The 57,671-nt window shown below is 70.5% G+C and carries 47 protein-coding genes (1 of these 47 only partly in view); 15 read left to right on the forward strand and 32 right to left on the reverse strand.

From position 1 onward, the window contains the following. The first annotated feature begins 42 nt into the window (after positions 1-42). The gene (locus tag ACIQPR_RS27490; protein ID WP_403653368.1) at positions 43-1,077 is read left to right on the forward strand and encodes a hypothetical protein; all 1,035 of its coding nucleotides are present in this window, start codon (positions 43-45) and stop codon (positions 1,075-1,077) included. Between the two features lie 101 nt (positions 1,078-1,178). Continuing rightward, the gene (locus ACIQPR_RS27495; RefSeq protein ID WP_403653371.1) at positions 1,179-2,129 is read left to right on the forward strand and encodes an RluA family pseudouridine synthase; all 951 of its coding nucleotides are present in this window, start codon (positions 1,179-1,181) and stop codon (positions 2,127-2,129) included. A 16-nt stretch (positions 2,130-2,145) separates the two neighbouring features. On the opposite strand, the gene ACIQPR_RS27500 is transcribed toward ACIQPR_RS27495, so the two are convergent. The 6 genes from ACIQPR_RS27500 to ACIQPR_RS27525 all read right to left on the reverse strand — a co-directional run bounded on the left by ACIQPR_RS27500 (position 2,146) and on the right by ACIQPR_RS27525 (position 7,618). Continuing rightward, complete coding sequence (locus ACIQPR_RS27500) at positions 2,146-3,624, reverse strand: cytochrome P450 (protein ID WP_403653374.1); 1,479 nt, start codon at positions 3,622-3,624, stop codon at positions 2,146-2,148. Between the two features lie 75 nt (positions 3,625-3,699). Then, entirely contained in the window at positions 3,700-4,320 is a 621-nt protein-coding gene (locus tag ACIQPR_RS27505) for a GTP-binding protein (protein WP_403653377.1), read from the reverse strand. Continuing rightward, positions 4,301-4,702 (reverse strand): DUF742 domain-containing protein, encoded by a 402-nt coding sequence (locus tag ACIQPR_RS27510; protein WP_403653381.1) that lies wholly within the window; start codon positions 4,700-4,702, stop codon positions 4,301-4,303. Before ACIQPR_RS27510 ends, ACIQPR_RS27505 begins: the two co-directional genes overlap by 20 nt. Next, on the reverse strand, positions 4,699-5,106 hold the full coding sequence (locus ACIQPR_RS27515) for a roadblock/LC7 domain-containing protein (RefSeq protein ID WP_403653384.1): 408 nt from the start codon (positions 5,104-5,106) through the stop codon (positions 4,699-4,701). The genes ACIQPR_RS27510 and ACIQPR_RS27515 overlap by 4 nt, the downstream gene beginning before the upstream one ends. Continuing rightward, entirely contained in the window at positions 5,103-6,686 is a 1,584-nt protein-coding gene (locus ACIQPR_RS27520; RefSeq protein ID WP_403653387.1) for a sensor histidine kinase, read from the reverse strand. The genes ACIQPR_RS27515 and ACIQPR_RS27520 overlap by 4 nt, the downstream gene beginning before the upstream one ends. A gap of 305 nt (positions 6,687-6,991) precedes the next feature. After that, positions 6,992-7,618 carry a TetR/AcrR family transcriptional regulator gene (locus tag ACIQPR_RS27525; RefSeq protein ID WP_403653390.1) on the reverse strand — a complete coding sequence of 209 codons (627 nt, stop codon included), beginning with the start codon at positions 7,616-7,618 and terminating at the stop codon, positions 6,992-6,994. A gap of 176 nt (positions 7,619-7,794) precedes the next feature. Between ACIQPR_RS27525 and ACIQPR_RS27530 the strand changes: the two genes are divergently transcribed. The 4 genes from ACIQPR_RS27530 to atzF are packed head-to-tail and all read left to right on the forward strand — an operon-like array spanning position 7,795 to position 14,415. After that, positions 7,795-8,619: an urea amidolyase associated protein UAAP1 gene (locus ACIQPR_RS27530; RefSeq protein WP_403653392.1), complete on the forward strand. Its 825-nt coding sequence runs from the start codon at positions 7,795-7,797 to the stop codon at positions 8,617-8,619. Beyond that, on the forward strand, positions 8,616-9,215 hold the full coding sequence (locus ACIQPR_RS27535; protein ID WP_403653395.1) for an urea amidolyase associated protein UAAP2: 600 nt from the start codon (positions 8,616-8,618) through the stop codon (positions 9,213-9,215). The genes ACIQPR_RS27530 and ACIQPR_RS27535 overlap by 4 nt, the downstream gene beginning before the upstream one ends. After that, positions 9,212-12,721 carry a 5-oxoprolinase/urea amidolyase family protein gene (locus tag ACIQPR_RS27540; protein ID WP_403653398.1) on the forward strand — a complete coding sequence of 1,170 codons (3,510 nt, stop codon included), beginning with the start codon at positions 9,212-9,214 and terminating at the stop codon, positions 12,719-12,721. The genes ACIQPR_RS27535 and ACIQPR_RS27540 overlap by 4 nt, the downstream gene beginning before the upstream one ends. A 20-nt stretch (positions 12,722-12,741) precedes the next feature. Further along, entirely contained in the window at positions 12,742-14,415 is a 1,674-nt protein-coding gene (gene atzF / locus ACIQPR_RS27545) for an allophanate hydrolase (RefSeq protein ID WP_403653401.1), read from the forward strand. Here the strand turns inward: atzF and ACIQPR_RS27550 are convergent. The 11 genes from ACIQPR_RS27550 to ACIQPR_RS27600 all read right to left on the reverse strand — a co-directional run bounded on the left by ACIQPR_RS27550 (position 14,397) and on the right by ACIQPR_RS27600 (position 25,793). Then, positions 14,397-17,261 (reverse strand): DEAD/DEAH box helicase, encoded by a 2,865-nt coding sequence (locus ACIQPR_RS27550; RefSeq protein WP_403653404.1) that lies wholly within the window; start codon positions 17,259-17,261, stop codon positions 14,397-14,399. The genes atzF and ACIQPR_RS27550 overlap by 19 nt on opposite strands. Positions 17,262-17,347: 86 nt before the next feature. Next, on the reverse strand, positions 17,348-18,310 hold the full coding sequence (gene tatC, locus ACIQPR_RS27555) for a twin-arginine translocase subunit TatC (RefSeq protein ID WP_403653407.1): 963 nt from the start codon (positions 18,308-18,310) through the stop codon (positions 17,348-17,350). A gap of 48 nt (positions 18,311-18,358) precedes the next feature. After that, entirely contained in the window at positions 18,359-18,640 is a 282-nt protein-coding gene (gene tatA / locus ACIQPR_RS27560) for a Sec-independent protein translocase subunit TatA (protein ID WP_403653410.1), read from the reverse strand. A gap of 260 nt (positions 18,641-18,900) precedes the next feature. Further along, the gene (locus tag ACIQPR_RS27565) at positions 18,901-19,095 is read right to left on the reverse strand and encodes a hypothetical protein (protein ID WP_403653412.1); all 195 of its coding nucleotides are present in this window, start codon (positions 19,093-19,095) and stop codon (positions 18,901-18,903) included. A 19-nt stretch (positions 19,096-19,114) separates the two neighbouring features. Next, positions 19,115-19,375, reverse strand: coding sequence for a hypothetical protein (locus ACIQPR_RS27570; protein WP_403653414.1), 261 nt, complete (start codon positions 19,373-19,375; stop codon positions 19,115-19,117). A gap of 38 nt (positions 19,376-19,413) precedes the next feature. After that, a complete protein-coding gene (locus ACIQPR_RS27575; RefSeq protein ID WP_403653417.1) occupies positions 19,414-20,439 on the reverse strand; it encodes a helix-turn-helix transcriptional regulator in 1,026 nt (341 codons plus the stop codon). 19 nt (positions 20,440-20,458) lie between these two features. Continuing rightward, positions 20,459-21,412, reverse strand: a complete 954-nt coding sequence (locus ACIQPR_RS27580) for a helix-turn-helix transcriptional regulator (protein WP_403653419.1) — start codon at positions 21,410-21,412, stop codon at positions 20,459-20,461. Between the two features lie 130 nt (positions 21,413-21,542). After that, positions 21,543-21,914, reverse strand: a complete 372-nt coding sequence (locus tag ACIQPR_RS27585; RefSeq protein WP_403653422.1) for an FKBP-type peptidyl-prolyl cis-trans isomerase — start codon at positions 21,912-21,914, stop codon at positions 21,543-21,545. 93 nt (positions 21,915-22,007) lie between these two features. Beyond that, positions 22,008-23,021: an FKBP-type peptidyl-prolyl cis-trans isomerase gene (locus tag ACIQPR_RS27590; protein ID WP_403653425.1), complete on the reverse strand. Its 1,014-nt coding sequence runs from the start codon at positions 23,019-23,021 to the stop codon at positions 22,008-22,010. A 141-nt stretch (positions 23,022-23,162) separates the two neighbouring features. After that, positions 23,163-24,524 (reverse strand): Pup--protein ligase, encoded by a 1,362-nt coding sequence (pafA, locus tag ACIQPR_RS27595; protein ID WP_171143128.1) that lies wholly within the window; start codon positions 24,522-24,524, stop codon positions 23,163-23,165. Between the two features lie 9 nt (positions 24,525-24,533). Continuing rightward, positions 24,534-25,793, reverse strand: coding sequence for an MFS transporter (locus ACIQPR_RS27600; RefSeq protein ID WP_403653428.1), 1,260 nt, complete (start codon positions 25,791-25,793; stop codon positions 24,534-24,536). 98 nt (positions 25,794-25,891) lie between these two features. On the opposite strand from ACIQPR_RS27600, the gene ACIQPR_RS27605 reads away from it, so the two are divergent. Further along, complete coding sequence (locus tag ACIQPR_RS27605) at positions 25,892-26,908, forward strand: LacI family DNA-binding transcriptional regulator (protein WP_403653431.1); 1,017 nt, start codon at positions 25,892-25,894, stop codon at positions 26,906-26,908. A 130-nt stretch (positions 26,909-27,038) separates the two neighbouring features. Here ACIQPR_RS27605 and prcA read toward each other — a convergent pair whose 3' ends face one another. The 6 genes from prcA to arc form a co-directional block, all read right to left on the reverse strand. Then, entirely contained in the window at positions 27,039-27,788 is a 750-nt protein-coding gene (prcA, locus tag ACIQPR_RS27610; RefSeq protein WP_403653434.1) for a proteasome subunit alpha, read from the reverse strand. A gap of 69 nt (positions 27,789-27,857) precedes the next feature. Continuing rightward, the gene (prcB, locus tag ACIQPR_RS27615; protein WP_403653437.1) at positions 27,858-28,703 is read right to left on the reverse strand and encodes a proteasome subunit beta; all 846 of its coding nucleotides are present in this window, start codon (positions 28,701-28,703) and stop codon (positions 27,858-27,860) included. Continuing rightward, complete coding sequence (locus ACIQPR_RS27620) at positions 28,655-28,888, reverse strand: endonuclease VII domain-containing protein (RefSeq protein ID WP_403653953.1); 234 nt, start codon at positions 28,886-28,888, stop codon at positions 28,655-28,657. The genes prcB and ACIQPR_RS27620 overlap by 49 nt, the downstream gene beginning before the upstream one ends. Positions 28,889-29,147: 259 nt before the next feature. Then, on the reverse strand, positions 29,148-29,366 hold the full coding sequence (locus tag ACIQPR_RS27625; RefSeq protein ID WP_401196475.1) for a ubiquitin-like protein Pup: 219 nt from the start codon (positions 29,364-29,366) through the stop codon (positions 29,148-29,150). A gap of 155 nt (positions 29,367-29,521) precedes the next feature. Further along, positions 29,522-31,033, reverse strand: coding sequence for a depupylase/deamidase Dop (gene dop / locus ACIQPR_RS27630; RefSeq protein ID WP_078532319.1), 1,512 nt, complete (start codon positions 31,031-31,033; stop codon positions 29,522-29,524). A 245-nt stretch (positions 31,034-31,278) separates the two neighbouring features. Continuing rightward, positions 31,279-33,045, reverse strand: coding sequence for a proteasome ATPase (gene arc / locus ACIQPR_RS27635; protein WP_403653440.1), 1,767 nt, complete (start codon positions 33,043-33,045; stop codon positions 31,279-31,281). 386 nt (positions 33,046-33,431) lie between these two features. Between arc and ACIQPR_RS27640 the strand changes: the two genes are divergently transcribed. Further along, the gene (locus tag ACIQPR_RS27640) at positions 33,432-33,737 is read left to right on the forward strand and encodes a ferredoxin (RefSeq protein ID WP_403653956.1); all 306 of its coding nucleotides are present in this window, start codon (positions 33,432-33,434) and stop codon (positions 33,735-33,737) included. Between the two features lie 28 nt (positions 33,738-33,765). On the opposite strand, the gene ACIQPR_RS27645 is transcribed toward ACIQPR_RS27640, so the two are convergent. From ACIQPR_RS27645 to ACIQPR_RS27655, 3 genes are all read right to left on the reverse strand, one after another. Then, complete coding sequence (locus ACIQPR_RS27645; protein ID WP_403653443.1) at positions 33,766-34,344, reverse strand: hypothetical protein; 579 nt, start codon at positions 34,342-34,344, stop codon at positions 33,766-33,768. Between the two features lie 242 nt (positions 34,345-34,586). After that, positions 34,587-35,492 carry a tRNA (adenine-N1)-methyltransferase gene (locus tag ACIQPR_RS27650; protein ID WP_403653446.1) on the reverse strand — a complete coding sequence of 302 codons (906 nt, stop codon included), beginning with the start codon at positions 35,490-35,492 and terminating at the stop codon, positions 34,587-34,589. 50 nt (positions 35,493-35,542) lie between these two features. Next, on the reverse strand, positions 35,543-37,210 hold the full coding sequence (locus ACIQPR_RS27655; protein WP_403653449.1) for a site-2 protease family protein: 1,668 nt from the start codon (positions 37,208-37,210) through the stop codon (positions 35,543-35,545). Positions 37,211-37,384: 174 nt separating this feature from the next. On the opposite strand from ACIQPR_RS27655, the gene ACIQPR_RS27660 reads away from it, so the two are divergent. Together ACIQPR_RS27660 and ACIQPR_RS27665 are read left to right on the forward strand one after the other, a co-directional pair. After that, entirely contained in the window at positions 37,385-38,371 is a 987-nt protein-coding gene (locus tag ACIQPR_RS27660; protein WP_403653452.1) for a RecB family exonuclease, read from the forward strand. Between the two features lie 131 nt (positions 38,372-38,502). Then, positions 38,503-39,174, forward strand: coding sequence for a response regulator transcription factor (locus ACIQPR_RS27665; RefSeq protein WP_019066105.1), 672 nt, complete (start codon positions 38,503-38,505; stop codon positions 39,172-39,174). A gap of 199 nt (positions 39,175-39,373) precedes the next feature. Here the strand turns inward: ACIQPR_RS27665 and ACIQPR_RS27670 are convergent, their stop codons facing one another. The 3 genes from ACIQPR_RS27670 to metH all read right to left on the reverse strand — a co-directional run bounded on the left by ACIQPR_RS27670 (position 39,374) and on the right by metH (position 45,717). Beyond that, the gene (locus tag ACIQPR_RS27670; RefSeq protein ID WP_403653455.1) at positions 39,374-40,972 is read right to left on the reverse strand and encodes an ABC transporter substrate-binding protein; all 1,599 of its coding nucleotides are present in this window, start codon (positions 40,970-40,972) and stop codon (positions 39,374-39,376) included. 414 nt (positions 40,973-41,386) lie between these two features. Then, complete coding sequence (locus ACIQPR_RS27675; protein ID WP_403653458.1) at positions 41,387-42,085, reverse strand: HAD family hydrolase; 699 nt, start codon at positions 42,083-42,085, stop codon at positions 41,387-41,389. Positions 42,086-42,183: 98 nt separating this feature from the next. Beyond that, positions 42,184-45,717, reverse strand: a complete 3,534-nt coding sequence (gene metH / locus ACIQPR_RS27680) for a methionine synthase (RefSeq protein WP_403653461.1) — start codon at positions 45,715-45,717, stop codon at positions 42,184-42,186. A gap of 307 nt (positions 45,718-46,024) precedes the next feature. Between metH and ACIQPR_RS27685 the strand changes: the two genes are divergently transcribed. The 5 genes from ACIQPR_RS27685 (at position 46,025) to ACIQPR_RS27705 (ending at position 54,462) form a co-directional block, all read left to right on the forward strand. Next, positions 46,025-46,798 carry an IclR family transcriptional regulator gene (locus ACIQPR_RS27685; RefSeq protein WP_403653465.1) on the forward strand — a complete coding sequence of 258 codons (774 nt, stop codon included), beginning with the start codon at positions 46,025-46,027 and terminating at the stop codon, positions 46,796-46,798. A 389-nt stretch (positions 46,799-47,187) separates the two neighbouring features. Then, positions 47,188-47,967, forward strand: a complete 780-nt coding sequence (locus tag ACIQPR_RS27690) for an MIP/aquaporin family protein (RefSeq protein WP_403653468.1) — start codon at positions 47,188-47,190, stop codon at positions 47,965-47,967. Between the two features lie 82 nt (positions 47,968-48,049). Then, entirely contained in the window at positions 48,050-49,588 is a 1,539-nt protein-coding gene (gene glpK / locus ACIQPR_RS27695; protein ID WP_403653471.1) for a glycerol kinase GlpK, read from the forward strand. A 9-nt stretch (positions 49,589-49,597) separates the two neighbouring features. Further along, on the forward strand, positions 49,598-51,214 hold the full coding sequence (locus ACIQPR_RS27700; RefSeq protein WP_403653475.1) for an FAD-dependent oxidoreductase: 1,617 nt from the start codon (positions 49,598-49,600) through the stop codon (positions 51,212-51,214). Positions 51,215-51,447: 233 nt separating this feature from the next. Further along, the gene (locus ACIQPR_RS27705; protein ID WP_403653478.1) at positions 51,448-54,462 is read left to right on the forward strand and encodes a hypothetical protein; all 3,015 of its coding nucleotides are present in this window, start codon (positions 51,448-51,450) and stop codon (positions 54,460-54,462) included. Positions 54,463-54,627: 165 nt separating this feature from the next. Here ACIQPR_RS27705 and mtnK read toward each other — a convergent pair whose 3' ends face one another. The 3 genes in view from mtnK to ACIQPR_RS27720 are tightly spaced (at most 25 nt apart) and all read right to left on the reverse strand, a layout consistent with a single transcriptional unit that may run on beyond the window. After that, positions 54,628-55,788: an S-methyl-5-thioribose kinase gene (gene mtnK, locus ACIQPR_RS27710; RefSeq protein WP_403653481.1), complete on the reverse strand. Its 1,161-nt coding sequence runs from the start codon at positions 55,786-55,788 to the stop codon at positions 54,628-54,630. Positions 55,789-55,810: 22 nt separating this feature from the next. Beyond that, entirely contained in the window at positions 55,811-56,857 is a 1,047-nt protein-coding gene (locus ACIQPR_RS27715; protein ID WP_403653484.1) for an ABC transporter permease, read from the reverse strand. Between the two features lie 25 nt (positions 56,858-56,882). Next, positions 56,883-57,671, reverse strand: partial view of a sugar ABC transporter ATP-binding protein gene (locus ACIQPR_RS27720; RefSeq protein ID WP_403653487.1) — the 3' portion only. Its footprint extends 732 nt past the window's final position; the window shows 789 of its 1,521 coding nt (coding positions 733-1,521); the start codon falls outside the window, past its right edge — the gene reads right to left on this strand; the stop codon is at positions 56,883-56,885.

The raw sequence follows: 57,671 nt of genomic DNA on the forward strand, positions 1-57,671 counted from the left end.
GCAGCTGTGCAGACGTATGCCGTGACCTCACAGGAGGCAGCCGTGACGGACACCTTCCAGTTGCCCTCGTTCCACATGCCGTTCCCGGCCCGGGTGAACCCGCACCTGGCGGATGTCCGTCCACGTGTTCGCGCCTGGGCGTACTCGGTCGGTCTGCTTGAGCCGCAGCACACCGACTCGCACCACGGCGGGTGGAGTGCCGAGATCTTCGACCGCGCGGACTTCACCCGGTTCACCGCGCTGACCTATCCCCACGCCTCCGCGGAGGAACTGGAACTGCTGTCCGGGTGGCACAGCGTCATCTGGTGCCTGGACGACGTCTTCCTCCCCTGGTGCGAGGCGCTCGGCGAGCGGGAGCGGATCCTGCGGCGCATAGAGCGGCTGATGGCCTTCCTGCCGGTGACCGCGCACGCCTCGGTCCCGGCACCGGAACACCCGCTGGAGCGTGCGCTGTCCGCGCTGTGGCGCCGCACCGCGCCCTCGGCCTCGCTCTCGTGGCGGCGCCTGTACACCAGGTCCGTACGGCAGTTCCTGGAAGCGTCGCTGTGGGAGACCGAGAACCTCACGCACCCCCGGTACCCCGACCTCATCGAGCAGACCGAGATGCGGCGCGACTACGGAGCCGCCGGGTGCAGCGCGCTGCTGATGGAGCACTCGTTCGGCTGGGAGATACCCGAGGACGTCCGGGGAACCCGCGCGTTCACCGTGCTGGTCAACGCGTTCCGGGACACCGTCGATCTGCACAACGACCTCGTGTCCTACCCGAAGGAAGTCCGCGAGGGCGTCGCCGGGAACAACATCGTGCACGTGGCCCAGGCTCTGCTGGACCTCCCTCTCCACGAGGCGGTCTCCTACGTCGACCGGATCCTGACGGGCCGGGTCAGGACACTGGCCGAAACCGTCGAGACCGACCTGCCACGCACCCTGCGCGATCTGGGCGCGGACCAGGACACCCGGCACGCCGTGCTGCGGCACGCCCGCGCCATCCAGGGCTGGGCGGCGGGCTCCTACCACTGGCACGAGGTCACCGACCGGTACCGGACCGGCGCCGGCTCGGCCCGCCCGGTGGCCGCCTAGATTCTGCCGACGCTTCACCGCGCACCCCGGTGGCCGCCCAGGGTCCGCCGCCGTTTCGCCGCGAACCCCGGTGCCGGTGCCCCCGCGTACGCTTGATCGCGATGAGACGCCGTACACCGCTCCCGCCTTCTCCCCTGCCGCAGCGCGAGGGGGTGGATCCGGTGCGGGTGCGGCTGCCCGCCGGGGACGCGTGGCGGACCGTACGGGATCATCTGGTGGCGCGGCTCGCGGGCGGGGCCGGGGCCGGGGTGGTCGACGCGATGCTCGACTCGGGACGGATCGTGGACGCCGCCGGGCGTCCGGTGACGCGGGAGCGCGCGTACGAGCCCGGCATGTACGTGTGGTTCCACCGGGAGCTGCCCGACGAGGAGCGGGTGCCGTTCCCCATCGACGTCGTCTACCGCGACGAGCACGTGGTCGTGGCCGACAAGCCGCACTTCCTGGCCACCACCCCGCGCGGCAGTCATGTCGCCGAGACGGCGCTGGCGCGGCTGCGCAGGGAGTTGGGCATCCCGGCGCTCGGCGCGGCGCACCGGCTGGACCGGCTGACGGCCGGAATCGTGCTGTTCACCGTGCGGCCGGAGGAGCGCGGCGCGTACCAGTCGCTGTTCCGGGAGCGACGGGTCGTGAAGGAGTACGAGGCGGTGGCGCCGTACGACCCCGCGCTGGCGCTGCCGCGGACCGTGCGCAGCCGGATCCTCAAGGAGCGCGGTGTCATGGCCGCCCGTGAGGTCGAGGGCGAGCCCAACGCCGTCAGCCGGGTCGAGTTGCTGGAGCACCGTGACGGGCGTGCCCGGTACCGGCTGCTGCCGAGCACCGGGCAGACCCACCAACTGCGGGTGCACATGAGCGCGTTGGGGGTGCCCATCCTCGGTGACCCGCTCTATCCGGTGGTGACCGGCCCGGTGCCGGCCGGTGATTTCCGGCGTCCGCTCCAACTGCTGGCGCGGGTCCTGGAGTTCACCGATCCGGTCACGGGGCGCGCGCACCGGTTCGTCAGCCCGCGGGAGCTGCGGGCCTGGTCGTCGTATCCGGAGTGGGCGGCGGAGTAGCCCGCCGCCCGTTCGCTCACTCGCCCCGCCACCAGCGCAGCAGACGCTGGAACAGGCCCTGCGGGTGGGCCGGTTCGGGTGCAGGTTCCGGTGTGCGGTCGTGGGCCGGGGCGACGGGTTCCGGGGTTTCGGCCGGTGCCCGTCGGGTGCTGATCTGCCAGTCGTCGGGGCGCTGCGGCGGTACCGGCCGGGCGGTGGGCCGCTGTGTGACGTCCTGCTGCGGCTTCGGCGCGAACCTCACCGGCAGTTCCACCAGATGCCGGTTCGAGATGGACTCCCGCCACTGCAACTCGTGCTCTTCGCAGGCGAGTTGGATGTCGGGAACCCGGGCCAGCAGCGCGTCGACGCCGACGTCGGCGATGGCGCGGCCGATGTCCTGGCCGGGGCACTCGTGGGGGCCTCCGCCGAAGGCCAGATGGGAGCGGTTGCCCCGCATGTTGGCCTTGAGGTCGGGACGGACCCGCGGGTCGACGTTGCCCGGTGCGATGCCCAGCAGGAGGGCGTCGCCCTCGCGGATCCGCCGACCGCCCAACTCGGTTTCCTGCTTGGCGATATAGGCGAGCTGGGTGCTGAACGGCGGCTCGTCCCAGAGGGACTGCTCCACCGCCTGGGGCACCGTCATCTGGCCGCCGTTGAGCTGGGCGCGGAACCCCGGGTCGGTGAGCACCAGCCGCAGCACGTTGGCGAGCAGGTTGGCCGTGGCCTCGTAGGCGGCCATCAGCACGACGCGCAGATGCTGGCCGACCTCCTCGTCGTTGAGCCGCGCCGGGTGGTTGATCAGGTGGCTGGTGAAGTCGTCCTCGGGGGCGGCCCGGCGGCGGACGGCGAGCCGCATCAGGACGTCCATGATGTACGCGTTGCTGGCGATGGATGTCTCGGTGCCCTTGAGCATGTCGCGGGCGGCGTGCACGATCCGGTCGTTGTACTCGTCGGGCATGCCGAGGATGTGGCACATGACGGCCATCGGCAGATGCTCGGCGAACTGGCCGACCAGGTCGGCCCGGCCCTCCTTGCAGAACTTGTTGACGAGGTGCTGGGTCGCGCGGTTGATGTGGCGGCGGATGCCCCGGTGGTCGATGGTCGACATGGCGCCGGTGACCGCGCCGCGCAGCCGCAGGTGCTCCTCGCCCTCGGCGTGGCAGCAGATGGGCTGCCACGCGATGAGCGGCATGAGGGGGTGGTCCGGCTTGATCGTGCCGTCCTGGAGCGAGGTCCACAGCCGGGTGTCGCGGCAGTACTGCGAGGGGGTGCTCACCATGTGCAGGTTCTCGCTGTGGCCGAGCACCACCCAGACCGGCACGTCCTCGTGGAGCAGCGCGGGGGCCACCGCACCGTGCTCGGCCCGCAGTTGCTCGTAGACGGCTCCCAGGTCCTGCGCATCGGGGCCGTAGAGCCGGCGCAGTCCCCCGGGGCCGAGGCCGTGCGCGGGGCAGCCGGGGGGCGGGCCGGGCATGAGGTCGTCCGTACCGGTCGGGGAGTGTCGTTCAGACGTCACGATGATCGCTCCGAAAACTGAAGTGGGTCCGGTCTCTGGGGAGTTCGGGACAGGCGCAGAACCGTGGCGGCGGAATCAGGCCGGGGAGCCCGTCGTCGCGAGGGAGTGCAGGAAGCGCATCAGGGTCATCAGGGTGTCCCGGCTGGAGGCCCTGCGCCGCGCGTCGCACTCGACGATGGGGATCTCCGGCGCCAGGTCGAGCGCCGTGCGCAGCTCCTCGACGGGGTAACGGGGCCCGTCCGGGAAGGAGTTGACGGCGATCACGAACGGCACACCGCGCTCCTCCAGCCGTCCTATGACGTCGAAGCTGACCTCCAGGCGCCGGGTGTCGATCAGCACCACCGCGCCGAGCGCTCCTTCGAACAGGCCGTTCCACAGGAACCAGAAGCGCTCCTGGCCGGGGGTGCCGAAGAGGTACAGGACCAGCTGGTCGGTGATGCTGATGCGGCCGAAGTCCATGGCCACGGTGGTCGCGGTCTTGGTCTCGGAGCCGTAGTTGTCGTCGACTCCGACGCCGGCCTGCGTCATGGTCTCCTCCGTGGTCAGCGGTCTGATCTCGCTGACCGAACCGACCATGGTGGTCTTGCCGACCCCGAAGCCACCGACGATGACGATCTTCACCGCGGCCTGGGCCGTGTGCGGCAGATGGTCCTCGGTCCGTGGTCCGGGGAGGGTGTCAGAGCTTTTGAAGTCCATGCATCACCGCTTCGAGAAGGGAACGGTCGGCGATCGCCTGCCGCACGATCGGGGCGCGCGCCTGGACCAGTCCGGCCGTCAGCAGCTCGGTGAGCAGGACGGTCACCACGCTGAACGGCAGATTCAGATAGGCCGACAGCTCGGCCACGGACAGGGGGGCGGCACAGAGCCGGATGAGCGCCGCCCGCTCCGGTGTGGAGGAGGGCGGCGGGTCGGCGCGTGCCACGATTAACGTCACCAGGTCGAGGGCGGCGCGCTCGCCCCCCTCCTCCGCTCCGGTGAGTACGTACAGCCGCTCGGGTTCCTTGCGCGGGCCCCGCTTGTCGGGCTCGGGCGGGGGCTGGTCCTTGGGGTGGCGCCGCCGGCGTTGCGGAGGAGTCATACGGTCTGCCCGTTGCGCCGGGGCGGGCTGGTGAGGTGGGCGCCGATCCGGACGACCAGGTCACGCATGCGGTTGCTCATCAGACCGGGTTCGGCGACCACGTCGGAGAGGACCGCGAGATAGGCGTTGGAGCCCGCCGCCATCAGGTAGAAGTAGCCGCCGTTGATCTCGATGATGACCATGCGCATCGTGCCGTCGCTGTCCGGGATCTCGTGGGCGACGGCCCCCGCGAGGCTCTGGAGTCCCGCGCAGGCCGCGGCGACGCGGTCGGCGGCGTCCGGGTCGCCGCCGTAGCGGGCGATCCGCAGTCCGTCGGCGGAGAGCACCACGATCATCTCGATGCCCGGGACGCCGTCGGCGAGCTCCTTGAGCATCCAGTCGAAGTTGGCTCGCTGCTGGATCACTTGAGATCCCTCTCGTCGTCGGCCTCGACACGGGCCGGCTCGGTGGTCTGGGTGAATGCGGTCGGATCCGGGTCGCCCTTGAGTCCGTTCATGAACGCCTCGACCCACAGCCCCGGTTCGGGCTCTTCCTTCTCGGGCTCGGACACCGGTTCGGCCCAGGCGGAGAACGCGTCCCGCTCGGCCTGTTCGGCCCGTTCGGCCGCCGCCTGCTCGGCGAGCCGCTGGCTGAGCGGCATCTTGACCCGGCTGCGGCGCTGCGGCAGGCCGCCCACCGTCCACTCCGTGACCTCGGGGACCTCGTCCACCATGGAGACGGTGGCGGGGATGCGGGGGCTGGTCGGACGGCGCTTCTTGGGCGCGCGCTTGGGGCCCTCCAGCGCGCCCAGCTCGGTCTTGGGCGCGGCGGTGGCGCCGATGCCGTGGGCGAGGCCGGGTGCGGGATCGTTGGTGAGCATGTCCCTGGGCACGATCAGGACGGCGCGGACACCGCCGTACGCGGAGGCCCTGAGCGAGACCTGCATGTTGTACGTCTGACAGAGTCGGCCGACTACGGTCAGGCCCAGGCGCGGGCTCTCACCGAGGTCCTGGAGGTCCATACCGGCCTTGGCCTGCTCCAGCATGTTCTCGACCCGGGCGCGGGCCTCCTCGCTGAGGCTGACGCCGGCGTCCTCGATCTCGATGGCGACACCGGTCTGCACCTCTACGGCGGTGACGTGCACCTTGGTCTGCGGCGGCGAGTAGCGGGTGGCGTTGTCGAGGAGTTCGGCGGCGGCGTGGATGACCGGTTCGACGGAGGTGCCGTTGATGTTGACCTTGGCGATGGAGTCCAGCGAGATCCGCCGGTACTCCAGGATCCGGGACATGGCACCGCGCAAGGTGCTGTAGAGCGTGACGGGCTGGGGCCACTGGCGGCCGGGCCGGCCGCCGCCCAGCACCGAGATGGAGTCGGCGAGCCGGCCGATCAGCGCGGTGCCGTGGTCGATGCGCAGCAGGTCGTCGAAGACCTCGGGGTTGCGGCCGTGGTCCTCCTCCATCTCGCGGAGTTCGTTGGCCTGTTGGTGGACGATCGCCTGGACGCGCCGGGCGATGCTGACGAAGGAGCGCTGCGCGGAGTCGCGCATGGCCGTCTCGCGGTCCACGATGTCGAGCAGGGTGCGCAGCAAATCGCGTTGTGACTGCGAGAGTTCGCGCCACTGGGGGTGAGTGTCGACGATTTGGCGAATCACCTCTGCGGGCGATTCTCCGCCGCGCATTCCGTAGAGGGCGGCGGGCACGACCTCCTTGCCGAACCGCGCGATGTCCCGGTCGTGGGCGGCGATCCGCCCTTCCAGATACGCGCGGTGACGGTCGTGGTCCGCGCGCTGGTCGCGCAGGGTACGACCGCGGCGGACGGCTTCCGCCGCCGTCACGATCACAAGCAGCGTGGCGATGCCACCGCACCAGCCGACAGCGGCCCGGGCCGGCTCCGTCACCACGGCGACGGCGGCCCCGGTCGCCGCGGCCATCACTATGGCGGGCAGCAACAGCACACGGGCGTACGGAAGTTCACGGTGGCCGGGGGGCGATTGAACACTCACCATGTAAGCCCTCTGGGAGAAGTCGACTGGGGGGAGAAGAGACCGAGGGATCTTCGTTATGTTTAGGAACAAACGCACGAATACAGCCCAACTCGGTGCGCTGCGGGCGAGCTTAGTCCGACCGGATCATCGCTGTGTCATATTCAGCAAGCCCCTGAAAAGGGACAGGAAAGAGGAGTACTCTCAGCCCATTTACACGCTGCGCCATCACTCGAACACCACCCGTGACGGCGGACGGGCGTACGGATCTCACTCACCGTAAGGAGTGAAGCCCCGGCCCCGGCCCCGAGTCAGGTCCGGGTTCCGGCTCAGACCCCCGCGATCCGCAGCGCCGCGTCGGCCGTGGCCTCCGCGAAGGCGGACACCGGTCGCTCGGGGTCGGAGCGGTGCACCAGGATGACGCCCTCGATGAGCCCGAACAGCAGATCCGTGCGCAGTTCCAGCTCGCTCTTGGCGAGCGCCCCGCCCGCGGCGGTCTCGGCGAGCAACTGGCGGTAGGCGTCCTTGAGTTCGGCGCGCACGGCATGGAAGCCGGCGAAGCGTTCGGCGCGCACCTCGGGCAGCAGATAGAGCCCGCCGAGGTTGTGCGAGCCGCCGCACAGCAGCTCGACGTCGGTGCGGCACAGCTCCCACAGCCGGTCCTCGGCCGGGCCGGAGTCGTCCGCGAGGAGTTCCCGGGCGCAGGTCAACGAGGGGGTGACCGTGGACTCCAGGAGGTCCGCGAGGAGTTCCTCCTTGCCGGAGACGTAGTGGTACATCGACGCCTGCCGCATGCCCGCGCGTTCGGCGACGGCCCGGGTGGTGGTGGCCGCGTAGCCGCGGGTGGTGAACAACTCGGCCGCGGCGGCGAGCAGTTCGGCGCGCGGAGACAGTCCGCTCTCCGGCCGCTGAGCGGCGCGCGGCCTGCCCACCCGGCGTCCACCTGTGGCTCCCATGCTTTCGATCCTCGCACACGGCACCCCCGCCCGGACCGGCCGGTGATCTTGGTGAGGGCTCGGTAACCGACCGGCAACACCCGGGCAATCCCGGCGACCCGACCGCCTCCTAATTTCTGTCGAGCGACAGAAATGTCGTACGACCGAGACGTCCCCGCAGCCGGAGGTCCCCCGCGATGGCGACAGCGACCACTTACGGAGCCCGCGCCCATGCCCGCGCCCAGCAGGGCGGACGCGCCGAGGCCATGCCCGTCGTCCCGGCCGCCGACTGGCCGTCCCCGCCCTGCGCGGCGGGGCATCTGGTCTGGGCCGAGACCGTCGCGGGCGGCAACTACACCCATCGCGTCCTGGCCCGCGGCACCGAACTCCGCCTCACCGACCTGCGCGGCGACGCCTGCGCCCATCTGCTCCTGTACGCGGCCGACCGCCCCTGGGAACGGCTGAACGTCGCCGACACGGTCAAGGTCCAGTGGAACGCCTACCTCGGCGAGGGCCAGCTCCTCCTCTCCGACCAGGGCCGTGTCCTCGCCTCCCTGGTCGCCGACACCTCGGGCCGCCACGACGCGCTGTGCGGCACCTCCGCGCTCGTCCGCAACACCGAGCGCTACGGCGACGGCACCCCGCAGTCCGCCTCCCCCGCCGGCCGCGAACTGTTCAAGCTCGCCGCCGCCAAGAACGGCCTCGAACCCCGCGACCTGCCGCCCTCGCTCTCCTTCTTCCAGGGCGTCGAGGTCCGCGACGACGGCTCCCTCGACTTCACCGGCTCGGCCGGCCCCGGCGGCAGCGTGACCCTGCGCGCCGAGCAGGACGTGACCGTACTGATCGCGAACGTGCCGCACCCGGCCGACCCGCGCGAGACCTACGTCAGCACCCCGCTGGAGGTGCTGGCCTGGCGCGCCGAGGCCACCGGGCCGGGCGACCCGCTGTGGGAGGCCACGCCCGAAGGCCGCCGCGCCTTCCTCAACACCACCGAATTCCTCGCCGCGAGGGGGCTCGCATGAGCACGACCGTTGTTCCCGCCCGCGCCGCCTGGTCCGCCGTCGTCCGCACCGGCGAGACCCTCACCATCACCGACCTGCACGGCAACCAGGCCGTCGACTTCCTCGTCTACGACGCCCACGACACGTCGGTCCGCTACAGCGCCCCCGACACCATCCACGCCCAGGGCGGCATCTTCCTGACCACCGGCAGCGTGCTGCTGTCCAACGAGCACACCCCGCTGATGACGGTCACCGCCGACGAGGTCGGCCGGCACGACACGGTCGGCGGCGCCTGCTCCAAGGAGTCCAACACCCTGCGCTACGGCCACCACACCTGGTCGCAGCACGCGTGCGTGGACAACTTCCTCGCCGAGGGCGCCAAGTACGGCCTGGGCAAACGGGACCTGGTCTCCAACATCAACTGGTACATGAACGTGCCGGTCGAACCGGACGGCACCCTCGGCATCGTCGACGGCCTCTCCGCGCCGGGCCTGGAACTGACCCTGCGCGCCGAACGCGACGTCCTGGTCCTGGTCTCCAACTGCCCCCAGATCAACAACCCTTGCAACGGCTTCGAACCGACGGCCGTGGAGATGACGATCGGGGCCCGTGGATGACCTTCGACACGCTGCTGATCGCCAACCGGGGCGAGATCGCCGTCCGCGTCATCCGCACCGCCCGTGAACTCGGCCTGCGCACGGTCGCCGTGTACTCCGACGCCGACCGCTCCGCACCCCACGTCCGGCTCGCCGACGAGGCGGTACGGCTCGGCCCGGCGCCCGCGAAGGAGTCGTACCTCGACGCCGACCTGGTCCTGAAGGCGGCGAAGGACACCGGCGCGGGCGCGATCCACCCCGGCTACGGCTTCCTCTCCGAGGACGCGGCCTTCGCCCGGCGCTGCGAGGACGCGGGCATCGTGTTCGTCGGCCCGACACCCGCCCAACTGGAGCTGTTCGGCGCCAAGCACACCGCGCGGGCCGCGGCCGAGGCGGCGGGGGTCCGACTCGCCCCGGGGACAGGCCTGCTGGGCTCCGTCGCGGAGGCGCTCGCCGCAGCAGAGGCCATCGGCTACCCCGTCATGCTCAAGGCGACCGGCGGAGGCGGCGGCATCGGCATGTCCGCCTGCCGCTCCGCCGCCGAACTCACCGAGTCCTGGGAGCGGGTGCAGCGCGTGGCCGCCGCCTCCTTCTCCTCCGCGGGCGTCTTCCTGGAACGCCTCGTCGAGCACGCCCGCCATGTCGAGGTGCAGGTCTTCGGCGACGGCGAGGGCGGGGTCGTCACCTTCGGCGACCGCGACTGCTCCCTCCAGCGCCGCAACCAGAAGGTGGTCGAGGAGGCCCCCGCCCCCGGCCTGCCCCCGCACATACGCCGCCAACTGGCCTCGTCCGCACGCGACTTGTGCGCGTCCGTCGGCTACCGCTCCGCCGGAACCGTCGAGTTCGTCTACGACGCGGGCCGCGAGGAGGCCTACTTCCTGGAGGTCAACACCCGTCTCCAGGTGGAACATCCGGTCACCGAGGAGATCTACGGCGTCGACCTGGTCGCCTGGATGCTGCGGCTGGCGCGCGGTGAGACCGACGTCGTACGCGAACCCGGCGCCCCGCGCGGCCACGCCGTCGAGGCCCGCGTCTACGCCGAGGACCCGTCCCGCGAACACCGGCCCAGCGCGGGCCTGTTGACCCGGGTCGAGTTCCCGCAGGGCGTCCGCGTCGACGGCTGGGTGGAGACCGGCACCGAGGTGACCACGTCCTACGACCCGATGCTCGCGAAGGTCATCGCCTACGGCCCGGACCGCGCCCAGGCGCTGCGCCGACTGGACGAGGCGCTGGCCCGCACCCGGGTGGACGGCATCGAGACGAACCTCGGTCTGGTCCGGGCGGCGCTCGCCGAGCCGGACTTCCGCACCGCCGCCCACTCCACGGCGACCCTCGCCACCGTCACCGACCCCACGCCCCGTATCGAGATCGTCGCGGGCGGCACCCTCACCACGGTCCAGGACTGGCCCGGCCGTACCGGCTACTGGCAGGTCGGCGTCCCGCCGTGCGGCCCGATGGACGACCTCTCCTTCCGGCTCGGCAACCGCGCGCTCGGCAACGAGGAGGGCGCCCCCGGCCTCGAATGCACGCTCCAGGGACCCTCGTTGAGGTTCACCCACGCCACCACCGTGTGTGTGACGGGCGCCCCCGCACCGGTCACGGCCGACGGCGTCCCGGTTCCGCAGTGGGAGCCCGTGACGCTCGCCGCGGGCTCGCTCCTGGAGGTCGGCGCACCGGCCGAACACGGCCTGCGGACCTACCTGTTGGTGGCGGGCGGCCTGGACGTGCCCGCCTTCCTCGGCAGCGCGAGCACCTTCACCCTGGGCCGTTTCGGCGGCCACGGCGGGCGGGCGCTGCGCACCGGTGACGTCCTGCACGGCGGCACGGTCGTCGAGGGCACGCCGGTACCGCCCGCCGACCGCCCGGTCCTCGGCGCCGTATGGGACGTGGCGGCGGTCGAAGGCCCGCACGCGGCACCGGAGTTCTTCACCGAGGACGACATCCACGACTTCTACGCGGCCGACTGGAAGGTGCACTTCAACTCGGCGCGCACGGGAGTCCGGCTGGTCGGCCCGAAGCCGCGCTGGGCCCGCACCGACGGCGGCGAGGCGGGCCTGCACCCGTCCAACATCCACGACACCCCGTACTCGGTCGGCGCCGTCGACTACACCGGCGACATGCCGGTCCTGCTCGGCCCCGACGGCCCGTCCCTCGGCGGCTTCGTCTGCCCGGCCACGGTGATCAGCCAACAGCGCTGGAAACTGGGCCAGTTCAGGCCCGGCGACACGGTCCGCTTCCGCCCGGTGCGCGTCGACGGCTCCCCCCGTGCCGACATCGTGGACGGCGGCATACTCGCCCGGGACGGCGACGTCACCTTCCGCCGCAGCGGCGACGACAATCTGTTGGTCGAATTCGGCCCCATGCAACTGGACCTGGCACAGCGCATGCGCGTCCACGCCCTGATGGAGGCGGTCGCCGAGGCCGACATCGAGGGCGTCACGGACCTCACCCCGGGCATCCGCTCCCTCCAGATCCAGACGGACCCGGCCCGCCTGCCCCAGTCCCAACTCCTGTCCGCCGTACGGGAGACAGCCAGGAACCTCCCGCCCACCGACCAGCTGATCGTCCCCTCCCGCACGGTCCACCTCCCCCTCTCCTGGGACGACCCGGCGACCCGCGAGGCCATCGCCCGCTACATGGCGGGCGTCCGCGACGACGCCCCCTGGTGCCCCTGGAACATCGAGTTCATCCGCCGCGTCAACGGCCTGGACTCGGTCGAGGACGTCTACGGCACGGTCTTCGACGCCGAATACCTCGTACTGGGCCTGGGAGACGTCTACTTGGGCGCCCCGGTGGCCACGCCCCTCGACCCGCGCCACCGCCTGGTGACCACCAAGTACAACCCGGCCCGCACCTGGACGGCGGAGAACTCGGTCGGCATCGGCGGGGCCTACCTGTGCGTCTACGGCATGGAGGGCCCCGGCGGCTACCAGTTCGTGGGCCGTACGACCCAGGTGTGGTCGGGCTGGCAGCAGCGCGGCGCGTTCGAAGCGGGCTCGCCTTGGCTGCTGCGCTTCTTCGACCGCATCAAGTGGTATCCGGTCGAGGCGGACGAACTCCTCGAACTCCGGGCGGACATCGTCTCCGGCCGTTTCGTCCCGCGCATCGAGGAGGGCACGTTCTCGCTCGCCGAGTACGAGGCGTTCCTCGCCGAACACGCCGACTCCATCGCGGAGTTCAGGACACGGCAGCAGACCGCGTTCGGTGCGGAGCGCGACGCGTGGGAAGCGGCGGGCGAGTTCACCCGGGCGGAGGCCGCGGCCGCCCCGGCGCCACCGCAGGCAGCGGTGACCGTCCCGCCGGGCGGACGTCTGGTGGAGGCCGAATTCGCCGCCTCCGTCTGGCAGTTGAACGTGGCGCCGGGCGACGAGGTGACCGTCGGCCAGCCCCTCCTGGCCCTTGAGGCGATGAAGATGGAGTCCAGGGTCCACGCCCCGATGGCCGGTGTGGTGGCCGAGATCCTGGCCAGGCCCGGCGACCAGGTCGAAGCGGGCACGGCGCTCCTCGTCCTCGCCCCCGCAAGCTGAACAGCAAGGAGCACCCAGAGATGTCGACCACCCTGTCCCGAGTCCGCGCCGCCTACGCCCGTATCGAGGCCGTGGACCGCCCCGAGATCTGGATCGACCTGCGCGCGCGGGCGGACGTCGAGCAGGAGGCCAGGGCGCTGGACGAACGCGTGGCGGCGGGCGAGCGACTCCCGCTCGCGGGGCGCCTGTTCGCGGCCAAGGGCAACATCGACGTGCACGGCCTCCCGACGACGGCGGGCTGCCCGGCGTACGCCTACGAACCCGAGGCGGACGCCCCGGTCGTCGCCCGGCTCCGCGCGGCCGGCGCGCTCGTGCTCGGCACCACGAACCTCGACCAGTTCGCCACGGGCCTGGTCGGCACCCGTTCCCCCTACGGTGCCGTCCGCAACGCCCACGACCCGGCGCGGATCAGCGGCGGCTCCAGCGCGGGTTCGGCGGTCGCCGTGGCCCTGGGCATCGTCGACTTCGCGCTCGGCACCGACACGGCGGGCTCGGGCCGGGTGCCCGCGGCCTTCAACGGCATCGTCGGCCTCAAGCCCACCCGGGGCCTGGTCCCGACGACGGGCGTCGTCCCGGCCTGCGCCTCGATCGACTGCGTGACGGTGTTCGCCCGCACCCTCCCCGAGGCCGACCAGGCCCTGTCCTTCATGGCCGCCCCACCGGACCGCGACCTCCCGCCCCTCCCGCAGCGCGCCCCGGGCCCGTGGCGCGTCGCGGTGGCGGCCCGCGACCAGCTCGGCGAACTGGACGCGGGCTGGGCCGAGGCGTACGAGGCGGCGGTGGAGCAACTCAGGGGCGCGGGCGCCGAGATCCGCACGCTCGACCTCACCCCCTTCACGGAGGCGGCGGCGATGCTCTACGAGGGCGCGTTCGTCGCCGAGCGCTACACGGCGGTGGGAGGCTTCGTCGACAAGGCGACGGCGGACGGTGTCGAGGGCCTGGACCCCACGGTCACCGGCATCATCACCCGGGCCCGGGACATCCCGGCCCACCGGCTGTACGCGGACGAGGAGCGCCTCGCCGCGCTCCGCACCCGGGCCCTGTCCGAACTGGCCGACGCGGACGCCCTGTTGCTCCCGACCACACCGGGCCACCCCACCCTGGCCGAGGTGGCCGCAGACCCCCTGGGAGCCAACGCCCGCCTGGGCCGCTTCACCAACTCCACGAACCTCTTCGACCTCGCGGCGGTGGCGGCCCCCTCGGGCCAGGTGGACGGGCTGCCCTTCGGGGTGATGCTGATCGGCCCGGCGTTCACCGACGAGCGCCTGTCCCGACTGGCACGCGAGCTACAGCCGTCCGTGCAACTGGCAGTGGTGGGGGCCCACTTGACGGGCCAGCCGCTGAACCCCCAACTCCTCTCCCTCGGCGCCCGCTTGGACCGCACGACGACCACGGCCCCGGTGTACCGCCTGCACGCCCTGGCGACGACTCCGCCCAAGCCGGGCCTGGTGCACGTGGGCGCTGAGAGCGGCGCGGCGATCGAGGCCGAGGTGTGGCGCCTCCCGGCCGAGGGCCTGGGCCGTCTGCTCGCCGCGCTCCCCCGCCCGATGACGCTGGGAAGCGTGGAGTTGGCGGACGGCACCAGAGTGCCGGGTTTCCTGTGCGAACCGGCAGCTCTGACAAACGCCGAGGACATCACGGCCAACGGCAGCTGGCGGAACTATCTGAAGCACCGCTACCCCACCGACGAATAGGCCACAACCCCCCGCAGCAACAGATCAACAGCCTTACGCGCGTTCTTGGCCACGGTAGACGAGGCCGCCTCACCCGAAACCGGCGCCGCCGCGGAAATCTGGCCCAACACATCAATCACCTGCTTGCACCACCGAACAAAGTCCCCGGCCGGCATCTCCACCTCCCGCAGCACCTCGTCCAGCCCCTTCCCACTGGCCCACATGTACGCGGCCCAGGCGAAGCCGAGATCGGGCTCCCGCTGACCGACCCCCTCGGTCTGCGTGATCCGGAAATCCTCCTCCAGGGCGTCGAGCCGGCCCCAGATCCGCACCATCTCCCCCAGCGCGGCCTTGGCCGCGCCGGAGGGCACCTTCGGCGTCGTGGCGTCGTCGCTGACCCGCGCCTCGAACACCAACGCCGAGACGCAGGCGGCGAGTTCGGCAGGGGCGAGGCCCTCCCAGACCCCCTCCCGCAGGCACTCACTGGCGAGCAGGTCGAGTTCGCCGTAGAGCCGGGCGAGCCGCTTGCCGTGCTCGGTGACCTCGTCGCCGCGCAGATAGTCCAGCTCGGTCAGCAGCGCGACGATCCGGTCGAAGGTGCGGGCGATGGTGTTGGTCCGCCCCTCGATGCGCCGCTCCAGCTGTGTGGTGTCCCGCTGGAGCCGGTGGTACCGCTCGGCCCAACGCGCGTGATCCTCACGGTCGGTGCAGCCGTGGCAGGGGTGCGCGCGGATCGCCGTACGCAACCGCGCGATCTCCCGGTCGTCCGCGGCCTGCGAGCGCTGCTTGCGGACCCGCTCCGGCGGGATGTGCCCGGCCTTGGTGCGCAACGCGGAGGCCAGGTCCCGACGGGACTGCGGGGAACGGGGGTTGAAGGACTTCGGGATCCGCATCCGGTCCAACGCCTCGACGGGCACCGGGAAGTCCATCGACGCGAGCCGCTTGACCTGCCGCTCCACGGTCAGCACCAGGGGACGCGGGCCGTCGTGCTGCTCGAAGCCGCGATGGCCGTTGGACCGTCCGGCGGGCAGGCCCGGGTCCAACACCAGTGCCAGACCGGCGTACTTGCCGGTCGGGACATGGATGACGTCTCCCGGCTTGAGCTTCTCCAGGGCCACGGCCGCCTCGGCGCGCCGCTGCGCCACACCCTGCCGGGCCAGCTCGGTCTCACGGTCCTTGAGCTCGCGACGCAGCCGCATGTAGTCGTCGAAGTCGCCCAAGTGGCAGGTCATGGAGTCCTTGTAGCCCTCCAGGCCCTCTTCGTTGCGCTGCACCTGCCGGGAGATCCCGACGACCGACCGGTCCGCCTGGAACTGCGCGAAGGAGGTCTCCAGCAACTCGCGCGAACGGTGCCGCCCGAACTGCTCGACCAGGTTGACCGCCATGTTGTACGACGGCTTGAAGCTGGAGCGCAGCGGATACGTACGCGTACCGGCGAGTCCCGCGAGGTGCTCGGGGCTGATCCCGCGCTGCCACAGCACGACGGCGTGGCCCTCGACATCGATGCCGCGCCGGCCGGCCCGGCCGGTCAACTGCGTGTACTCGCCGGGGGTGATGTCGGCGTGCTGCTCGCCGTTCCACTTGACGAGCTTCTCCAGCACCACCGAGCGCGCGGGCATGTTGATGCCCAGCGCCAGGGTCTCGGTGGCGAACACGGCCTTCACCAGGCCACGCAGGAACAACTCCTCGACGACCTCCTTGAACGTCGGCAGCATGCCCGCGTGATGGGCCGCGATACCGCGCTCCAGGCCTTCCAACCACTCGTAGTACCCGAGGACATGAAGGTCCTCGGACGGAATGGACGCCGTCCGCTCCTCGACCAGCGCACGCACCTTCTCCCGCGCCTCGTCGTCGTTCAGCCGCAGCCCGGCGTACAGACACTGCTGTACGGCGGCCTCGCAGGCGGCGCGGCTGAAGATGAACGTGATGGCGGGGAGCAGGCCCTCGTTGTCCAGGCGTTCGATGACCTCGGGGCGGCCCGGTGTCCACACCCGTGAGCGCTGTCTGCGCTCGCGCTCCCGGTCGGCCTCGCGCATGGCACGGCCGCGTCTGCGGTCCTGGTAGGAGGGGCGCTGCGACTCCATACGGGCCAGGCGGGTGAGGTCGGGGTTGACGGCCTTCTTGTTGCCCTCGCCCTCCTCGAAGAGGTCGTACATCCGGCGTCCGGCCAGCACGTGCTGGAACAGGGGCACGGGCCGGTGCTCGGAGACGATCACCTCGGTGTCGCCGCGGACGGTGTCGAGCCAGTCGCCGAACTCCTCCGCGTTCGACACCGTGGCCGAGAGCGAGACCAGGGTCACCGACTCGGGGAGGTGGATGATCACCTCTTCCCAGACGGCGCCGCGGAAGCGGTCGGAGAGGTAGTGCACCTCGTCCATGACCACGTATCCGAGACCGAGGAGGGTCTGCGAGCCCGCGTACAGCATGTTCCGCAGGACCTCGGTGGTCATGACGACCACCGGAGCCTCGGAGTTGACACTGTTGTCACCGGTGAGCAGACCGACCCGGTCCGCGCCGTAACGGCGGCACAGGTCGGCGTACTTCTGGTTCGACAACGCCTTGATGGGGGTCGTGTAGAAGCACTTCTTGCCCTGCTGGAGGGCGAGATGGACGGCGAACTCGCCGACGATCGTCTTGCCGGAGCCGGTGGGCGCCGCGACCAGCACGCCCTTCCCCGCTTCGAGCGCCTTGCAGGCCTCGATCTGGAAGGGGTCGAGACCGAAGTCGTACATCTCGCGGAAGTCCGCGAGCGCGGTGGCCTGCTCGGCTGCCCGCAGGCGGGCTGCCGCGTACCGCTCGGCCGGGGAGAGTTCCTCTGTCATCGTGCTTTCGAGCGTACCGGGCGCCACTGACAACAGGACGATCATTATCCGTTCCCATAGGTCCTCCACACGCGGAGACCGGCCGCCCGCGCTGCGGGAACGGCCGGTCTCGGCGGAGGCGGGGACGGTGCTCAGGTCACGTCGTCGTACCCGTTGACCCGGTCCGGACCGGTGCCGTTCGCCTGCTCGGGCAGGGCCGCCCGGCCGGCCGAGACGGACTCGACGTCACCGATGTCCTCGGGGGTGAGGTCGAGGTCGGAGGCCTCGTCGTCGGCCGGTCCCGACTCGTCGCGGCGGCGCTTGCGCCGGTCGTTGAGCAGGGAGAAGAGGACCGCGCCGAAGTACAGCACCCAGATGGGCCCGGCCAGCGCCAGCATGGTGAGCGGGTCGGTGCTGGGGGTGGCGATGGCCGCGAAGATCGTGATGCCCAGGATCATCGCGCGCCACCAGCCGAGCATCCGCTTGCCCGTCAGCGCGCCGGTGAGGTTGAGCATGATCAGCAGCAGCGGCAGCTCGAAGGAGAGGCCGAACACCAGCACCATGCGCGTGACCAGGTCGAGCAGGTCGTCGAGCGGCAGCAGGTTGTTGACGTCCTTCGGCGTGAAGCCGAGCAGGACCTTCGCCGTGGTGGGCAGCACCCGGTAGGCGAAGTAGGCGCCGGCGAGGAAGAGCGGAACGCCCGTGCCGACGAAGCCGAGCGCGTACTTCTTCTCGTTCTTGTGCAGGCCCGGGGCGACGAAGCCCCAGAGCTGGTACAGCCAGACCGGGGACGCCAGGACGACGCCGGCCATCAGGGACACCTTCAACGCCAGGGTGAACGGCGTCAGCAGACCGTTGATCGTGATCTGCGCGCACTGGTGGGTCTTGTCGCCGGCCTTGCGCAGTTCCTCGAAGGTCGAGGCGCAACCGACCGAGTCCAGCACCGGCTTGGTGATGATGTTGACGATGTCGTTGTAGAAGAAGGCGGCCACGCAGGTCACCACGATGATGGCGAGCATCGCCTTCGCGAGCCGGTTGCGCAGCTCACGCAGATGGTCCGCGAGGGGCATCCGCCCCTCGGGGTCCTTCTCCTTCTTGCGGGCAGACTTGGGCAACCCACGTCCTCATCTCGTGCGGCAGGCCGGGGGCGTCCCGGCCCTGCGTCAGCGCTTGGTCGTGTCCGACGGCTCGGTGACGGGGCGCGAGCTGGTCACGTCGCCGGGAGCGGCCTGGATGGTGCGCTGCACGGGCTCCTCGGTGCTCGGCGGGCCGGCCGGGGCGGGCGTGCTGTTGCCCTCCTCCTTCATGGCCTTGGCCTCGCTCTTGAGGATGCGGGCGGACTTGCCGAGGGAGCGGGCCATGTCCGGAAGCTTCTTCGCGCCGAAGAGCAGCACGATGACGACGAGGATGAGAATGATCTCGGGAGCTCCGAGCCTTCCGAACATAAGTCTTTACCTTCTCACCGAGGCGGCTGGGGTGGGGGTGCTGTGCGATCGGTCGGACACTTGTCCGACGTTCGTGCTGCCAGCGATCGTAACGCTCAGGGGTAAACGTGAGGCAATCCCCGTGCGTACTCCCGGTCCGCGCTCCGGGCCTCGTTATCCGGACCGCGATCAGCAGCGTACCCGCCTCGACCGACAACGTGACAGGGCAAAGTGACGCGAAGCGCATCAGGCTCGCAACTCACACCCCACGCACATGTGACTCACAGTGCGTCGACGGAACGGGCCGTGGAGACGGCCGCCCGCTCCAGGTCCTCGGCGGCCCTGTTGATGCGCCGCGCGGCGTCCGTGACCTGCTGTCCGAGCCGCCGCGCCTCCAGGAAGACCCGGACGGCGAGCACACCGAGCACGGCGAGACCCAGAAAACCCACAGCTACCGCGACCATCGCCCAGAACATGGGGCGAGCCTAGACCCTGCTACCCGACGGAGGTCAGCCGCAGGGTCCTGACCCCGCCGCCGGTGAGGAGCTCGACGATCCGCTCGCCCGCGGGCTTGCGGACGGCGGCACCGCAGTCGGGGCAGGTGAAGGAGTAGAAGGTGGTGCGGCTGGTGGCGCCGATGGCGAGGCGCAGGGCGCTCGCGGCCAGTTCGAAGTTGCCCCGGCAGTCCGGGCAGCCCGCTCTGAACACGACGGGCAGCACGTTCTTCATCCCGGCGAAGGCGGTCGCCACCGTCATCTCCTGAACACCCAAGACACCCGACACCGTCGACTCGCTCACAGCTGCTGCTCCCGCCTCTCGTCAACACCGTGCACACCGTCAACCACGCTCTGCGGTCCGTCGTACGCCGCCAGTGCCTCGCGGGCCGCGCGGCGGGCGCTGTCGGCGAGGTCGCTCGGGGAGACGATCCGGCCGTCGCGCCCGAGCCGCAGGGCCAGGCGCCGCAAGGACGCCGGGTCGGGGGTGCGCAGGGTAATACGCAGCCCGCCGTCGGGAAGCTCATCGGCACTGTCGTGCGGGTAGTACTCGGCGACCCAGCGCCCGCCAGGACCGACCTCCACGACGACCTCGGGGTCCTCGGCGGCGGGCTGGACCAGCGCCTCCGACAGGTCCCGCAGTTCGATCTCGGGCGGTGCGGACGGCTCGTCGAGGATCTTGATCTCGGCGACCCGGTCCAGGCGGAAGGTGCGGCGCGCCTCGGAGCGCCGGCACCAGGCCTCTACATAGGTGTGCCCGACGCTGACCAGGCGGATCGGGTCGATCTCGCGCTCGCTCAACTCGTCGCGGGCCGGTGAGTAGTAGCGGATCCACAGCCGGCGGCGCTCCGAGATGGCGCGGTCGACGTCCGCGAAGACACCGCCCTCGGACTCGAAGGTCACCGAGAGGCGCGCGCTGGCCCCGGCCGCCTCACCGGCCGCCGCCTCCAGTTTGGCGTTGGCCCGCAGCAGCGCCTGCCGGTCGCTCTCGCGCAGGCCCGGCAGCGTGGACACCGCGCGGGCGGCGACCAGCAGCGCGGTCGCCTCGTCGGCGGCGAGCCGCAGCGGTTCGGCGACGTCGTCCGGGTTGTGCCACCAGATCCGCTCGCCGTCGGTGTCGATGTCGAGCAGGTCACCGCCCCGGAAGCTGGTCCCGCACATGGGCAGGACGTCGAGGTCGGAGACCAGTTCGTCCTCGGTGATCCCGAAGGCGCGCGCGACATCCTCGACGCGTGCTCCGGGGCGCTCCTTGAGATAGGTCACCAGGGACAGCATCCGCCTGGTCTGGTCGATGGCGTTGACTGGCCTGACCGGTTTGCCTGCCACAGTCCTCTTCCGCTCCCCCTCAGCCCTTGGCCACGGCACGCAGCCGGTCCACCACGTCGGCCCGCAGCTCGGCGGGCTCCAGGACGACCACGTCCGGCCCGAACTCGACCAGCCAGGCGTCCAGTCCGTGGCCGTACGGAATCTCCAACTCGTCCCAGCCGTCCCCGAGTTCCCGAACCGCCGTGGCTTTCGCCCGCAGGGGGTACCCGGCGTCGGTGCGCAGCCGGATCAGCGCGGAGCGGTCGGCGGTCTCCCCCGCCCAGCTCGCGACGGTCTCGCGCACGGTGACGACATCGGGTACGTCCGCGGTGAAGCGACCGCTGCGGGAGCGCACCCTGCCGGTGATCCGGGACAGCCGGAAGACGCGCTCGGCACCGCGGTCCCGGTCCCAGCCGGCGAGGTACCAGTGGCCGCGCCAGCACTCAAGGGCCCACGGCTCGACGCTGCGGGTCTCGGGCCGGGCGGCGGTGGCCTTGCGGTACTCGAAGACGACCGGCCGGCGGTCGCGGCAGGCCAGCATCAGCGGCTCGAACGACGCCTCGTGCACCGGGATACGAGGCTCCAGGGCGCCGTGCGGCTCGTACGGGTCGAGGTCCTCGGGCATGCCGGCCGCGCGCAGTTTCTGTAGTGCGCCGCTGGCGGCTCCGGCGAGCCGGGCCTGCTGCCACACCTTCGCGGCGAGACCGAGCGCGGCGGCCTCCTCGGCGTCGAGGGTGACGGGCGGGAGGCGGTTGCTGTCGCGGCGGGCGAGATAGCCGACCTCGGCGTCCAGGTTCTCCACGGTCTCGATGACCAGCCCGAGTTCGCGCAGATCGTCCTTGTCGCGCTCGAACATCCGGTTGAAGGAGTCGTCGCTGCCCGCTTCGAGATAGGCCTCGATGGATTCCCGCAGCTCACGCTTGCTGAGCGGTCGCCGCGTCCCGAGCAGACACAGCGCGAGGTTCATCAGCCGCTCGGCCTTGGCAATGGCCATCGACGCCCTTCGCCTTCCTCTGTACTTACGAACGATGACCGTACCGCCCCGCGATGGCCTGGCAAAAGCCGAGGGCCCATGCCCGAGCAGGCATGGGCCCCAGGTGATCGGGTCCGGTCGGATCCGGTGATCAGACGGCGACGAGGTCGACCACGAAAATCAGGGTCTCGCCCGGCTTGATGGCCGGGGTCGGGCTCTGGTTGCCGTAGGCGAGGTGCGCCGGGATGGTCAGCTGGCGACGGCCGCCGACCTTCATGCCCTGCACGCCCTGGTCCCAGCCCTTGATGACACGGCCACCACCGAGCGGGAACTTGAACGGGGTGCCGCGGTTCCAGCTGGCGTCGAACTCCTCGCCGGTGCTGAAGGCCACGCCCACGTAGTGGACGGTGACGTTCTGGCCCGCCTGCGCGACCTCGCCGTCACCCTCCCACAGGTCCTTGATCTCCAGGTCCGCCGGGGGTGCGCCCTCCGGGAAGTCGATCTCGGGCTTCTCGATGCTCACGTCTCTAGCTCCTGCTTGTGTACGACAAGGCAACATCGGACAGTCTCGCATCCCGGCCGCGCCGGTGCGTCGGCCAGGCTCGTCGCCCCGGGGTTACATGGCCGCCAGGATGTCGACCGAGAACACCAGGGTTTCGCCCTTCTTGATGGCGCCGCCGGTGGGCGGGGTGTCGCCGTAGGCCAGGTCCGGGGGCGCGACGATCAGGACGCGGCTGCCGACCTTCTTACCGGTGACGCCCTGCGCCAGGCCCTTGACGACCGACTCCATCTGGGAGATCGCGAACTGGCTCAACCGGCCCTGCGAGTACGTCGATTCGAACTCCTTGCCGGTGCTCCAGACCACGCCCTCGAACTGGCACAGGATCGTCTGCGACGCCTTGACGACGGCTCCGTCGCCCTCCAGGACGTAGTTCGAGACGAGCTTCTTCGGCGGGTTCGACTTGGGGACGGTGACCGAGGGGGCCTTGCCGTCGGTGTTGGTGCCGACCTTGGGCAGCGCGCTGTCGGTCTGGGCGACGGCCTTGCCCTTGGCGGCGCTCTTGATGTTGAAGGCGTCCTGCACGTCGATCACGAAGACGAGCGTGTCGGTGCCCTTGATGCCCGCCTGGCTGTTGCCCGTCGTGCCGTAGCCCCAGGTCGGCGGGATGGCCATCTCGACGCGGCTGCCGACCTTGCGGCCCGCGAGGCCGTAGCGCCAGCCGTCGATGATGCTGCCCTGGGCGAGCTGGATGACCAACGGGGTCTTGCGGTCGTAGGAGTTGTCGAACACCTTGGCCGTCGACCAGACCTGGCCCAGATAGTTCACCTGGACGAAGTCGCCCTCCGCGACGGCCTTTCCGCCACCCGCGATCACCGTCTTGACCGCGAGGTTCTTCGACGGATCACCCGTGCCCTTCGCGACGGTCGGCTTCTCGTCGAACTTCGTGCCCGCGGTGATCGCCGGCACCGGACCGTCGACGATCTTCGGCGGCGGCACCGTCGAGGCCGAGGCGGACGGCGACGGGGACGGCGACGCGCTGGCCTTGCTGGAGGAGGAATCGCTGTCTCCGCACCCCGCGATCGTCACGAGTCCTGCGGGAACAGCGATGAGAAGGGAGCGTCGGCGCACGGTGAAGGCCTCGTATCGGTCGATCTTGTTGATGGCGTGCGCGCAACTCTACGGCGTGGCGCGGGCCCCGTACGTGAAACGTACGGGGCCCGTGTGGCGTACCGAATATGTATCCGGACATCGGTATCCGGACGCTTTTGCCTACATTCCGGCGATCAGTTTCTCCACCCGGTCGTCCACCGAACGGAACGGGTCCTTGCACAACACGGTGCGCTGTGCCTGGTCGTTGAGCTTGAGGTGGACCCAGTCGACGGTGAAGTCCCGCCGCTGCTCCTGGGCCCTGCGGATGAAGTCGCCGCGGAGCCTGGCCCGAGTGGTCTGCGGCGGAACGGACTTGCCCTCGAAGATCTTCAAGTCGTTGCAGATCCGGGCGGCTTGGCCCTTCCTCTCCAGGAGGTAGTAGAGCCCTCGGCGACGGTGGATGTCGTGGTACGCGAGGTCGATCTGGGCGACCCGCGGGTGGGACATGGTCATGTTGTGCTTGGCCCGGTACCGCTCGATCAGCTGGTACTTCATCACCCAGTCGATCTCGGTGCCGATCCGGTCGAGGTCCTCGGCCTCGATCGAGTCCAGCACCCGGCCCCAGAGTTCGAGGACCTGCTCGACGGTGCCGGTGCGGATGCCGCGGCGCTCGACGAAGTCCACGGCCTTCTCGTAGTACTCGCGCTGCACCTCCAGCGCGGAGGCCTCCCGGCCGCTGGCCAGACGCACCTTGCGCCGGCCCGTGATGTCGTGGCTGACCTCGCGGATCGCCCGGATCGGGTTCTCCAGGGTCAGGTCGCGCATCACCGTGCCCGCCTCGATCATGCGCAGCACCAGGTCGGTGGCGCCGACCTTGAGCAGCATGGTCGTCTCGGACATGTTCGAGTCGCCCACGATGACGTGGAGACGGCGGTAGCGCTCGGCGTCCGCGTGCGGTTCGTCGCGGGTGTTGATGATGGGCCGGGAACGCGTCGTCGCCGAGGAGACGCCCTCCCAGATGTGCTCGGCGCGCTGGCTGACGCAGTACACGGCGCCGCGCGGGGTCTGCAGTACCTTGCCCGCGCCGCACAGCAGCTGACGCGTGACCAGGAACGGGATGAGGATGTCCGCGAGCCGGGAGAACTCGCCGTGCCGTGCCACCAGATAGTTCTCGTGGCAGCCGTACGAGTTGCCCGCCGAGTCGGTGTTGTTCTTGAAGAGGTAGACGTCGCCCGCGATTCCTTCCTCGTGCAGGCGTCGTTCGGCGTCCACCAGGAGTCCTTCGAGAATGCGCTCGCCGGCTTTGTCGTGGGTGACCAGTTCGGTCACGTTGTCACATTCGGGGGTCGCGTATTCCGGATGTGATCCCACGTCGAGATAGAGCCGGGCGCCGTTTCGCAGAAAGACATTGCTGCTGCGGCCCCATGACACGACACGGCGGAAGAGGTACCGAGCCACCTCGTCGGGAGACAGCCGACGCTGTCCCCTGAACGTACACGTGACGCCGTACTCGTTCTCCAGCCCGAAAATGCGGCGGTCCATGACTGAACATTACGCCCGATCCCCTGTGCTGAAACGGGGTTCGACCGCACGGTTTGGATCATTTTCCGATGAAGCCGCAACGACCGCTCCCCCGGCGGGAGCTGCGAGGACCCGTCCGGTGGCCAGCAGGACCAGCGACGACACCGCCCCGGCCGCCCCCGGCACGGCGAACCCCCACAGGGCCCCACCGGCCTCCACGACCGGCCCCGCGACACCCGTTCCGACCGACGCGCCCACGGTGAACGTCGTCACAAGCCAGGAGAAAGCCTCGGTGACCGTCCCCTTCGGGGCATGCCGGTCCACGATGATGAACGCACAGGCGAGGGCGGGCGCCAGGAACACCCCGGCGAGCACGGTCAGCAGCACCATGGCGACCGCGCCCGGCATGAGCATCAGCGGCAGGTAACACACCGCCAGCAGCCCCACCAGGACCCGCAGTCGGCGCTCGGGCACCCCGCTCCACTGCCGTGCCCCGTAGACCGTCCCGCCCAGCAGCGCGCCCAGACCGATGGCCGCCATGAGCCACCCGTACACCACGTCACCGCCGTGCCCGTCCGCGTACGGCACCGAGGCGACCGTGATGGACCCGAGCGCCATCCCGACGAACAGGAACGCGCCCAGGAGCGCCAGGAGTCCCGGCGAGCGCAGGGCGCCCAGCCAGTGCGCCTCGCGCGGAGCCGACCGCCACGCGCGCGAGGGCGGCGACACGACCACGGAGAGGGCGCCCAGCACCCCGATGACGTTCAGTACGAGCAGCGCCACCGGGGCCGACCACAGCGACACGAACACCGTCACGAGCAACGGCCCCACGGTGAACATGACTTCCTGCGCCACCGCGTCCATGGCGTACGCCGTGTGCACCTGCTCCTCCCGGCCCAGCACGGCCGGCCACAGGGCACGCAGACCTCCCTCCAGAGGGGGCGCGAAAAGGCCCGCGGCGGCCACGGCGACGTAGGCGAGCGGGAGCGGATCCGTGCCCGTGCAAGCGAACACGGTCATCGCGAGGGCGGACAGGACCGCGGCGGGCAGTTGCACGCGCGGCTGTCCGTGGACGTCCACCAGACGGCCGAGGAGGGGCTGTCCGACCGCGTTGGCGATGCCGTAGACGGCCGCCAGCGCGCCGGCGAGGCTGTACGTGCCGCCCTCCGCGCGGATGAACAGCACGATCGCGATGGCGGCGGTGGCGTTCGGCAGCCGGCCGACCAGCGTGCCCACCAGCAGCCGCGCGGCGTGTCTCGCCCTGAGGATCTCCAGATATCCCACGGCCATGCCCCACCCTCACGTTTTACGTATAACTTCCACTGTCATACGTACCATGTGCCCTGTCACGAGTCCAGACGGAGCCCGGCCGAAGGAGCAGCCCCACGGTGGCACGAGGCAGCACCCGCCCCACGAGCCGCGACGTCGCCCGGGCCGCGGGGGTGTCACAGGCCGCGGTCTCCCTGGTGTTCGGCGACAAGTGGCGGGGCCGCGTCGCGGAGACCACCGCCGAACGCGTCCGGGAAGCGGCCCGCGACCTCGGCTACCGCCCCAACCTCGCGGCCCGCAACCTCAGGCTGGGACGCACCCGTACCGTCCTCCTGGTCGTCCCCGCGCTGACCACGGAGTTCTTCGCCGGCGTCTACACAGGAGCCGCCCGCATCGCCGCCGAACACGGCTTCGGCGTGGTCCTGTACCCGTCCCCCGAGGGCATCGGCCCCGCCCGCGACCCCTTCGCCTCCGCCCAGGCCGCCCTGGACGGCGTCATCGCCTCCTCCATGGCCGCCGACGCCCTCAGCGCGATCCGCGGCGACCAGCTGCCCCTGGTCATGCTCGACAGCGACCCGGAGGGCAGCCTCGGCGCCGCGACCGTCAACCTGGACATCGCCGACGGCGTCCGCCAGGTCGCCGAACACCTGCTGGCCCTGGGCCACCGCCGCTTCCTGCACCTCGCCGCGGACGTCCCGTCCTGGACCTTCGAGGTACGCGCAAGCGAACTGGCCGCGCGGGTCGGCTCCGTGGCGGGCACCTCGGTCCGTACGACCCACGCCCCGATCTCGATCGAGGGCGCCCTGACCGCCGCCGAAGCCGCCCTCTCCGCACCGGGGCCCCGGCCCACCGCCGTGGTCTGCGACGACGACAAACTCGCCGCCGGCGCCTACAAGGCCGCCCGACGCCTCGGCCTGCGCATCCCGGACGACCTGTCGATCACCGGCCTGGACGACCTCGCCCTGGCCACCGCCCTCGACCCGGAACTGACCACGGTCCGCCTCGACGCCGAACTCTTCGGGGAACACGGCATGCGCGCCCTCCTGACGGTCCTGGACGGCCGCGTACCGGAGGAGGGGGACATCCCGGTGGAACTGGTCGTACGAGGCTCCACGGCGCCGCCTGGCCGCCTCTGACGCCCCACCACGCCCGTGCGCCCCGACCGATGACCGGCCGGGGCGCACGAAGGACTTGCGTGAAGGGATTGAGCGATGGGCTTGGGCGAAGGGTTTGGGCGAGGGACTTGGGTGTCGGACGAACGCCCACTCACTTCCCCGCGTCGTCGTCGCTCTCCTCGGACTCCGACGACGCGTCCCCGCTCTCACCGAGCAGCCGGGACAGCTCGCCGCCGACGATCCGCTTGAACTTGCGGGCCTGCGGGCGGGTACGGTCCAGCACCGCGACCTCAAGGCGCTCGGCGGGGATCTCCCGCTCGCTGCCGTTCGTGTCACGGGACAGGGACTGCACGGCCAGCTTGAGCGCCTCCGCGAGGGTCATGCCGTCGCGGTGCCGCTGGTCCAGATAGCTGCTGATCGTCTCCGCGTTGCCTCCGACCGCGACCGAGCCGTGCTCGTCCACGATCGAACCGTCGTGCGGCAAGCGGTAGATCTGATCACCGTCGGAGGTGTCCCCGACCTCCGCGACGACCAACTCCACCTCGTACGGCTTCTCGGCCGCGCTGGAGAAGATCGTGCCGAGCGTCTGGGCGTAGACGTTGGCGAGACCGCGGGCGGTCACATCCGCGCGGTCGTAGGTGTAACCGCGCATGTCGGCGTAGCGCACGCCGCCGATCCGCAGGTTCTCGTACTCGTTGTACTTTCCGGCGGCGGCGAACCCGATCCGGTCATAGATCTCGCTGAACTTGTGCAGCGCGCGGGACGGGTTCTCGCCGACGAAGACAATGCCGTCGGCGAACTGCAGCACGACCAGGCTGCGGCCACGGGCGATGCCCTTGCGGGCGTACTCCGCCCGGTCGGCCATCGCCTGCTGGGGTGAGACATAGAACGGCGTCGACACCGGTATCCGTCCCTCTCTTTAGAGTTCCGTCGAAGTCACTGGATCACCTTGATGACAACGGGCCTGCGGTCAGAGCAGCGCGGCGCGCGGGCCGTCGGGCTGTTGCAGTCGCCGCTCCAGGATCGAGGCGGCGATCTCGGAGGACTCGTCGTCGGTGAGCCGACGGAAGCCGTCCTCGGTGATCACGGTGACGATCGGGTAGATCCGGCGGGCCACATCGGGACCACCGGTCGCCGAGTCGTCGTCGGCGGCGTCGTAGAGGGCCTGCACCACGAGGGTCGTGGCCTCGGACTCGGTCAGTCCGTCGTGGAAGAACTTCTTCATGGCGCTGCGGGCGAAGACCGAGCCGGAGCCGGTGGCCGCGTAGCCGTGTTCCTGGGAACGGCCGCCCGTCACGTCGTAGGAGAAGATGCGGCCGACGCCGCGGTCCACGTCGAAACCGGCGAAGAGCGGGACCACGGCCAGGCCCTGCATGGCCATGCCGAGGTTGGAACGGATCATGGTGGACAGCCGGTTCGCCTTGCCCTCCAGGGAGAGTTGGGCGCCTTCGACCTTCTCGAAGTGCTCCAGCTCCAGCTGGAAGAGCCTGACCATCTCGACGGCGAGGCCGGCGGTGCCGGCGATACCGACGGCCGAGTACTCGTCCGCCGGGAAGACCTTCTCGATGTCCCGCTGCGCGATGACATTGCCCATGGTGGCCCGCCGGTCACCGGCGAGCACCACGCCACCGGGGAAGGTGACGGCGACGATGGTCGTGCCGTGCGGGGCCTCGACGACGCCCTGGGTGGGCGGCAGTTGCCGGTTGCCCGGGAGCAGCTCCGGCTGATGGGCGGAGAGGAAATCCATGAAGGACGACGACCCAGGCGTCAGGAAGGCAGCTGGTAGACGCCCGGTGCTACGAGTGTTGGCTTCCACGCGTTTCCTTCCAGGTAATCGGCAGCTCGGTACGCAGCTGCGGGGTCATCCCTCAACAGGCCGATGCCGGAATTGCAGTTGAAGCACAGTACGCCTCGGACCCTACCCGCCTTGTGGCGGTGATCCACATGAACCGCAGGAGCTTTCAAACAGATCGCGCAGAGCCCCATTTGAGAGGCGGTCATCTCGTCCCGCTCGGCCAGGGCGATGCCGTACTCGCGCTTGAAGCAACTTCGCCGGTTCCGGTCAGCCCGGCACCGGCACCGTGGCGCGGACAGCCTCACCCCTGGCCTCCTGGCACTGCCGGCAGTACTCCGCAGAGCACTTTCGGCAGTACGCCTGAAGTCCGTCACCCATGGCCTTGTTCCTGGCGAAGGCCGCCCGCGGCAATATCCGACTGCAACGCGGGCAACCTCCCCCGTCGGCCAATTCGGACATTGACCCCTATTCGCCACCCTTCTGGACAAATGACCTCACGAAGTCCTCTGCGTTCTCCTCAAGGACGTCATCGATCTCGTCCAGAACCGAGTCGACGTCGTCGCTCAGCTTCTCGTGGCGCTCCTTGAGGTCGTCGGTCGCCTGGGCTTCCTCCGCCTGCTGTTCGACCTCCTCCGTGGAGCGCGTCGCCTTCTGCTGTCCGCCGCCGGTGTCCTTGGTCGCCATAACCCTCACCCCGCTCGGTTCGACGTTCTTGATCAGACCCTACTTGCAGGGACTGACATCGGCCCCGCAGTTCCTACAACGTACGGCGGCCACCTCGATGATTCCCGGCCACCGGACATTCCACCCTGTCCGGAGTCCCTGATCCGGAGGCCCTGTCAGCCGCCCGACAGGACCCTGACCAGGTCTTCCGCCGTACGACAGCGGTCCAGGAGCTCCTTGACGTGATTACGCGTTCCGCGAAGCGGTTCCAGGGTTGGGACGCGCTGGAGCGAGTCCCGGCCCGGGAGGTCGAAGATCACGGAGTCCCAGGAGGCCGCCGCGACGTCGTCGGCGTACTGCTCCAGGCAGCGGCCGCGGAAGTACGCGCGCGTGTCCTCCGGAGGCGTCGTACGCGCCCGCTCGACCGTGTCCTCGTCCAGCAGCCGCTTGATGCGGCCACGGGCCACCAGGCGGTTGTAGAGGCCCTTGTCGGCCCGTACGTCCGCGTACTGGAGGTCGACCAGCTGGAGCCGGGCCGCGTCCCAGTCGAGGCCGTCCCGGCGGCGGTAGCCCTCCATGAGCTCCCGCTTGGCGACCCAGTCCAGTTCGCCGGCCAGGCTCATCGGGTCGTTCTCCAGGCGGTTGAGCGTGTCCTCCCAGCGGGCGAGGACGTCCTTGGTCTGGTCGTCCGCGTCGGAGCCGTAGCGTTCCTCGACGTATTTGCGGGACAGCTCGAAGTACTCCATCTGGAGCTGGACCGCGGTGAGTGTCCGGCCGCTGCGGAGCGTGACCAGGCGCTTGAGGGTGGGGTCGTGGGAGACCTGGTGGAGGGTGCGGACCGGCTGGTCGACGGCCAGGTCGACGGCGATGAAGCCGTCCTCGATCATGGAGAGGACGAGCGCCGTCGTGCCGAGCTTGAGGTACGTCGAGATCTCGGAGAGGTTCGCGTCGCCGATGATCACGTGCAGGCGGCGGTACTTCTCGGCGTCCGCGTGCGGTTCGTCGCGGGTGTTGATGATGGGGCGCTTGAGGGTGGTCTCCAGACCGACCTCGACCTCGAAGTAGTCGGCGCGCTGGCTGAGCTGGAAGCCGTGCTCGTGTCCGTCCTGGCCGATGCCCACGCGGCCGGCCCCGGTGACGACCTGTCGGGAGACGAAGAAGGGCGTCAGGTGGCGCACGATGTCCGAGAAGGGGGTCTCCCGCTTCATCAGGTAGTTCTCGTGCGTGCCGTAGGACGCGCCCTTGTTGTCGGTGTTGTTCTTGTAGAGGTGGATCGGTTGGGCGCCCGGGAGTTGGGCCGCCCGCTCCGCCGCCTCGGCCATGATGCGCTCGCCGGCCTTGTCCCACAGCACGGCGTCCATGGGGTTGGTGACTTCGGGAGAGCTGTACTCCGGGTGTGCGTGGTCGACGTAGAGGCGTGCGCCATTGGTGAGGATGACATTGGCGAGGCCGATGTCCTCGTCGGTGAGCTGGGTGGAGTCGGCGGCCTCCCGGGCGAGGTCGAAGCCTCGCGCGTCCCGCAGCGGATTCTCCTCCTCGAAGTCCCAGCGGGCCCGCCGGGCCCGGTGCATCGCCGCCGCGTAGGCGTTGACGATCTGGGACGAGGTGAGCATGGCATTGGCGTTGGGGTGGCCGGGGACGGAGATCCCGTACTCCGTCTCGATGCCCATTACTCGCCGTACGGTCATGCGGCCCTCCTTGCCCGGCGGCGCCCTCGGTCGGGGGCGCCGCTCAAGTACCGCTGGCGCTCCGGTGCGTGTGCGGTGCCCGTCCCCGCACTGCGCGACTCGGCGGTACCGAAGAGCCTAGAACGGCTTTGCGCTGGTGGGGAGATCATTTGCGTCATTGCCTTGCGCGCCCCTTGTCGCGGTCATGGCCTGAAAAACAGTTGGCTGCGGGTACCCGCTTAGGGCACCCGCAGCCACCCTGTTTATTACAGGTACTGACCGGTGTTCGCCACCGTGTCGATGGAGCGTCCGGTGTCGGCGCCCTGCTTGCCGGTGATGAGCGTACGGATGTACACGATCCGCTCGCCCTTCTTTCCGGAGATCCGGGCCCAGTCGTCCGGGTTGGTGGTGTTGGGCAGGTCCTCGTTCTCCTTGAACTCGTCCACGCATGCCTGGAGGAGGTGGGAGACGCGGATGCCCTTCTGCTTGTGGTCGAGGAAGTCCTTGATGGCCATCTTCTTGGCCCGGCCCACGATGTTCTCGATCATGGCGCCGGAGTTGAAGTCCTTGAAGTAGAGGACTTCCTTGTCACCGTTGGCGTAGGTGACCTCCAGGAAGCGGTTCTCCTCGGATTCCGTGTACATGTGTTCCACGGCCGTCTGGATCATGCTCTGGACGGTGGTGGTCTTGTCGTCGCCGTGCTCGCCGACGTCGTCGGGGTGGAGCGGGAGGCGTTCGGTGAGGTACTTGGCGAAGATGTCCTTGGCGGCCTCGGCGTCGGGACGTTCGATCTTGATCTTCACGTCCAGGCGGCCGGGGCGCAGGATGGCGGGGTCGATCATGTCCTCGCGGTTCGAGGCGCCGATGACGACCACGTTCTGGAGGCCTTCCACGCCGTCGATCTCGGCGAGCAGCTGCGGGACGATGGTGTTCTCCACGTCCGAGCTGACACCGGATCCGCGGGTGCGGAAGAGGGATTCCATCTCGTCGAAGAAGACGATGACGGGTGTGCCCTCGCTGGCCTTCTCACGGGCACGCTGGAAGACGAGGCGGATCTGCCGCTCGGTCTCGCCGACGTACTTGTTGAGGAGCTCGGGGCCCTTGATGTTGAGGAAGAAGCTCTTGCCCTGGGCCTGGCCGGTGACCTCGGCGACCTTTTTGGCCAGCGAGTTGGCGACGGCCTTGGCGATGAGCGTCTTTCCGCATCCGGGGGGCCCGTACAGCAGGACGCCCTTGGGCGGCCGCAGTTCGTGCTCCTTGAAGAGGTCGGGGTAGAGGTACGGCAGTTCGACCGCGTCGCGGATCATCTCGATCTGGCCGCCCAGACCGCCGATCTGCTCGTAGCCGATGTCGGGGACCTCTTCGAGGACGAGTTCCTCGACCTCGCTCTTCGGGACGATCTCGTAGACGTAGCCGGAACGGGGTTCCAGCAGGAGGGCGTCGCCGGGGCGGATGGTGATGTCCAGCAGCGGCTCGGCGAGCCGTACCACCCGCTCCTCGTCGGTGTGCCCCACCACGAGGGCGCGTTCGCCGTCCTCAAGGATCTCCTTGAGGGTGACGATGTCGCCGACGCGCTCGTACTCCATGGCCTCGACCACGTTGAGCGCTTCGTTGAGCATTACTTCCTGGCCGCGGCGGAGCTCTTCGAGATCCACGCTTGGGCTGACGTTCACCCGGAGTTTGCGGCCGCCGGTGAAGATGTCCGCGGTGCCGTCCTCGTTGGCCACGAGGAAGACTCCGAAGCCGGCCGGTGGCTGTGCGAGCCGGTCGACCTCTTCCTTGAGGGCCACGATCTGGTCGCGGGCCTCACGGAGCGTGTTGGCGAGTCGCTCGTTCTGGGCGGACACTCCGGCCAGATTGGTCTGCAGCTCGACGATCCGCTCTTCGAGAATCCTCGTGTGTCGCGGAGAGTCGGCGAGCTTACGTCGCAGGACGGCGATCTCCTGCTCAAGGTAGGCAATCTGCCCGGACGGGTCGTCGGACCCTCGTCCCGGGCGGATGCCGCGGTTCATGTCGTCGTCGTGGGCTGCCACGGTCCTCACCTCCTCCAAGGGGAGCTGGACGCTTCCAGACCCTACCTGGGTGGGTGTCGATTGAAACCCCTAGATCACAAAGACTGTCAAGGTGTGTCGTCGGTCACCCTGCGCTCTCCCTCGTGCCGTCTGAATACCCACTCAACGTGATTCAGAAGCCGACTGTTCCGAGGGTGGGTCGGTCAAAATCCTTCATGGGGGACGTGAGTTGCCGTAACCGCGGGTTCGGGACGCGGCGACATCACGTCGGGGCGCGCCCTGACGGAGCGTGTCCGGGCGGACGGTGCCCGTCATGCCGTGGCGTGAAACCCGGGATCTCCAGGACGTGGTGTCGGGGAGCCCGGAGGTAGGGTCGATGTGTTCAACACCCGGCGGAAGCAGGAGACATCACCGTGCAGGACGAGGCAGTGGCCGACGGCGAGGCGCTGGAGGTCTGGATCGACCAGGACCTCTGTACCGGCGACGGCATCTGCGCCCAGTACGCCCCTGAGGTCTTCGAACTGGACATCGACGGTCTGGCCTATGTGAAGAGCGCGGACGACGAGCTGTTGCAGGACAAGGGCGCCACCACACCTGTTCCGCTGCCGCTGCTGCTCGATGTCGTGGACTCCGCCAAGGAGTGTCCCGGCGACTGCATCCATGTGCGCCGGGTCGCGGACCAGGTCGAGGTGTACGGCCCCGACGCGGCCTGAGGGTCGTCGGGGCGGTGCTTTCGGGGCGTCAGACGCTCTGGCTGGTGGCGGGCGTGGAGCGGACGAACGCGCCGTCCTTCCACTGCCACTTCGCGCTCTCCTTGACGTCCGGGCAGCAACTGGGCACGTCCTTGGTGGAGTAGCCGAGCATGGTCGCGATGACGGCGCCGTCGCGCACCGCGAACTCGGTGACCGTCTCCCGGGCCTTCGGCGCGACCAGGGTGGCCACGACGCGCGGCTTGTCGGCGTGCGCGGCCTGGGTCAGGACGTAGACGCCGTCCGGCGGGGTGCCCATCCCGGCGTCGCAGTGGACCACGGCGACCGTCTCGGGCCTGCCGTCGCCGTCGAGGTCACCGGAGGCCTGCTTCTGGACGACGGCCTTCTGGGGGCCGCACTGGATGGGGAAGGCGACTCCTGTGGTCGCGGGGGCCGCGGCGGTGGCGGGCTTCGCCTGCGGGCCGGAGGCCTGGGCGGCGCGCGCCGAATCGGGCTGGAGGACCGAGGAGAGGGCCACGACGGCGGCGAGTGCCGTGGCGGTGGCGACCCAGTGGATGGGCCGGGTGTTCGTGTGTGCCAGTTCCAGTTCCGGGACGGCGGAGTGCTGCACTAGGAGTGTCTCCTGTGAGGGCTGTGCCGGTGGGGGTGGCCTGCATGGTGCCACACGTCACAGTGCGGGGGAACGGCGGGGTCGACAGTTCGTTCGCGTGATCGCCCGGGAGGGTTCGCCGGTGGCGGTACGTCAGAAGAGAGACCTGTGGCCGAGTTCCGGAGGTCTTCCGGGAACTCGGCCACGGCGTTCGTGCGTTGAGTGCGGCACAGGGCCGCCAGGGATGCGGGCAGGGGGCCGGCTCAGCGGCCGGCGGCTCCGCCGTCGGCGTTCGGGCCGGTGTAGTCGTCGCCGTAGGCGCCCTTGGAGGGGCGGCGGCGGCGCATGGGGGGCTCGACGCCGTCCGCGAGGCGGCGGGCGGTGAGGAGGAAGCCGGTGTGCCCGATCATGCGGTGGTCGGGGCGGACGGCCAGGCCCTCGACGTGCCAGTTGCGGAGCATCGTCTCCCAGGCGGTCGGCTCGTTGAAGGAGCCGATCTCACGGATGGACTCGACGGTCCGCGCGAGCTGGGTGGTGGTCGCGACGTAGCAGCAGAGGATGCCACCGGGCACGAGCGCCTTGGAGACGGCCTCCAGGCACTCCCAGGGGGCGAGCATGTCGAGCACGACGCGGTCGACGTCCGTGTCGGACAGGTTGTCCTGGAGGTCGCCGACGGTGAGCTGCCAGGCGGGGTGCGGGCCGCCGAAGTAGCGCTCCACGTTCTGCTGGGCGATCTCGGCGAAGTCCTCGCGGCGCTCGTAGGAGTGCAGCATGCCCTGGTCGCCGATGGCGCGCAGCAGGAAGCTGCTGAGCGAGCCGGAGCCGACGCCCGCTTCCACGACGCGGGCGCCGGGGAAGATGTCCGCGAAGGACAGGATCTGCCCCGCGTCCTTGGGGTAGACCACGGCGGCGCCGCGGGGCATGGACAGGACGTAGTCGGGGAGCAGGGGGCGCAGCGCGAGGTAGGCGACGTTTCCGGTGGTGCGGACAACGCTGCCCTCGGGTGCGCCGATCAGCTCGTCGTGCGGGAAGGAACCCTTGTGGGTGTGGAAGTTCTTCCCCGCTTCGAGCGTGAACGTGTAGTGGCGGCCCTTGGGGTCGGTCAGCTGAACCTGGTCCCCGACCTTGAAGGGCCCGCGCCTGCGGGCGGCACCGGTCGGTTCGGACATGTGACCAGCCTACCGGCGATTGCGGGGGCCGCCGACCACGCGCGCGTGCCTCAGCTGGGGCGGGCCATGGCCTTCACGAAGGCCCGCTCCACGTCGGCCGCGGACAGGACGCCGTAGATCTCGCCGGTCTCCTCGACGACGAGGTACTCGGTGGCGGGGGTCGCGCGCAGGGTGTCGAGGAGGTCCTCGCCGGCCAGTTCCGCGGAGACGCGCATTCCTTCGGTGAGGTCCTGGGCGAGGCCGCTGACGGAGACCCAGGGGCGGCGGTGTTCGGGGACGCCGACGATGGCGGCCTCGCGGACGAGGGAGAGGGGCTGGCCGTCGGCGTCGACGACGACCAGGGCGCGGGCGCCGGCGGCGTTGGCGCGGCGGAGGGCCTCGGAGAGGGGGGTGTCGGTCTCGACGGGTACCGCGCGGCGGGTGAGGTTGCGGGCGCGGAGGTCGGGGAGGTGCTCGCGCAGGCGGGCCATGCGGAGGCTGTTGCCCGCGCCGGTCCAGATGATCGCGGCGAGGATCGCGGCCAGGAGGGCGTCCGTGACGGTGTCCATGCCGCTGATGTCCTCGGTGTTGGTGCCGAGGGCGCCGGTCTGGGTGAGCAGCGGGAGGCCGATCAGGACGGAGACGGCGAGGGCGCGGCCGACCCAGGCGGCGGCGATGGTGCCGCTCATGGGTCTGCCGGTGATCTTCCAGACGACGGCGCGGAGCATCCGGCCGCCGTCGAGGGGGAGGCCGGGAAGGAGGTTGAAGCCGGCCACGATGAGATTGGAGACCATCAGGCCGGCCAGCAGGACTCCGGGCACGGTGCCGGGCTCCACGGGCTGCATGGCCAGGTAGAAAACGCCCGAGAGGATCAGCGAGAGCAGCGGGCCGACGAAGGCCAGCACGAACTCCCTGCCGGGGGTCTCGGCCTCCTTCTCGATCTCGGAGACACCGCCGAAGAACTGCAACTGGATGCGGCGGACCGGGAGTTTGAAGCGGAGGGCGGCGACGGTGTGGGCGAGTTCGTGCACCAGGACCGAGCCGTAGAACGCGACCGCGAAGAAGAGGGCCACGAGGTAGCGGGCGGCGCCGAGTTCGGGCAGCACGCGGTCCAACTGCCCGCCGAACACCCAGGTGATGAGCGCGGCGACGAGGAACCAGCTGGGCGCGACGTACACCGGCACCCCGAAGGGCCGCCCCATCAGCAGACCTCCACCGGGCTCCTTGGGCCGCTGCGGCGGGCGCCCCTTGGGGATGGCGGGGCCATCGGGGCGGGCGTCCGGAGGCGCGGGGAGGTGGGTGTCCGACTCTGCGTGGGCACGCGGTTCCGTGTGGGCGTGGGATCGGTCGGGGGCGCGGTCGCCGGAGGGTGGGTCGGTGGGCGGGGTGTCGTTCGAGGGTGAGCTGCCCGAGTGCGGCGGGGGCGGGTCGTCGCTCGCGGCGGGTGCGGTCGCGGGAGACGTTTCGGTGTCGTGGGCCGGTGTCGTCCCGGGCGGGGGCGATGTCTCCGCGGGGGCCGGGGGCGTCTCCGGGTGGTCAGGGGACGTGTCCGCGTGGGCCGGGGGCGTGTCCGCGTGGGCCGGGGGCGTGGTCGGGCCCGTGGGGCGCTCGGCGCCGTTGCGCGGGGTGTCGTCGTGTTGCGGTTCGGGGGTGCCGGGATCGGCGGTCGGGGTCGTGGCGTGTTCGGTCGGCTCGTCGTTGCCGGACCGCGGCTGTGCGCTGCCGCCGCTCTCGTCCACGGTGTCCCCTCGTTCGAAGCGTCCTCCGCGCCAGCCGGGCGGAGGGGTCTCGGGTCGATGGTATGCGGCGGTCGCGACGCGTTCCGCCCCGGCACCCCCCGTGTTTCCCCGGCTGTCGCGGGCGCGTGGGCCGGGGGCGGGTCACTGTCAGTGGCGGGCCGTAAGGTCTGTGGCATGGAGACGAGTGCGGAGGGCGTCGCGGGGACGGTCGGCGACGAGGGCGTTGCGGCGGGGCCGGGCGCGGAAGCGGCGGTGCGGACGGGTGCGGTGGGCGTGGCCGAGCGGGTCGCCGCGGCGCCCGCCTCGCTGTCGCCCTCGCGTGCCGGTGACTTCATGCAGTGCCCGTTGCTGTACCGGTTCCGGGTGATCGACCGGCTGCCCGAGAAGCCCAGCGAGGCGGCGACGCGCGGGACCTTGGTGCACTCGGTCCTTGAGCGGCTCTTCGACGCGCCGGCCGCCGAGCGTACGGCTCCGCACGCCAAGTCGCTGATCCCGGGTCAGTGGGACCGGCTGCGGGAGACCCGGCCGGAGGTCGTGGAGCTGTTCGCCGACGATCCGGAGGGCGAGCGGTTGGCGCGCTGGCTCGGGGAGGCGGAGCGGCTGGTGGAGCGCTGGTTCTCCCTGGAGGATCCGACGCGGCTGGAGCCCGCCGAGCGCGAGATGTTCGTGGAGGCCGAGCTGGACTCGGGGCTGAAGCTGCGCGGGATCATCGACCGGGTCGACGTGGCGCCCACGGGCGATGTGCGGATCGTCGACTACAAGACGGGCAAGGCGCCCCGGCCCGAGTACGCCGAGGGCGCGCTGTTCCAGATGAAGTTCTACGCGCTGGTGGTCTGGCGGCTGAAGCAGGTCGTCCCTAGGCGGCTCCAGCTGGTGTATCTGGGCAGCGGGGACGTGCTGACGTACGACCCCGACCTCGCGGATCTGGAGCGGGTGGAGCGCAAGCTGCTGGCGCTGTGGGAGGCGATCCGGCTGGCCACGGAGACGGGCGAGTGGCGGCCCCGGCCGACCAAGCTGTGCGGCTGGTGCGACCACCAGGCGGTGTGCCCGGAGTTCGGCGGCACTCCCCCGCCGTATCCGCTGCCGGTGCGGGCGCCCGGCGGCGGCACTTCGGGCGAGGGCGCGGCGACGGCACCGGACGGTGACTCCACGGAGGGCTAGCGCCTGTCCTGCGGCCGACGACGCTTCGGCCCCCGAGCCGACAGTCCACGAGCCGACAAGCACAGCGGCCCGGTCGGGTCCGTGGAGGTCGGGCAGGGCAGAATGGGGCCGGGCTAGCGAAGGAGACTCACGTGGCCATCCGCGTCCTACTTGTCGATGACCAACCGCTGCTGCGCACCGGGTTCCGGATGATTCTGGAGGCGGAGCAGGATCTGGCGGTCGTCGGCGAGGCCGGTGACGGTCTACAGGCGCTCGACCAGGTGCGGGCCCTTCAGCCCGACGTGGTGCTGATGGACATCCGGATGCCGCGGATGGACGGGGTGGAGGCGACCCGGCAGATCACCGGTCCCGGTCGGGACGGCCCGGCGAAGGTGCTGGTGCTGACCACCTTCGACCTCGACGAGTACGTGGTGGAGGCGTTGCGGGCCGGTGCCAGCGGCTTCCTGCTGAAGGACGCCCCGGCCAACGAACTGGTGCAGGCGATCCGGGTGGTGGCGGCCGGCGAGGCCATGCTCGCGCCGAGCATCACGCGGCGGCTGCTGGACAAGTACGCCGGTCATCTGCCGTCCGGTGACGAGCCGGTGCCGGACGCCCTGCACACGCTGACCGAGCGTGAGGTCGAGGTGCTGAAGCTGGTGGCGCGCGGGCTGTCGAACGCCGAGATCGCCGCCGACCTGTTCGTCAGCGAGACCACGGTCAAGACGCATGTGGGGCACGTCCTCACCAAGTTGGGCCTGCGCGACCGGGTGCAGGCCGCGGTGTACGCGTACGAGAGCGGTCTGGTGCGTCCCGGCGCCCAGTAGTCGCCGTTGGACCGGGTACGAGCGGAGAGGGCGCCCCTTCCTGACAGGGGCGCCCTCTCCGTGTCTGCGGGGGCGGATTCGGTTCCTCGTCTGCGGGGGGGGATTCGGTTCCTCGTCGCGTCGACAGGCCAGTGGCCGGCCCCGCCGCGATGGGCGGGACCGGCCACTGGTGGAGCCGGCTCACTGGGTTGCCGGGCGGTCACACGCCTCGGCCGAGCTCCCAGAGCTGGAGGGTCGAGGACGAGTTGAGCACGTACGCCGTGCCCGTGATGTCGTCGCGGGCGGCCACGTACTGCTTGCCCTGCCACAGCGGGATCAGCGGGACGTCCGTGGCGACGATGTCCTGGATGGTGGTGAGGCTCTTGGCGGCAGCGAGCCGGTCCGCCTCGCGGCGGGACTCCGGGATCAGGGTCTTGATGATCTCGGGGTTGCTGTACGGCAGCTTGAGGAAGTTGTCCGTGTCGAGGAACGGCGCGAGGTAGTTGTCGGCGTCGGGGAAGTCGGGGAACCAGCCCATGCCCCAGACGTCGTAGGCGCCCTTGCGCTCGGCCGGGACGAACGTGGACCAGGGGTCGCCCTTGATGGTCACGTCGAACAGGCCGCTGTTGTTGAGCTGCGTCCGCAGCTGCTCGAACTCTTCCTTGGTGGCCGAGCCGTAGTGGTCGGTCGTGTAGTGCAGCGTGAGCTTCACCGGGGTGGTGATGGCGGCCTTCTCCAGAAGGGACTTGGCCTTGGAGACGCTCGGGTTGCCGTACTTGTTGAAGAACGAGTTCGAGTGGCCGGTGATGGTCGCGGGGACCATCGAGTAGAGCGGCTCGGCCTCGGTGCCGTAGACCTTGGAGACGAGTTCGCCGCGGTCGATGAGCTGGGCCATCGCCTCGCGCACGGCCTTCGTCTTGACGGTCGCGGCGTCGGTGTTGAAGGCCAGGTAGCGGATTTCGAGTCCGGGCATCTCGACGAGGTCGACGTCGCCGTTCGAGTCGTCGTCGAGCTTCTGGATCTGCTCGGGCGACATGGTGCGCGTCATGACGTCGATGTCGCCCTTGTTGAGCGCGCTGCCCATGGAGTCGGCGTCCGAGAAGGAGCGCATCTCGACCTTGTTGTTGTTCACCTGGAGCGTCCCCTTGTAGTTGGGGTTCTTGGTGAACGTGGCCGTGGTGATCGCGTCGTCCTTCTGGGCGACCGAGAGCGTGTAGGGGCCGGAGCCGTCCACGCCGAAGCCGTCGCGCAGCTTGTCCTTCTGGTAGTCGTCGGGGTTCACGATGCCGGCGACCGGGGTGGACAGCTTGTACGGGAAGGTGGCGTCGGCCGTCTTCAGGTGGAAGATGACCTCGCGGTCGCCCTGGGTCTCGACGGTGTCGACGGTGGACAGCAGGGCGAAGACACCACTGTCGGCCTTGATGCGCATCGCGCGGTCGATGGAGTACTTCACATCGGCCGCGGTGATCTTGTCGCCGTTGGCGAACTTCAGGCCCTCGCGCAGGGTGCAGGCGTAGCGCTCGCTGCCGGTGTCGGTGAAGCCGCACTTCTCGGCGGCCTCGGGGACCGGGTCGCCCTCGCCCTTGGGCTGGATCATCAGGGTCTGCACGGTCTGGCGCAGGATGTTCCAGGTGCCGACGTCGTAGGCGTAGGCGGGGTCGAGCGGTGCCGGAGCGTCCTTCGTCGCCTCGAACCGGTCCGTGGTGCCGACGATTATCGCACCGTCGCCGGAACTACCGCTGCCGGAACCGCCACAGGCGGCCAGCACCGGCGCGAGCAGGCCTACGACGGCCGGCAGCACCAAAGTCTTGCGGTTCATGCTCGAAGTTCTCCAGAGCTGTTCGATTCCGTGTACCCGGCATGCATAGGGTGGTGACACCGATCACGGGGGCAAGGGCGATGTTCTCGCGTTGAGATTAGTCCGGACCCGCACGGGGGTTCACGGCCACCGTAGTTGAGTTCCCATCACGCTGCGGAACCGGCTGTGGACGGACCGGAAACCCGTCGACGGAAGGATTAGTGCAGCGTTTCACCAATCGGGACACAACGGTGCGCGATCAGCCGCAGAAATGGGATGAACAGCACAGCATGGCGGCGATGTCGACTCCCGTACACGTGGGGAACCTCACACCCTCAACTCGGTTGGAGAGCACCGGAATTCGACCGGTCGACCGAGCGTGAATTCATTTCCCATTGGATTTTGCACGCTCGGTGAACGGCCGACGCATTTCCGTCATCGCTCGGTCATCAGTCCCCGCAGAAATGCCAGGTCGACGGCTTCCAGCGAGCTCACGACGGTGCGCCGGGCGGCCGGGGCGATGGGCTGCACGGACGGTACGGCCACCACCAGACAGCCCGCCGCCTCGGCCGCCGCGACCCCGGTCGCGGTGTCCTCCACGACCGCGCAGCGGGCCGGGTCGACGCCCAGGCGGGCGGCGGCGAACAGATACGGGTCGGGGTGCGGCTTGGTGCGCGCGACCTCGTCGCCGGCGACCGTCAGCGCGAAGTGCTGGGGGCCGAGCGCGGTCAGGACGCGGTCGATGATGCGCCGGTGCGAGGCGGAGACCAGGGCGGTGGGGATCTCGTACTCGGAGAGTTCGGCCAGGAGTCTGGCGGCACCCGGCATCAGCGGCAGGGCCCGTCCGATGCGGTCCTCGAAACCCGCGTTGAGCAGGACGGACAGCTCGGCGAGGGTGATGTCGGCGCCCGTGGCCTCGATCAGGAAGCCGGCGCTGCGGGTCATGGGGCCGCCGACCACGACATGGCGCCAGGAGTCGTCGAGGGTGTGGCCGAGGGCGCCGAAGACCTCGACCTCGACGTCCCACCAGAAGCCCTCGGTGTCCACCAGGGTGCCGTCCATGTCGAGGAGTACGGCCTGGAGTGCGGAGCCTTCGGCCGTACGGGTTCCGAGCGCGGGGACCGTGCTGGTCATCCTGGCGCACCTCCTTGAGGGACGATCAGGCCGGCCGCCTCTTTTTCACAGAGAGGCGACCGGCCTGCGGTGGACCGACCAGTGTACGACTTATCCGATCAACGTGCGTTGAAGTATTTCGCCTCGGGGTGGTGGATGACGATCGCGTCCGTGGACTGCTCCGGGTGCAGCTGGAACTCCTCGGACAGGTGGACGCCGATGCGCTCGGGCTCCAGGAGGTCGGCGATCTTCGCGCGGTCCTCCAGGTCGGGGCAGGCGCCGTAGCCGAGGGAGAAGCGGGCGCCCCGGTACTTGAGGGCGAACATGTCCTCGACGTTCGCCGGGTCCTCGCCGGCGAAGCCCAGTTCGGAGCGCACGCGCGCGTGCCAGTACTCGGCGAGTGCCTCGGCCAGCTGGACGGACAGGCCGTGCAGTTCGAGGTAGTCGCGGTAGGCGTTGGCCTCGAAGAGCTTGGCGGTCTCCTCGCCGATGCGGTTGCCCACGGTGACGATCTGGAAGCCGACGACGTCGGTCTCGCCGGACTCCTCCGGGCGGAAGAAGTCGGCCAGGCAGAGGCGGCGGCCCCGGCGCTGGCGCGGGAAGGTGAAGCGGGTGCGCTCGTTGCCCTCGTCGTCCAGGACGATCAGGTCGTCGTCCTTGGACACGCAGGGGAAGTAGCCGTAGACGACGGCCGCTTCGAGGAGGTTGTCGGTCTGGAGCCGGTCCAGGAGGCCGCGCAGCCGGGGGCGGCCCTCGGTCTCCACCAGTTCCTCGTACGACGGTCCCTCGCCCGTGCGGGCCTGCTTGAGGCCCCACTGGCCCTTGAAGAGGGCGCCCTCGTCGAGCCAGGAGGCGTACTCCTTGAGCTGGATGCCCTTGATGACCCGGGTGCCGCGGAAGGGCGGGGCGGGGATCGGGTTGTCGACGGCGACGTCGGAGCGGACGTGGCCCTCCTCGGGGCGTTCCTCGACCTCGACGGGGGCGCTCGCCCGCACCCTGCGCTGCTTGAGTTCGGGCAGCTTCGCGCCCGGCAGGCCCCGCTTGACGCCGATGAGGGCGTCCATGAGGCGCAGGCCCTCGAACGCGTCGCGGGCGTAGCGGACCTCGCCCTCGTAGATCTCGTGCAGGTCCTGTTCGACGTAGGCGCGGGTCAGGGCCGCGCCGCCGAGGATGACCGGGTAGTCGGCGGCCATCTTGCGCTGGTTGAGCTCCTGGAGGTTCTCCTTCATGATCACCGTGGACTTGACCAGGAGGCCCGACATGCCGATGACGTCGGCGCGGTGCTCCTCGGCGGCTTCCAGGATCGCGGAGACCGGCTGCTTGATGCCGAGGTTGACGACGTTGTAGCCGTTGTTGGACAGGATGATGTCGACGAGGTTCTTGCCGATGTCGTGGACGTCGCCGCGCACGGTGGCGAGCACGATGGTGCCCTTGCCCTCGGCGTCCGACTTCTCCATGTGCGGCTCCAGGTAGGCCACCGCGGTCTTCATGACCTCGGCGGACTGGAGCACGAACGGCAGCTGCATCTGTCCGGAACCGAACAGCTCGCCGACGACCTTCATGCCGTCCAGGAGCGTCTCGTTGACGATGTCGAGGGCGGCGCGGGTCTCCAGCGCCTCGGCGAGGTCGGCCTCCAGGCCGTTCTTCTCGCCGTCGATGATCCGCCGCTTGAGCCGCTCGTCCAGCGGGAGGGCGGCCAGTTCCTCGGCGCGGCCCGCCGTGCGGGACTTGGTGGTGGCGCCCTCGAAGAGGGCCATCAGCTTCTGGAGGGGGTCGTAGGCCGGTTGGTCACCCTGCTGGGCGGAGCGGCGGTCGTGGATGAGGTCGAGGGCCGTCTGCACCTCCTCCTCGGTGAAGCGGGCGATCGGGAGGATCTTCGAGGCGTGCACGATCGCCGAGTCGAGGCCCGCCTTGACGCACTCGTCGAGGAAGACGGAGTTGAGCAGGACGCGGGCGGCCGGGTTGAGGCCGAAGGAGATGTTGGACAGGCCGAGCGTGGTCTGGACGTCGGGGTGCGCGGCCTTGAGGCGGCGGATGGCCTCGATGGTGGCGATGCCGTCGCCGCGGGACTCCTCCTGGCCGGTGCAGATGGTGAAGGTCAGGGTGTCGATGAGGATGTCCGACTCGTGGATGCCCCAGTTCGTCGTGAGGTCCTCGATCAGCCTTTCGGCGATGGCGACCTTGTGCTCGGGGGTGCGGGCCTGGCCCTCCTCGTCGATGGTCAGCGCGATGAGCGCGGCGCCGTGCTCCTGGGCGAGCCGGGTGACCTTCGCGAAGCGGGAGTCGGGGCCGTCGCCGTCCTCGTAGTTGACGGAGTTGATGACCGCGCGGCCACCGAGCTTCTCCAACCCGGCCCGGATGACCGCGACTTCGGTGGAGTCGAGGACGATGGGCAGGGTGGAGGCGGTGGCGAAGCGGCCGGCCAGTTCCTCCATGTCGGCGACGCCGTCGCGGCCCACGTAGTCCACGCAGAGATCCAGCATGTGGGCGCCCTCGCGGATCTGGTCGCGGGCCATCTCCACGCAGTCGTCCCAGCGGGCGTCCAGCATGGCCTCGCGGAACTTCTTCGAGCCGTTGGCGTTGGTGCGCTCGCCGATCGCCATGTAGGCGGTGTCCTGGCGGAACGGGACCGTCTGGTAGAGCGAGGCGGCGCCGGGCTCGGGCTGGGGGTGGCGCTCGACGGGCTCCAACTCGCGGACGCGCTCGACGAGTTGGCGCAGGTGCTCGGGGGTGGTGCCGCAGCAGCCGCCGACGAGGTTGAGGCCGTAGTCCTGGACGAAGTGCTCCTGGGCCTCGGCCAGGCCCTCGGGGTCGAGCGGGAAGTGGGCGCCGTCCTTGGTGAGGATGGGCAGGCCGGCGTTCGGCATGCACAGCAGCGGGGTCCGGGAATGGCGGGCCAGGTAGCGCAGGTGCTCGCTCATCTCGGCCGGGCCGGTGGAGCAGTTGAGGCCGATCATGTCGATGCCGAGGGGTTCCAGCGCGGTGAGCGCGGCGCCGATCTCGGAGCCGAGCAGCATGGTGCCGGTGGTCTCGAAGGCCATGGAGACCAGGAGGGGGACGTCGACGCCGGTCGCCTCCATGGCGCGGCGGGCGCCGAGGATCGAGGACTTCGTCTGGAGCAGGTCCTGGGTGGTCTCGACGATGAGGGCGTCGGCGCCGCCGGCGAGGAGGCCTTCGGCGTTGGCCTGGAAGCCGTCGCGCAGGGTGGTGTAGCCGATGTGGCCGAGGGTGGGCAGCTTGGTGCCGGGGCCGATGGAGCCGAGGACCCAGCGGCGGCGGCCGTCGCGGGCGGCGAAGTCGTCGGCGGTCTCGCGGGCGATGCGGGCACCGGCCTCGGAGAGTTCGTGGACGCGTTCGGCGATGTCGTACTCGGCCATGGCGGAGTGGTTGGCGCCGAAGGTGTTGGTCTCGACGCAGTCGACGCCCGCGCCGAAGTACTCCTCGTGGACCGAGCGCACGATGTCGGGGCGGGTGATGTTCAGGATCTCGTTGCAGCCTTCGAGGTTCTCGAAGTCTTCGAGAGTGGGCTCCTGCGCCTGGAGCATGGTGCCCATGGCTCCGTCGGCGACCACCACGCGGGTGGCGAGTGCCTCTCGGAGCTCGGACACACGGGTCCGGCTGTCGGCAGAAGGGGTCAGTGGCGACGAGGCCATGAAGGGGCTCCCTGGAGTGCGACGGCTGTCGGCTTTGCGGCTTCCTCGGGAACCTCTCACGGAACCCCCCGAGGAGCTTGCACGCCGCAAGGGTAACGGGGTCGGGCGGCAGAATGCTCGACACTTCCAGGGGGTGGACCGGGGTGACGGGTGGATCAAGCCGGTCCCGGCTCCCGCGACGCGTGATCTGACAGGTGTTGACCAACCATTGGCGGGAGGTCGACATGGACCGGTAGTGTTCGACATTGCCGAACGGCGGCGGCAGCGCCGCCCATCGGCGGTCGAACGGGACGGAGGCAGTACGGCGATGGCACGGAACATCCAGTCGCTCGAACGGGCGGCAGCGATGCTGCGCCTGCTCGCGGGCGGCGAGCGACGGCTCGGCCTCTCGGACATCGCCTCGTCCCTCGGCCTGGCCAAGGGCACCGCCCACGGCATCCTGCGCACCCTCCAGCAGGAGGGCTTCGTCGAGCAGGACGACGCCTCCGGGCGCTACCAGCTGGGCGCGGAACTGCTGCGCCTGGGCACCACCTACCTCGACGTGCACGAGCTGCGCGCGCGTGCCCTGGTGTGGACGGACGACCTGGCCCGCTCCAGCGGCGAGAGCGTGCACCTGGGGGTCCTGCACCAGCAGGGCGTCCTGATCGTGCACCACGTCTTCCGGCCCGACGACAGCCGCCAGGTCCTGGAGATCGGCGCCATGCAGCCGCTGCACTCCACGGCCCTGGGCAAGGTCCTGTCGGCCTACGACCCGGTCGCGCACAGCGAGGCCCTGGAGGCCGACCGCAAGCCCTTCACCGAGCGCACGGTGTCCGAGCTGGCCGACTTCGAGCACGTCCTGGACGTGACCCGCGCGCGCGGGTACGCGGCCGACGTCGAGGAGACCTGGGAGGGCGTCGCGTCCGTCGCCGCGCCCATCCACGACCGGCGGCGCATGCCGGTGGGCGCGGTCGGCATCACCGGGGCGGTGGAGCGGCTGTGCCGACCCGACGAGGACGGCGTACTGCGGCCCGAGCTGATCGCGGCGGTGCGGGACTGCGCCCGCGCGGTGTCGCGGGACCTGGGCGCCGGGCGGTTCTGAGCCCCGGCCGGCCCAGCGGATTCACAGCGAGAACTCACCGGAACGTCATGGGGACGTTCCGGCCTTAGTCGTACTCTGGACGTCAAAGTCGGTCAAAACGCCAAATCACCACACACGGTGTCCACGTGATAGCCGTCCGCATCGACCGTTCGATCGATAGCCCACAGCAATCAATAACGATCGTGTTTTCGATAACAGCACTCTTGACGCGCCTGTAACCCCGGAGCAAGACTCCCGTCCATCGGTCGGCATTGTCGAACACCTACCGGCAATACGCGCTAGAGTGTGGCAACGCCAAAGGCCGGCATCGCTCTCACCCCCGAGGGCGCACGAACCCCCGGCGGGACCCGGGGTTCGGCTTCCCTGGACGAAGGACAAAGGAGTCGCGGGTGTCCAGCTCCGACATCTTCATCGGCGAGACCATAGGTACCGCCGTACTCATCCTGCTCGGCGGTGGCGTCTGCGCCGCCGTCACGCTGAAGGCCTCCAAGGCACGTAGCGCCGGCTGGCTCGCCATCGCCTTCGGGTGGGGTTTCGCCGTCATGACGGCCGTGTACATCTCGGCACCGCTCTCCGGTGCCCATCTCAACCCGGCCGTGACGCTCGCACTCGCGATCAAGGACGGTGGCTGGGACAACGTCCCGATCTACTGGGCCGGGCAGCTGCTCGGCGCCATGATCGGCGCGACGCTCGTCTGGGTGGCCTACTACGGCCAGTTCCAGGCGCACCTGACCGACAAGGAGATCGTCGGCGAGCCGGCGGCCAAGTCCGTCGAGGCCCAGGAGAAGGGCGCGGGCCCGGTGCTCGGCATCTTCTCCACCGGCCCCGAGATCCGCAACGTGGTGCAGAACCTCGCCACGGAGATCATCGGCACGATCGTCCTGATCCTCGCCATCCTGACGCAGGGCCTCAACGCCAACGGAAACGGTCTCGGCACCCTGGGCGCCCTGATCACCTCGTTCGTGGTCGTCTCCATCGGTCTGTCGCTCGGCGGCCCCACCGGGTACGCCATCAACCCGGCCCGTGACCTGGGCCCGCGCATCGTGCACGCGCTCCTGCCCCTGCCCAACAAGGGCGGCTCCGACTGGAGCTACGCGTGGATCCCGGTGGTCGGTCCGCTGATCGGCGGCGCGATCGCTGCGGGTATCTACAACCTCGCCTTTGCTTAGAAGCAGAATTCCAAGCACTTCCAAGCACTGAAGCAGCCGTAGCACCAGTCCTCATGACCACGGAACCCCTCAGGAGCACACAGTGACCGACGCCCACACCGCCGGACCGTTCATCGCGGCCATCGACCAGGGCACGACCTCCAGCCGCTGCATCGTCTTCGACCGGGACGGCCGTATCGTCGCCGTCGACCAGAAGGAGCACGAGCAGATCTTCCCGAAGCCGGGCTGGGTCGAGCACAACGCCACCGAGATCTGGACAAACGTCCAGGAAGTCGTCGCCGGAGCCATCGAGAAGGCCGGCATCACCCGCGACGACATCAAGGCCATCGGCATCACCAACCAGCGCGAGACCACGCTGCTGTGGGACAAGAACACCGGTGAGCCCGTCCACAACGCCATCGTCTGGCAGGACACCCGCACCGACGCGCTCTGCAAGGAGCTGGGCCGCAATGTCGGCCAGGACCGCTTCCGCCGCGAGACCGGCCTGCCGCTGGCGAGCTACTTCGCCGGCCCCAAGGCCCGCTGGCTGCTCGACAACGTCGAGGGCCTGCGCGAGCGCGCCGAGGCCGGCGACATCCTCTTCGGCACCATGGACACCTGGGTCATCTGGAACCTGACGGGCGGTGTCAACGGCGGCAAGCACTACACCGACGTCACCAACGCCTCCCGCACCATGCTGATGAACCTGCACACCCTGGCCTGGGACGACAAGATCGCCGAGTCCATCGGCGTCCCGCTGAACATGCTCCCCGAGATCCGCTCCTCCGCCGAGGTCTACGGCGAGGTCACCGGCGGGAGCCTCGGCGAGCTGCTCGGCGGCATCCCGGTCGCCTCCGCGCTCGGCGACCAGCAGGCGGCCCTGTTCGGCCAGACCTGTTTCTCCGAGGGCGAGGCCAAGTCCACGTACGGCACCGGCACCTTCATGCTGATGAACACCGGTGAGAAGATCATCAACTCCTACTCGGGCCTGCTGACCACGGTCGGCTACCGGATCGGCGACGAAGCGCCGGTCTACGCCCTGGAGGGCTCGATCGCCGTCACCGGTTCGCTGGTGCAGTGGATGCGCGACCAGATGGGCCTGATCTCCACCGCCGCCGAGATCGAGACGCTCGCGCTCTCGGTCGAGGACAACGGCGGCGCCTACTTCGTGCCGGCCTTCTCCGGTCTGTTCGCCCCGTACTGGCGCTCCGACGCCCGCGGTGTGATCGCCGGCCTGACCCGGTACGTCACCAAGGCGCACCTCGCGCGTGCCGTCCTGGAGGCCACCGCCTGGCAGACCCGTGAGATCACGGACGCCATGACGAAGGACTCCGGCGTCGAGCTGGCCGCGCTCAAGGTCGACGGCGGCATGACCTCCAACAACCTGCTGATGCAGACCCTCTCCGACTTCGTGGACGCCCCCGTGGTGCGCCCGATGGTCGCCGAGACCACCTGCCTCGGCGCCGCCTACGCCGCCGGTCTCGCCGTCGGCTTCTGGACCAGCACCGACGACCTGCGCGCCAACTGGCGCCGGGCCGCCGAGTGGACCCCCAACATGGCCGCGGAGAAGCGCGACCGTGAGTACAAGAGCTGGCTCAAGGCCGTGGAGCGGACCATGGGCTGGCTCGACGACGAGGAGTAAGAACCCCACATGACCAGTCAGTCCACCCGACAGTCCGTGCCTGCCCTCGGTACGCACCCGGCCTCCGGCTCGAACCCGAGCCGGGCCGAGACCCGGGAGCAGCTCTCCAAGGCGACGTACGACCTCCTCGTCATCGGCGGCGGCATCCTGGGCATCTCCACCGCCTGGCACGCCGCGCAGTCCGGGCTGCGGGTGGCCCTGGTCGACGCCGGCGACTTCGCCGGCGCCACCTCCTCCGCCTCTTCCAAGCTGCTCCACGGCGGTCTGCGCTACCTGCAGACCGGCGCGGTGAAGCTGGTCGCGGAGAACCACTTCGAGCGCCGTGCGGTCTCCCGCCAGGTGGCCCCCCACCTGGCGAACCCGCTCACGTTCTACCTCCCCGTGTACAAGGGCGGTCCGCACGGTGCGGCGAAGCTCGGGGCGGGCGTCTTCGCCTACTCCGCGCTCTCCGCGTTCGGCGACGGCGTCGGCCACCTCCTGTCCCCCGCGAAGGCGGCGCAGGACGTGCCCGAGCTGCGCACCCAGAACCTCAAGGCCGTGGCCGTGTACGGCGACGACCAGATGAACGACGCCCGCATGGCGCTGATGACGGTCCGCGCGGCCGTCGAGGCGGGCGCGGTCGTCCTCAACCACGCCGAGGTCACCGGTCTGCGCTTCACCCAGGGCCGGGTGACCGGCGCGGAGCTGCGCGACACCACCTCCGGCGACGAGTTCGGCGTGAGCGCCCGCCTGGTGCTCAACGCGACCGGCCCGTGGGTGGACCACCTGCGCAAGATGGAGGACCCGAACGCGGCGCCCTCCATCCGCCTCTCCAAGGGCGCGCACCTGGTCCTGAAGCGGACCTCCCCGTGGAAGGCGGCGCTGGCCACCCCCATCGACAAGTACCGCATCACCTTCGCCCTCCCCTGGGAGGACATGCTGCTGCTCGGCACGACCGACGAGGAGTTCGAGGGCGACCCGGCGGACGTCTCGGTCACCGAGCAGGACATATCGCAGATCCTGGACGAGGCCGCGTTCTCGGTCCGCGACCAGCAGCTCTCCCGTGACCTGATCACGTACTCCTTCGCGGGCCTGCGCGTGCTGCCGGGCGGTCCCGGCAGCACGGCCAAGGCCAAGCGCGAGACGGTGGTGACCGAGGGCAGGGGCGGCATGCTGTCCGTCGCGGGCGGCAAGTGGACCACCTTCCGGCACATCGGCCGTACGGTCATGCAGAAGCTGGAGGCCCTCCCCGGCCGCCCGCTCGGCGAGGACTTCGAGCCGATCTCCTCCCTCCCGAAGAAGCTCCCGCTGCCGGGTGTCGCCAACCCGCGCGCGGTCGCCCACCGCCTGCTCGTCGACAACCCCGCGCCGGGCCCGCGCATGGCGGCCGACACGGCGAAGCACCTGGCCACCCACTACGGCTCGCTGGCCTTCGACATCGCCCGACTCGCCAACGAGGACCCGGAGTTGGGGCAGCGCGTGCACCCCGACGCCCCGGAGATCTGGGCGCAGGTCGTCTACGCCCGCGACCACGAGTGGGCCGAGACCCAGGACGACGTCCTGCGCCGCCGCACCACCCTGACGATCCGCGGCCTGGCCACGGACGAGGTCCGCGCGAAGGTCCAGGACCTGCTCGACAAGAAGTAGTCGCCACGGCGCTCAAGGGGCGGTTCCCGGACGGGAGCCGCCCCTCGGCCGTACCGGGAACCGCCCCCCGGCCGCATCGGTGATTCACGCTTCCGCACGCCCCTCGGGTGATTCCGCGCGCTCCGTCACACGGGTTGGCGACCGGCGGTTCGCGGCCCGCCCGGCCCGTTAGAACAGTTGGCTTCCGACACAACGGTCGGGCCATGGGGTCCGGCCCGGGGAGCAGCGGTCGTATGCAAGGTGGATGGCACAGTGCGCGGGTCCGGCGGCGCCTCGGCTACGCCGTGTGCGGGGGCGCGCTCGCGGCGCTCGCCGCCGTGCTGCGGGTGTGGTGGCGCGACGCGGCCACCGCGGGGGTGATGGTGTCGGTGATCGGCGCGGTCGTGTCGGTCGCCGCGCTCGTCGCCGACGTACTGCGCGGCGACGCCGATCCGGCCCCGCGTTCGGCCGGCGAGGACCGCCGCCGGGCCGCCGACGCGCTCGCCGAGGCCGTACGGGAGCAGTGGGCCGCCGAGGCGAGGCTGCGGCGGCTCCAGGACCCCGCCCCGCTGGACGTGGCCTGGGCCCCGGCGGACCGGTGGCTGGCGGATCACCCGGAGAACATCAGGCGGGCCCGGCCGCTGCCCGCGCCCCGTGGGCAGCGGATCGAGGACGTCACCGGGTCGTTCGCCGCGCTGCCCGGCCGGCGGCTGGTGGTGCTGGGCGGTCCGGGCTCGGGCAAGAGCGTGCTGGCGCTGCGGTTCGTGCTCGGGCGGCTGGCCGCGCGGCGGCCCGGTGGACCGGTGCCGGTGATCTTCCCGCTGGCGGGCTGGGACCCCCGGCGCACCGGGCTGCGCGACTGGCTCGCCGAGCGGCTGGCCGCCGAGCACCGCCCGCTGGCCGCCGCCACCGACCCGCGGCACACCCTCGCCCGGGGCCTCCTGGACGCGGGGCTCGTACTGCCGGTCCTCGACGGCTTCGACGAACTGCCCCGCCCGGTCTACGGGGAGGCGGTACGCCGGATCAACGCCGAACTCGACGACGATCTCCCGCTGTTGCTCACCAGCCGGGCCGAGGCGTGGGCGACGGCGGTGACCGAGGGCGATGTGCTGACCGGGGCCGAGGTGGTCGAGTTGCGTCCGCTCGGCCTCGCGCAGGCCTGCGCCCATCTGGAGCGGACGGCCCGCCCGCTGCGTACGGCGGACGGCGAGCCGGGCACGGTGTGGACGCCCGTGCTGCGGGCGGTGACGGCCCGGCCGCACTGCCCGGCGGCGCGCGCCCTCACCACTCCCCTGATGGTGGCGCTGGCCCGCGCGGTCTACGGCGACACCTCCCGCGACCCGTCCGAACTGCTCGACCCGGACCGCTTCCCCACGGCGGAGGCCGTCGAGGAGCATCTGCTCGGGGCGTTCGTGCCGGCCGCGTACGCCGATGCCGGATCCGAGGCGGGCCGTGCCGCGCTGCGCCGACTCGCCGTGCTGGCACAGGCGTTGGAGCGGCGCGGCAGCGGGCGGCTGGCGTGGTGGGAGCTGGAGTCGATGCTGCCGCGCGCGGTCTCGGTCCTGGCGCCGGGGCTGCTGGCACTGGGCCTGCTGTCGCTGGTCGTGCTGCCGGTCTCGGTGGCGCGGGCGGCGGACGAGCTGTCCGGGGTGGAGGACCTGGCGTCGGTGCTGGCCACCCTGGTGGGCCAGACCGTGGGGTTCGCGTTCGGGGAGGCGTTCCTGCTGCCGTCGGGGAACGCGCCCCCGCAGCGGCGTCCGCTGCTGCGGCAGACCCTGATCACGGCGTCGGTGAGCGCCCTGCTGTGGGCGGGGGTGGCCTGGGCCGACGATCTGCGGTTCGGCTTCCGCTTCGGCGCGGTCACGGACGGCTGGGTGCCCGATCTGTTCGGCGGCTGTCTGTTCTCCCTGCTGTTCACACTGTTCTTCGGCATCGCCGGGCTGTCCCGGCACCCGGTACCGCTCGGTCTGCCCTGGACCGGCGGCCCCGGCCGTGCGCCGGCCCGGGCCTGCGGGGCCGTCCTGCTGCTGGGCGGGCTGGTCGCGGCGGGCACGGTGCTGGCCGGCCGGTCCGGCAACGTGTGGACCGGGCTGGTCGGGGTGACCTGCGCGGGGGTGGGCGCGGCGCTGCTGGTGAGTGGCCGCCGGGCCGGTCAGGACACCGGGCACCCGGCGCGGGCCGGCCGGATCGCCCGGCGGTTCGCGACCGGCGTGGTGCGGGGTGGCGCCGCCGCGCTGCTGGTCGGGGTGACCGCGTGCACGGTGGCGGGGCTCGCGGCGACCGGGGTGACCGTGCTCAAGTCCGGTTCCACGGCCGGGCTTTCGGGCCGGAGGATCGACATCTGGCAGTTCTCGGAGCGCCCCGGTCTGCGCACGGCGACCACCCGGCACGCACTACGCGGAACCCTGCTGCTCCCCGGGGGCGGTGCCCGTCCGATCGCCTACCCTCCGGGCACGAAGCCCCCGGACTGCGCGCTCCCGCTCGTCGCCGACCGCCGCTGTGTCGCCTTCGTCTCCCGGCGTACGGTCTTCGAGTCCCGTGACGGCACGGTGGTGGCCCGGCTGACCCTCACCCGGGGCACGCCGGCGACCACGACGGTGTACGCGGCGAACCTGCGGTCCGTCCTCCCGGAGACCGCCCGCGCCTGGCTCACGGCGGGCCCGCCGTCGGGTGTCCTACGGCGCTGTCTGCCGCCGTTGCTGGCCGGCGGGGTGCTGGTAGGTCTCGTCGGCGGCTGTGTCTGCGGTGTCTACCGCGCGCTGAGCGTGCCCTCGGACGTCATGCGCGCGGCCGGCCCGGCCTCGTCGCTGCGCACGGACCGCGCCGCCTCCTTCGCCCGCGGCGGGATGATCGCGCTGCTGGTGGCCGTCGTCTGCGTACCGCTGGTGGCGCTGCCCGGCGACTGGGGCGGCCTGGTCCACATCGGCGTCCAACTCTGGCTCCCGCTGGGCACGGCGGCCCTCGCCCTGAGCGCCTGGGGCCGCTTCACGATCGCCCGCGTCTGGCTCGCGGCCACGGGCCGCATGCCCTGGCGTCTCATGGCGTTCCTGAAGGACGCCCACCACCGAGGTCTCCTACGACAGTCCGGCGCGAGCTTCGAGTTCCGACACCACCGCCTCCAGACCCACCTCGCGACCCACGCCACGTCCTCGGCATCCCGCGCCCCCTGGAGCGGCAATCTCCTGCCGGGCCCGCACGAGCCGCGGGACCACACCGTCCCGAGACCCCCGTCCGAGGGCTCGGGCCGGCGCGCGGATCGCCTCCGGTGACGTCAACTCGGCCAACGGTACGACGAGTTCGCACCGTGCGGCAGCAGCGCCGACCGGGAGGTCGAGGCCGGATCCGGCACCCCGCCCCCGGCCCCCGGAGGGACGACACCCTGTCGCGACCACCCGAGCCTCGGGACCGCTCACACCGAAGACTCCCCCGAAGGCTCAGGCCAGTGCGCGGATCGCCTCCGGTGACGCCAACTCGGCCCGCCGCACGATGAGTTCGCGCCCCAGCAACAGTGCCCGCCGGGAGGCAGGTACCGGGTCCGGCAGTGTCGTCAGGTCGGTCAGGTGGGCGAAGCCGATGATGCGGCGGACGATCTCGGTGCCGGCGTAGCCGACGGAGTCTGTCCACACGCGGGACAGGAAGCGGTCGAGGAAGGCGTCGTCGAAGAAGGTGTCGACGCGGGTCGGCCACAGGCGGCGGAACTCGGTCTCGAACGCCTGCCAGGAGAGGCGGAGTTGGTCGGCGTGGTCGGACAGGGTGCCCAGCGCGCGTGCCCGTTCCTCCGAGACCAGGACGTTGGCCCAGTACAGGCCGAGGTCGTAGCCGACCGGGCCGACGAAGGAGAACTCGGGGTCGAAGACCCGCACCACCGGGGCGCCTTCGCGCTCGCCAACCATCACGCTGCCGGTGTGCAGGTCGCCGTGGAGGAGGGCCTGCGCGCTGGTCATGAACGTGTACCGGAGGTCGGCGACCTCCGTGCGCAGCCGCGCGTCCGCGCGGAACTCCGCGGCCAGGTCCGTCAACTCCGGGAGCCAGTGGTTGTGTTCGTGCTCGATGTACGGCTCGGACAGCACCACGTCCTCGGTGATCTTGCACAGCTCCGGGCTGACCGAGGCGGCGATCAGCGCCTTGCGGTCGGCGGACGGCATCCCGACGTCGCTGGTCGCGAAGGCCAGTTGGGCGACGAACTCGCCGATGCGGACGGAGGTGTCCGGGCCGTACGACGCGCCCTCGTTGAGGAGCGTGCGCAGGACCTCCAGGTCCGACATGTCCTCCATGACGAGGGCGTAGTTGTCGGCGTCGTAGCCGTGGATCGCCGGGATCTTGTCGGGGGCGACCCGGGCCACCTGCTCGTAGGCGCGGGCCTCGGCGTCGGCGCGTTCGGGGCTCATCGGCCAGGAGGGGCCGGCCACCCGCACCCAGGGCAGCGCCTGCTTGACGGCGAGGCGCTGGCTGCCGTCGGCGTTGGAGGCGAGGAACACCCGGTTCATGTTGCCGTCCGACACCTCGCGGACGGCGATGTCGCTCACGTCCGCCCAGTGGCCGCGCTCGTGCAGGTACGCCGGGACGTCGTCGGTCTCCAGGATGCGGTAGCCCATCGTGCGAACTCCTCGAACTTCCTTATGCGGTGCGGCGCTTGGACAGGGTGAAGCTGAAGACCAGGGCGAGGATGAGGACCGCGCCCTCGACGACGTCCTGCGTGTAGTAGGGCAGGCCCTTGATGGTGAGACCGGTGGTGATGATGCCGATCAGCACCGCGCCGAGGGCCGTGCCCCAGACGTTCGGGCGGCCCCGGCCCAGCACCGAGGTACCGACGAGGGCGACCGCGACCGCTTCCAGCAGCTGTGACGTGCCGGCGGAGACGTCTCCCTGGCCGATACGCGAGGCCAGGATCAGGCCGCCGACGGAGGCGAGGACGCCGGAGAGGACGTAGGCGAGCGCCCGGTACGCGCCGACGCGGATGCCCGCCAGGCGGGACGCCTCCGGGTTGGCGCCGATGGCGTACAGCACGCGGCCCCAGCGGGTGCGGGCCAGGAACACCCAGGCGACGACGGTCAGCGCGCCGAAGATCACCACCGAGATGGGGATGCCGAAGAGCGTGCCGCGGTCGATGCGGAGGAAGCCGTCGGTGAACTTGCCGGGGGCGGTGGTGCCGTCGGACTGGGTCATGCCTGCGGAGATGGACTGGCCGTCGACCAGGATGAGTTTGGTGCCCTGGATGACGAACATGGTGCCCAGGGTGGCGAGCATGTCCGGGATCTTCATCACGACGATCAGCAGGGCGTTGAGGAGTCCGGCGAGCGCGCCCGCCGCCAGCACGGCGAGGATCGCGACCGTGCCGACCTGGTTGTACGTCACCATCGTCTTCGCGGCGACGGTGACCCCGAGCCCGGCGACCGCGCCGACGGACATGTCCATTCCGCCGACGGCCATGGTGAGGGTGACGCCGAGGCCGAGGATCGCGGCGACGGAGACGTACCGCAGGGTGTCGAGGAGCGTCGCCGACTCGCGGAAGGAGCCCTCGCTCAGCGCGAAGTACAGGAAGAGCGCGACCGTGACGAAGATGAAGCCGTACTTGATGACGGCGTTCTGGACGAGCACGGCGGTGGAGAGCGCGGGCGGGGTGGCCGCCTTCGGCGCGGTCTCGGGGCTCTGGGTGGTGGTCATGGCGTACTTCCTGAGTGGGCCGGGGTCACACGGACGCCGAGATGGTCTGGATCACGCGGTCGCGTTCCGCGGCTTCGCCGTAGGCGTCGAGGTGGACCTCGCCGGCCGCCAGGACCACGACCCGGTCGGCGACCTCAAGGACCTCGTCCACGTCGGCGGAGAGGACGAGGACGGCCGCCCCCTCGGCGGCCAGCGCACGCGCCCGGCGCCCGATGTCGCGCCGCGCGCCGATGTCCACGCCTCGGAACGGCTCGTCCAGGATGAGGACACGGGGGGTGTGGGCGAGCCAGCGGCCCACGACAACCTTCTGCTGGTTGCCGCCGGAGAGTTCCTCGACCGTGCTGTGCTCGTCGCGGGCGACGACGCCGAGGGCGTCGATGGTCTCGCGGCCGAGGGCGTCCTCCTTGCCCGTGTTCACGAGCCCGCCCCGGGAGAGGGACTTGAGGAACGGCAGGGAGATGTTCTGCGCCAGCGACCAGCCGGGGACGAGCGCGTCGGCGTGCCGGTCCTCGGGGACGAGGTGGACGCCGGCGCGGATCGCGTCGGCCGGGCGGCGGGGCGCGTACGGCTTGCCGTCGAGGGTGACCGTGCCGGTGGCGAAGGGCTCGGCGCCGAACAGGCCGCGCGCGAGTTCGGTCTTGCCGGCGCCCAACAGGCCGACGACACCGGTGACTTCACCGGCGCGGAGGTCGAGATCGAGGGGTGCGCGGCCCTCGAAGAGGTGGACCCCGCGCAGGCCGAGGACGACGTCCCCGTGCTCGCCGTCGCGCTGGGGGCGGGCCGAGGTCGCCTCGTGGGCCTGGGCGAGCATCGC

The sequence above is a fragment of the Streptomyces sp. NPDC091280 genome (assembly GCF_044768565.1).
In the GTDB taxonomy this organism is placed as follows: domain Bacteria; phylum Actinomycetota; class Actinomycetes; order Streptomycetales; family Streptomycetaceae; genus Streptomyces.

Coding starts and splice junctions, on each gene's coding strand:
- ACIQPR_RS27495 (WP_403653371.1), top strand. CDS start 1,179: ATGAGACGCCGTACACCGCTCCCGCCTTCTCCCCTGCCGCAGCGCGAG.
- ACIQPR_RS27505 (WP_403653377.1), bottom strand. CDS start 4,320: ATGGACTTCAAAAGCTCTGACACCCTCCCCGGACCACGGACCGAGGAC.
- ACIQPR_RS27510 (WP_403653381.1), bottom strand. CDS start 4,702: ATGACTCCTCCGCAACGCCGGCGGCGCCACCCCAAGGACCAGCCCCCG.
- ACIQPR_RS27520 (WP_403653387.1), bottom strand. CDS start 6,686: ATGGTGAGTGTTCAATCGCCCCCCGGCCACCGTGAACTTCCGTACGCC.
- ACIQPR_RS27525 (WP_403653390.1), bottom strand. CDS start 7,618: ATGGGAGCCACAGGTGGACGCCGGGTGGGCAGGCCGCGCGCCGCTCAG.
- ACIQPR_RS27530 (WP_403653392.1), top strand. CDS start 7,795: ATGGCGACAGCGACCACTTACGGAGCCCGCGCCCATGCCCGCGCCCAG.
- ACIQPR_RS27535 (WP_403653395.1), top strand. CDS start 8,616: ATGAGCACGACCGTTGTTCCCGCCCGCGCCGCCTGGTCCGCCGTCGTC.
- ACIQPR_RS27540 (WP_403653398.1), top strand. CDS start 9,212: ATGACCTTCGACACGCTGCTGATCGCCAACCGGGGCGAGATCGCCGTC.
- atzF (WP_403653401.1), top strand. CDS start 12,742: ATGTCGACCACCCTGTCCCGAGTCCGCGCCGCCTACGCCCGTATCGAG.
- ACIQPR_RS27550 (WP_403653404.1), bottom strand. CDS start 17,261: ATGATCGTCCTGTTGTCAGTGGCGCCCGGTACGCTCGAAAGCACGATG.
- tatA (WP_403653410.1), bottom strand. CDS start 18,640: ATGTTCGGAAGGCTCGGAGCTCCCGAGATCATTCTCATCCTCGTCGTC.
- ACIQPR_RS27565 (WP_403653412.1), bottom strand. CDS start 19,095: ATGTTCTGGGCGATGGTCGCGGTAGCTGTGGGTTTTCTGGGTCTCGCC.
- ACIQPR_RS27570 (WP_403653414.1), bottom strand. CDS start 19,375: ATGACGGTGGCGACCGCCTTCGCCGGGATGAAGAACGTGCTGCCCGTC.
- ACIQPR_RS27580 (WP_403653419.1), bottom strand. CDS start 21,412: ATGGCCATTGCCAAGGCCGAGCGGCTGATGAACCTCGCGCTGTGTCTG.
- pafA (WP_171143128.1), bottom strand. CDS start 24,524: ATGGACCGCCGCATTTTCGGGCTGGAGAACGAGTACGGCGTCACGTGT.
- ACIQPR_RS27600 (WP_403653428.1), bottom strand. CDS start 25,793: ATGGCCGTGGGATATCTGGAGATCCTCAGGGCGAGACACGCCGCGCGG.
- ACIQPR_RS27620 (WP_403653953.1), bottom strand. CDS start 28,888: ATGACCGCCTCTCAAATGGGGCTCTGCGCGATCTGTTTGAAAGCTCCT.
- ACIQPR_RS27625 (WP_401196475.1), bottom strand. CDS start 29,366: ATGGCGACCAAGGACACCGGCGGCGGACAGCAGAAGGCGACGCGCTCC.
- dop (WP_078532319.1), bottom strand. CDS start 31,033: ATGACCGTACGGCGAGTAATGGGCATCGAGACGGAGTACGGGATCTCC.
- ACIQPR_RS27650 (WP_403653446.1), bottom strand. CDS start 35,492: ATGTCCGAACCGACCGGTGCCGCCCGCAGGCGCGGGCCCTTCAAGGTC.
- ACIQPR_RS27660 (WP_403653452.1), top strand. CDS start 37,385: ATGGAGACGAGTGCGGAGGGCGTCGCGGGGACGGTCGGCGACGAGGGC.
- ACIQPR_RS27670 (WP_403653455.1), bottom strand. CDS start 40,972: ATGAACCGCAAGACTTTGGTGCTGCCGGCCGTCGTAGGCCTGCTCGCG.
- ACIQPR_RS27675 (WP_403653458.1), bottom strand. CDS start 42,085: ATGACCAGCACGGTCCCCGCGCTCGGAACCCGTACGGCCGAAGGCTCC.
- metH (WP_403653461.1), bottom strand. CDS start 45,717: ATGGCCTCGTCGCCACTGACCCCTTCTGCCGACAGCCGGACCCGTGTG.
- ACIQPR_RS27685 (WP_403653465.1), top strand. CDS start 46,025: ATGGCACGGAACATCCAGTCGCTCGAACGGGCGGCAGCGATGCTGCGC.
- ACIQPR_RS27700 (WP_403653475.1), top strand. CDS start 49,598: ATGACCAGTCAGTCCACCCGACAGTCCGTGCCTGCCCTCGGTACGCAC.
- ACIQPR_RS27705 (WP_403653478.1), top strand. CDS start 51,448: ATGCAAGGTGGATGGCACAGTGCGCGGGTCCGGCGGCGCCTCGGCTAC.
- mtnK (WP_403653481.1), bottom strand. CDS start 55,788: ATGGGCTACCGCATCCTGGAGACCGACGACGTCCCGGCGTACCTGCAC.
- ACIQPR_RS27715 (WP_403653484.1), bottom strand. CDS start 56,857: ATGACCACCACCCAGAGCCCCGAGACCGCGCCGAAGGCGGCCACCCCG.